The sequence below is a fragment of the Massilia suwonensis genome (assembly GCF_042655665.1).
Lineage (GTDB): Bacteria > Pseudomonadota > Gammaproteobacteria > Burkholderiales > Burkholderiaceae_D > Telluria > Telluria suwonensis.
The window spans coordinates 1-57,671 of sequence record NZ_JBHSMR010000011.1 but is presented as its reverse complement, the minus strand read 5'-3'; the positions used below and the strand labels follow the sequence as shown (position 1 = coordinate 57,671).

Below are 57,671 nucleotides of genomic sequence, written 5' to 3'. Positions count from 1 at the left end.
TGGAGCATCGATGCGGCGCGCGAATTGGAAGTGGCCGTGCGCAAGGTCGCGGCGCTCGATATCGGCGAGGTGCCCTCGTACACCGCCCTCGATGCGCGCTTCGGCTGGCGCCTGCGGCCGAATCTCGAACTGTCGGTGGCGGGGATGAATCTGAATGGCAGCCATGCCGAATACGGCGGCATCGCGACGCGTTCGGAAGTGCCGCGCACGGTGGCGGTCAAGCTGGTCTGGCAGAATTGACCGGCGGCGGGAATGCATCGTAGGGTGGGCTCCCGAGTCCACGCGTACGCACGGTTCCGGTTCGAAATACCGTACGTAGTCCGCCTGCTTTGCACCGCGTGGACTCAGGAGTCCACCCTACGTTACACATCAGCCGCATGAATAAAAAAGCCTGCATCGTTTCGGATGCAGGCTTTTTATGTGAACCTGAAGAGTTAAATCGCCTTGGCCAGCTGCGCCGCCAGGCCGACGTAATTCGCCGGCGTCATCTGCAGCATCAGGTCCTTGGCTTCCTGCGGCACCGCCAGCGTGTTGATGAACTCGCGCAGCGCCTCCTTGGTGATGCCCTTGCCGCGGGTCAGTTCCTTCAGCTGCTCATACGGGTTCTCGATGCCGTAGCGGCGCATCACGGTCTGCACCGGCTCGGCCAGCACTTCCCAGCTCGCCTCCAGGTCGGCTTCGAGGCGGGCGGCGTTCACTTCCAGCTTGTTCAGGCCACGCAGGCAGCTGTCGTAGGCGAGCAGGGCGTAACCGAAGCCGACGCCGATGTTGCGCAGCACGGTCGAGTCGGTCAGGTCGCGCTGCATGCGCGAGACCGGCAGCTTTTCCGCCATGTGGCGCAGCACGGCGTTCGCCAGGCCCAGGTTGCCTTCCGAATTTTCGAAGTCGATCGGGTTGACTTTATGGGGCATGGTCGACGAACCGATCTCGCCCGCCTTCAGCTTTTGCTTGAAGTAGCCCAGCGACACATAAGTCCAGATGTCGCGGTTCAGGTCGAGCAGGATCGTGTTGGCGCGCGCGATGGCGTCGAACATTTCCGCCATGTAGTCGTGCGGCTCGATCTGGATCGTGTACGGATTGAAGGTCAGGCCCAGGCGCGACTCGATCACATCCTTCGAGAAGGCCGGCCAGTCGAAGCCCGGATAGGCCGACAGGTGGGCGTTGTAGTTGCCGACGGCGCCGTTCATCTTGCCGAGGATCTCGACGTCGGCGATGCGCTTCACCGCACGCTGCAGGCGCGCGACGACGTTGGCGAATTCTTTACCAAGCGTCGTCGGGCTGGCCGTCTGGCCGTGGGTACGCGAGAGCATCGGCAGCGCCGCGTTGGTGTGGGCGATGTCCGTCAGCTTGGCGATGATGCCTTGCAGGGCCGGCAGCATGACGGTGTCGCGCGCGGCTTTCAGCATCATGCCGTGCGAGGTGTTGTTGATGTCTTCCGAGGTGCAGCCGAAGTGGATGAACTCGCTGGCCGCGACCAGTTCCGGCACGTCCTTGACTTGCTCCTTGAGCCAGTATTCGACCGCCTTGACGTCGTGGTTGGTGACCGCTTCGATTTCCTTGATGCGGGCGGCATCGCGCTCGCTGAAATTCGCCGCCATCACGTCGAGGTGAGCGCTTGCTTCCTTCGAGAAGGGCTTGATCTCGTCGAAGCCCGCTTGCGCCAGCGCCTGCAGCCAGGCGATCTCGACCTTCACGCGGTGGTGCATGAAGCCGGCTTCGGACAGGATCGGACGCAGCTTGTCGGTCTTCGCTGCGTAGCGGCCGTCGAGCGGCGACAGGGCCGACAGGGAGGAAAGTGGGGCGGTAGCGGTCATGGCGGGCGGTCCGTGCAAAAACGCGGATTTTACCACCGGAGCGCCCATGGCAGCTTGTTGCGGGCACAGCGAAACGGGCCTGCGCGGCGGTTTTTGGCAAGCAGCCCGATGTTATACTTAGGGCACCTATCTCAGTAGGAGAGCGTCGCTGCTGGCGCGCCTGACAAGCGGGGGCGGCGTTGCGCGTCGTTGCATGGCGCCGCCATGCGGCCTCCTTGCGCCTTGCCCGCGCTTGTCAGGCATCGCCATCCGCTTCCGCTCTCCTACTGAGATAGGTACCTTAATTCCTCTTTCCGAGCATCTATGAAACTCATCGGTTCGAACACCAGTCCCTATGTGCGCAAGGTCCGTGTGGTAATGGCGGAAAAGAAGCTCGACTATTCTTTCGAGCTCGATAACGTGTGGGCCGCCGAGACCCAGGTGCACCTGTCCAACCCGCTGGGCAAGGTGCCCTGCCTGGTCATGGAAGACGGCAACGCCCTGTACGACTCGCGCGTGATCGCCGAGTACCTCGACACCCTCACGCCCGTCTGCAAGCTGCTGCCGGCCAACGGCAACGGACGCGACCGTGCGGACGTCAAAGTCTGGGAAGCGCTGGCCGACGGCGTGCTCGATGCCGCCGTGCTGGTGCGCCTGGAAAAGACGCTGCGCCCGCAGGAGCAGCAGAGCCCGCAGTGGATCGCACGCCAGCTGGGCAAGGTGCGTGCGGGCCTGGCCGTGATGTCGGAAAAACTCGGCGAGCAGCCTTTCTGCATGGGCAAGTCGTACACGCTGGCCGACGTCGCCGTCGGCTGCGCGCTCGGCTGGCTGACGTTCCGCTTCCCGGACATCAGCTGGCGCGAGGACCACCCGAACCTGGCGAAGCTGCACGACAAACTGGCAGAACGTCCGTCGTTCCGCGACACGGTGCCTTTCGAAGGATGAACGCACCCGCCAACACCGCCGCCACGGTCGTATTCGGCGAAGCGCTGGTCGACGACTTCGCCACCGAGCAGATCGTCGGCGGCGCGCCCTTCAACGTCGCGCGCCACCTGGCCGCCTTCATGGCGCCGCAACTGATGATCACCCGCGTCGGCGCCGACCACAACGGCGACATCATCCGCGCCGAATTCGAGCGCTTCGCCATGTCGCAGGCCGGCCTGCAGCGCGACGCCATCGAGGAAACCGGCCGCGTCATCGTCGAACGCAATCCGAAAGGGCACCGCTTCGTCATCGTCCCGAACCAGGCCTACGACTACATCGCGCGCGAGGAAGCGCTGGAGGCGTTGAAGTCGATCGAAGCCGGCACCATTTATTTCGGCACCCTGGCCCAGCGCAGCGAACGCTCGCGCGGCACCTTGAAGGCGGTACTCTCGGCGACCAATGCCACGCGCTTCCTGGACCTGAACCTGCGCGACGGCCAGGTCGACGAGCGCATCATCGCCGACGCCCTGCACGCGGCCGACATCGTCAAGCTGAACGAAGACGAGCTGCAAGCCCTGTTCGTCCGCTACTTCCAGCTTGGCCCGAACGACCCGCCGATGGCGGCCGACGAAACGCGCTCGGCGTGCGCCGCGCTGCTGCAGATGTTCGGCCTGCAGGCGCTGGTCGTCACGCTGGGCCACCGCGGTTCGGTCTACTTCGGCGCCGGCGGCGTCACCATCGACACCCGCGACACGCCGTCGCCGCCCTTCGTCATCGACACGGTCGGGGCAGGGGATGCTTTCTCGTCCATCTTCCTGCTCGGCCGCGCACGCGGCTGGCCGCTGGAGACGACGCTGGCGCGCGCCAACGAATTCGCCGGCGCAATCTGCGCGATCCCCGGAGCGGTCCCGCGCGACCTCGGCTTCTACGACCAGTGGATGACGCGCTGGCGATAAATCGTAGGGTGGGCATGCCCACGCGGTACGTGTGTATCGTTATCCGGCGACCGTGACATATCGCCGCAACCGTAATGCATACGTTGGAAACGCGTGGGCATGCCCACCCTACAGATTAAAACCCGTAGTTCGCTCCGGCACCCATCAAGGTCGCCATGCCGAGTCCCATAAAGATCACCGCCGCGATCCCGTGCACCAGCGCTACCGGAATCTTGTTGGCGATCCGCTCCCCGAACAGCACGGCCGGCACGTTCGCGATCATCATGCCCAGCGTCGTCCCCGCCACCACCGCCGCGATCTCGGTATAGCGCGCGGCCAGCGCCACGGTCGCGACCTGCGTCTTGTCGCCCATCTCGGCCAGGAAAAAGGCGAGCAGGGTCGTCAGGAATACGCCGAACTTGGGCAGCGAGGCCTCGGTCTCGTCGATATGGTCCGGAATCAGCGCCCAGATCGCCATCGCCAAAAAGGAGAGGCCGAGCACCCAACGCATCACGGTCGGTCCCAGCAGTTCGCTCACCAGCGCGCCCACCGCGGCGGCAAAGGCGTGATTCAACAGGGTGGCGATGAAGATGCCGAGGACGATCGGCAGCGGCCGGCGAAAGCGGGCGGCCAGCAGGAAGGCGAGGAGCTGCGTCTTGTCGCCGATTTCAGCGAGGGCGACGATGCCGGTTGCGACTAGAAAGGCATCCATGGGGCGGAAAAGGCGGCGTGCAAAAGCGCGGATCATAGCAGAGTCGGCAATCCGAGAGCGCGTCAATACGCAGCGGCGGCGCGGCAAGCCGGCGCTTTCCCCCTCATCGCCAGCGTGCTATTCTGCTCGCGCTTCCCCGCTCAGCCATTCAATGTCACCATGAACCATTCCCTCCTGCGCGCCACCGCCTGCGCCATCCTCGGCCTGCACGGCGCCGCCGCCTATGCCCTCGACCCGCTGAGCTACGCCAATTACGAGCAAGTCAAGACGCGCGCCCTGCACCTCGATCTGAAAGCGGACTTCGCGAAGAAGACCCTGACCGGCCACGCCGAACTGACGCTCGACTGGCTCGACAAGAACGCGCGCCGCCTCGACCTCGACACGCGCGAACTCAGTATCTCGAAGATCGAAGCGCTCGACGCGCGCGGCCGCTGGACGCCCGTGAAGTACAGCCTCGACAAGTTCGACGACGAGAAGGGCCAGGCCCTGCACATCGAATTGCCGACGCAGGCGCCGAAGGTGCGCATCCACTACCGTACTGCGCCCACCGCCAGCGCCCTGCAGTGGCTCACCCCGGCGCAGACCCTGTCCGGCAAGCGTCCCTTCATGTTCAGCCAGTCGCAGTCGATCAACGCGCGCTCCTGGGCGCCGGTGCAGGACACGCCCTCGGTGCGCTTCACCTACACCGCGCGCATCCAGGCCCCGGAAGGCCTGCGCGTCGTCATGAGCGCCGATAACGACCCGAAGGCGACCGGCAAGGGCGGCTGGACCTTCACCATGCCGCAGCCGATTCCGTCCTACCTGCTGGCGATCGGCATCGGCGAACTCGAAGCGCGCACGCTGGGCGGACGCACCGGCGTCTACGCCGAGCCGAAGCGCATCGAGGCCGCCGCCTACGAGCTGGCCGACACCGAGAAGATGGTCGCCGCCGCCGAATCGCTGTACGGCCCGTATCGCTGGGGGCGCTACGACATGCTGGTGCTGCCGCCTTCGTTCCCGATCGGCGGCATGGAAAACCCGCGCCTGACCTTCCTGACGCCGACCATGATCGCGGGCGACCGCAGCCTGGTCGACCTGATCGCGCACGAACTGGCGCACAGCTGGTCGGGCAACCTGGTCACCAACGCCTCGTGGAAGCACTGGTGGCTGAACGAGGGTTTTACGACCTACGTGACGACCCGCATCCTCGAAGTGCTGTACGGTGAAGAAGTCGCGACCATGAACCTGCAGCTCGAGCAGGAAGAGGCGATCGAGTCGCTGAAGGACATCGCGCCTGAAAAACAGGCGCTGCTCACGCGCGACCCTGATACCGGTTCGAGCACCTATACCGACGAAGGCCTGGCCTACCCGAAGGGCGCCTGGCTGCTGCGCACGCTGGAACAGCGCGCCGGCCGCGCCGTGTTCGATCCCTTCCTGCGCGGCTGGTTCGATGGCCACGCCTTCCAGAGCGTGACGACCGAACAGTTCGTGGCCTACCTGCGCAGCGAGCTGCTGGCGAAACACCCGCAGGTGATGAGCGACGCGGAACTCGATGAATGGCTGCATGGCCCGGGCATCCCGGCCAGCGCCCGGCACGCGAAGTCGCAGCGCCTGGTGGCGCTCGACACCACGACCGCCGCCTGGCTGAAGGGCGAGCTGCCGACCGCGCAGCTGGACACCAAGAACTGGACCGCGCTCGAGTGGATGAAGTTCTTGAACGACATCGACAACAAGGCCGATGCCGCGCGTTTGAAAGAGCTCGACGCCGCCTTCGGTCTGGCCAAGACCGGCAACGACGAAGTCGCCTTCCGCTTCTACCGCGCGGCGGTGCACGCCGGCTATCGGGAGGCGCGCCCGCAGATGCAGGTCTTCCTGATGCGCGTCGGCCGCCAGAAGTTCGTGGTGCCGCTGTACGCGGCGCTGCGCGCGAACGCCGAGGACCGTGCGTTTGCCGAGAACGTGTACAAGTCGGCGCGCGAGCGCTACCACCCCGAGACGCAGTCCAGCGTCGACAAGGCGATGGCGAAATAAGATTCAACCAGGGGCCGGGAGACGGCTCGATAACCGAGGAACCGAAGAGTGCAACACATGAAACGCATTGCAGCCGCGATCCTGATCGCGTTTTCCGCCACCGGCGCCTACGCCGAGATCCCGGCAGCGGCAGTCACCGCACCGGCCGCCACCCAGGCCTTCGACCTCGAACAGGACGTCACGCGTGTGATGAAAGCCTTCGACGTGCCGGGCATCGCCATCGCCGTCGTCAAGGACGGCAAGGTCGTTGCCGCGCGCGGCTTTGGCGTCCGTAAGCTGGGCGAGCCGGCCAAGGTCGACGGCCAGACCCTGTTCGAGATCGCCTCGAACTCGAAAGCCTTCACCGCCGCCGCGCTGGCGATGCTGGTCGACGAAGGCAAGCTGAAATGGGACGACCCGGTCGTGAAGCACCTGCCGGACTTCCAGATGTACGACGCGTATGTGACGCGGGAGATGACCGTGCGCGACCTGCTGACCCACCGCAGCGGCCTGGGGCTCGGTGCCGGCGACCTGCTGTGGTGGCCGACGACGAATTTCAGTACCGACGAGATCATCGAGCGCCTGCGCTACGTGAAACCGGCGACCAGCTTCCGTGCCGCCTACGCCTACGACAACCTGCTGTACATCGTGGCCGGCAAGATCATTGCCCAGAAGTCCGGCAAATCCTGGGGCGACACGGTGCGCGAGCGCATCCTGAAACCGGTCGGCATGAACACGACGACCACCAGCCTGGCCGAGAACGAGAACAACCCGAACGCCTCGAACGCGCACAGCAAGATCAACGACAAGATCGCCGCCGTGAAGTCCATGCCGGTGAATAACGCGGTCGGCGCGGTCGGCATCAACACCAATGCCGAGGACATCGCCAAGTGGATGAAGGTGCTGCTCGACGGCGGCCGCGTCGAAGGCGCCAAGGGCGCGGACGGCAAGGAGCTGCGTCTGTGGAGCGAAGCGCAGTCGCGCGAAATGTGGACCGCGCAGACGCCGATGAAAGTCAGCATTCCGAAGCCGCCGCTGGCCGCTACCAAGGCCAACTTCGCCGCCTACGGCCTGGGCTTCCAGCTGCGCGACTACAAGGGTCAACTGGTCGCCATGCACGGCGGCGCGCTGCAGGGCTTTTATTCGCGCGTGCTGCTGGTGCCGGAATCGAAGCTGGGCATCGCGATCCTGACGAACGCCGAAAGCGGCGGCGCGCTGAGCGCCCTGCAATACCGCCTGCTCGACCAGTACATGACGGGCAGCGCGCCGACCGACTGGATCAAGGCCATCGCCGACATCGAAGAAGAGGCCCACGCCAAGGAACTGGCGCGCCTGAAGGGTGCATCGGCCACGCGCGTCGCGGCCTCGAAGCCCTCGCTCGACCTGGCCGCCTACGAAGGTCAGTACACCGATCCGTGGTACGGCGCCATGAACATCAAGCGCAACGGCAAGAAGCTGGTGCTGTCCTTCGCGCGCACGCCGGACCTCACCGGCGAAATGGAGCACTTCCAGCACGACACCTTCATCGTGCGCTGGAAGGAGCGTAATTTCAACGCCGACTCCTACGTCACCTTCGCGCTGGACCACGACGGCAGCATCGAGCACGTCAAGATGAAGGCGGTGTCCACCGAGACCGACTTCAGCTACGACTTCCACGATTTGCTGTTCACGCCGGTGAAGCCGGCGAAAGCGAAGCTGTAAAGAGAACGGGCCGCTTCGAGCGGCCCGTTTTCATGTCGATGCGGATGCGCGACGATTGGTGGGCACGGGGCGCCCACCCTACGAATTTCACGTAACGGTTGACCGGAGGGCCGTAGGGTGGGCGCTCTGTGCCCACCATGCTTCATACGTGCCGGCTCACTGCTTCACGAACTTGAGCGTCATCCGATCGCTCTCACCGATCGCCATGTACTTCTCGCGATCCTTGTCCTTGTTCGCCAACACCGGTGGCAGCGTCCACACACCCTTCTCGTGATCCGCCTTGTCCTTCGGATTGGCATTCACCTCCGACTTGCCGGCCAGTTTGAAACCGGCGCTCTCCACCATCTTGATGACCCAGGCCTCGTGCACGTAGCCGCTCGAGGCCTCCTTGTCCTGCGTCATCGAGGCCGGCAGCCGGTGATCGACGATACCCAGCACGCCGCCCGGTTTCAGCACCTTGTGGATCTCTTTAAAAGTCGTCTTCAGCGAGTCCTCGCCGTTGCCGACCCAGTTGTGCAGGTTGCGGAAGGTGAGCACCATGTCGACGCTGCCGGCCGGGGCGATCTCGTAACGGCTGGGCGGCTCGAACACGGCGGTGACGGCCTTGCCGTACAGGCCCGGATTGGCATCGAACTTGGCGCGCAAGGCCATGCCGCTCTTCTTGTCGGGCGCGGCGGCGGCGCCGATGTACTTGCCCTTGTCGCGCAGGTAGGGCGCGAGGATCTCGGTGTACCAGCCGCCGCCCGGCACCAGTTCCACCACCGTCATGGTCGGCTTGATGCTGAAGAAGCTCAATGTCTCGTAGGGATGGCGGTAGACGTCGCGCTTGGCGTTGTCGGCGCGGTGTTCGGAGGCGATGGCGGCCTTCAGGGCGTCGTCGGCCTGGACGGCGCCGGTAAAACCTGCGGCCAGGACTGCGGCCAGGATCAGTCGTTTCATGGAGTCTCCCTTGTGGTGGTGGTCGCGCCGATGATCGAACAAGCCATCCGGCGCGTCAAGCGAATCGCGCGGCCGTATGCACGCATATGCACTGTCCGCAGCGGACACGCGCGGACACATGCGGACACTGTCCGGACAGCGCGAACGGCACGCGCAGCGCATGGATGGCCGGCTTCCGGACCCTGTGCAACTGGTATGAAGATTGCCTATCCAAACGCCTGAGTTACTGATAATGTTGAACGGTTTGCCAGGTTTTTCATCGCCGGGCAGGTCGGGAAATACATATACATACGCGGCAGTGCCGGTGTGCGCGCCGCCCCAAGACGCAGGTTGAATTCAGGAGACACAATGGAACGTCGTACCTTTCTCAACATGAGCACCCTGGCTTTCGGCTCGATGCTTATTCCCGTCGCCGGACGCGCGATCGCAGCCGAGGAGCTGCTCAGCCCCATGGCCGTCGCCGCGAAGAAGGCGCTGGCCGACACCGCGCTGAACGCCGCCACCAAGGCCGGCGCGTCCTACTGCGACGTGCGCATCGGCCGCTACCTGAACCAGTTCGTGACCACGCGCGACCTGAACGTCGAGAACGTCGTGAATACCGAATCGGCCGGCGTCGGCGTGCGCGTGATCTGCAACGGCGCCTACGGCTTTGCCGCCACCTCCGACATGACCCCGGACGGCATCGCCAACGCGGCGCGCCAAGCCGTCGCCATAGCGAAGGCGAATGCGAAACTTCAGTCCGAACCGGTGCAGCTTGCACCAGTCAAGGGCGTGGGCGAGGTGAGCTGGGCGACGCCTTATAAAAAGGACTGGCGCGCGGTGCCGATCAAGGACAAGGCCGAGCTGCTGATCGCGGCCAACAAGGCCGGCATGGACAGCGGCGCCAACTTCATGCAGTCGATGCTGTTCCAGGTGAACCAGCAGAAGTATTTCGCATCGACCGACGGCTCCTACATCGACCAGGACCTGCACCGCCTGTGGGCGCCGTTCAGCGCCACCGCGGTCGACAAGGCGAGCGGTAAATTCCGTTCGAGGCAAGGCTTGGGAGCTCCAGTCGGCATGGGCTACGAATACCTGGATGCGCGTCCCGAGCACAAGATCAAGGCCGCCGGCGGCGTGGCGACGCTCTATACCGACTCCTACGACATGATCGAGGACGCGCGTGCCGCCGGCCGCGACGCCAAGCGCAAACTCACCGCGAAGTCGGTCACCCCGGGCAAGTACGACCTGATGCTCTCGCCGGAACACCTGTTCCTGACCATCCACGAATCGGTCGGCCACCCGACGGAACTGGACCGCGTGCTCGGCTACGAAGCCAACTACGCCGGCACCAGCTTCGCCACGCTGGATAAATGGCAGTCGAAGAAATTCAAGTACGGCTCGCCGCTGGTGAACATCGTCGCCGACAAGACGACGCCCGGTTCGCTCGGCGCCGTCGCCTACGACGACGAAGGCGTCAAGTGCAAGCAGTGGGACATCATCAAGGACGGCGTGCTGGTCAACTACCAGGCCACGCGCGACCAGGCCCACATCATCGGCGAAAAGGAATCGCACGGCTGCTCGTATGCGGACTCGTGGAGCAATGTGCAGTTCCAGCGCATGCCGAACGTCTCGCTCAAGGCCGGCACCAGGAAGATGAGCCCGGACGACATGGTCAAGGGCATCAAGAAGGGGATTTATATCGTCGGCGACGGTTCGTTCTCGATCGACCAGCAGCGCTACAACTTCCAGTTCGGCGGCCAGCTGTTCTACGAGATCAAGGACGGCAAGATCGGCCAGATGCTGGAAGACGTCGCCTACCAGGCCAACACCCAGGAATTCTGGAGCGCCTGCGCCGGCATCTGCGACGAGAAGGACTGGCGCATGGGCGGGTCCTTCTTCGACGGCAAAGGCCAGCCGCCGCAGATCAGCATCGTCTCGCACGGCTCCTCGACCGCGCGCTTCAACGGCATCAACGTGATCAACACCGCCCGCAAGATCGGCTAAGGACGACCATGACCCTCCTGACCCAGGATCAAACCAAACGCATCTGCGAGCGCGTGCTGTCGCTGTCGAAGGCCGACGAATGCATCGTCAGCATCAACGGCAAACGCAACGGCAACATCCGCTTCGCCCGCAATGCCGTCTCCACCGCCGGCCTGATCGACGACACCAGCATTACCGTGCGCGTCGCCTACGGCAAGCGCCAGGGCACGGCCACCATTAACGAGTTCGACGACAAGTCGCTGGAAAAGGTCGTGCGCCGCGCCGAAGACCTGGCGCGCCTGGCGCCGGAAAATCCGGAGTTCATGCCGGCCGTGGCCAAGGCCCCGTTCAAGGCATCGAACACCTTCGTCCAGAAGACCGCCGACATCGATCCCGAGATCCGCGCCCAGGCCGCCGCCTACAGCATCGAGGCCTGCCGCAAGAAGGGCCTGGTTGCCGCCGGCTTCCTGACCGACTCGACCTCTTTCGAGACGATCGCCAATTCGAACGGCGTGTTCGGCCACCAGGCCTCCACCTCGCTCGATTTTACGTGCACCATCCGCACCGAAGACGGCCGCGGCTCGGGCTGGGTCAAGCGCTCGGCGCGCGACCTGGCGCGCTTCGATCCGCGCGAAGCGGCCGACGTCGCCATCGAAAAGGCGCTGCGCTCGGTCGATGCGAAAGCGCTGGAGCCGGGCCGCTACACCGTCATCCTGGAACCGGCCGCCACCAGCGACCTGCTCAACTACATGATGAACGGCTTCGATGCGCGCCGCGCCGATGAGGGGCGCAGCTTCCTGTCGAAGGCCGGCGGCAAGAACCGCCTGGGCGATAAACTGTTCGACAGCCAAGTGAACATCTGGGCCGACCCCTGGGACCCGAACGTGCCGGTGCTGCCATGGGACGACAACATGCTGCCGCGCGAACGCCAGGAGCTGATCAAGGACGGCCGCATCAACGCGCTCGACTATTCGCTGTTCTGGGCCAAGCAGAAGGGCCAGCGCGCCGTCGGCAGCCCGGGCAACGTGATCATGGGCGGCACCAATAAATCGACGGCCGAGCTGATCGCCAACACCAAGAAGGGCGTGCTGGTCACGCGCACCTGGTACATCCGCATGGTCGACCCGCAATCGGTCCTGCTGACCGGGCTGACGCGCGACGGCACCTTCTACATCGAGAACGGCAAGATCAAGCATCCCATTAAAAACTTCCGTTTCAACGAGAGCCCGGTCACGATGCTCAACAATATCGAGGAGATCGGCATGCCGGTCGTGCTCGGCGGCGACGAAGGGCCGAACCCGATGGTGATTCCGTCGATGAAGGTACGTGATTTCAATTTCACGTCCCTGTCGGACGCAGTTTGATGATCGTAGGGTGGACGGCTCCGCCGTCCACGCGTTCAACGCACGCGTGCTTGTCGAAATGTGTTCGCCGACATTCACATATGGGGTGAGCGCGTGGACGGGAAACCCGTCCACCCTACGTGGACACGCCGCGTGATCATTAAAAACGCGGCAACGGAGACACAATGGAACGACGTACCTTTTTAAAAATCGGCGCCGGCACGGCAGGCGCGATGGTCGTGCCGGTCTTCGGCAACGCCATCGCCGCCGAAGACCTGCTCAACCCGATGGCAGTCAGCTTCAAGAAAACCCTGGCCGACGCCGCCCTGAACGCAGCCACGAAAGCCGGCGCGTCCTACTGCGACGTGCGCATCGGCCGCTACCTGAACCAGTTCATCACGACGCGCGACCTGAACGTCGAGAACATCACGAACACGGAATCGACCGGCGTCGGCGTGCGCGTGATCGCCGGCGGCGCCTACGGCTTTGCCGCCACCAACAGCATGAACCCGGACGCCGTGGCCGCCGCCGCGCGCCAGGCAGTCGCCATCGCCAAGGCCAACGCCAAACTGCAGACCGAGCCGGTCCAGCTGGCGCCGGTGAAAGGCGTGGGCGAAGTCGCCTGGGCCACGCCGATCAAGAAGGACTGGCGCGCAGTGCCGGTGAAGGACAAGGCCGAGATGCTGATCGCCGCCAACAAAGCGGGCCTGGAAGCGGGCGCCAGCTTCATGACGGCGAACCTCTTCCAGATCAACCAGCAGAAGTATTTCGCCTCGACCGACGGCTCCTACATCGACCAGGACATCCACCGCCTGTGGGCGCCGATCAGTGCGACCGCCGTCGACAAGGCGACCGGCAAGTTCCGCTCGCGCGCGGGCCTGGGCGCCCCGGTCAGCATGGGCTACGAATACTTCGACGTGAGCCCGGCGCACAAGGTCAAGGCCGCCGGCGGCGTGACCACGCTGTACACGAAGTCCTATGACGTGGTCGAAGACGCGCGCCTCGCCGGCAAGCAGGCGCGCGAGAAGCTGTCGGCGAAATCGGTCGAGCCGGGCAAGTACGACCTGGTGCTGGCGCCGGAACACCTGTTCCTCACTATCCACGAAGCCGTCGGCCACCCGACGGAGCTGGACCGCGTCCTCGGCTACGAGGCCAACTACGCCGGTACCAGCTTCGCCACCCTCGACAAATGGCAGTCGAAGAACTTCAAGTTCGGCTCCGAGCGCGTCAACTTCATCGCCGACCGCACCAACCCTGGTTCGCTCGGCCTGATCGGCTACGACGACGAAGGCGTGCGCGCGAAGGAGTGGAACATCATCAAGGACGGCGTACTGGTCAACTACCAGGCGACGCGCGACCAGGCCCACATCATCGGCGAGAAGGAATCGCACGGCTGCTCGTATGCGGACTCGTGGAGCAACGTGCAGTTCCAGCGCATGCCGAACGTGTCGCTGGCGGCGGGCAAGGCACGCCTGACTCCCGACGAGATGGTCAAGGATGTCAAGAAGGGCATCTACATCATCGGCCGCGGCTCTTACTCGATCGACCAGCAGCGCTACAACTTCCAGTTCGGCGGCACGCTGTTCTATGAAATCAAGAACGGCAAGATCACCAATCCACTGGAGGATGTGGCCTACCAGTCGAACACCCAGGAATTCTGGAACGCCTGCAGCGCCATCTGCGACGAACGCGACTGGCGCATGGGCGGCTCCTTCTTCGACGGCAAAGGGCAGCCGAGCCAGGTCAGTGCGGTTTCGCATGGCTCGAGCACCACGCGCTTCAACGGCATCAACGTGATCAACACCGCACGCAAGATTGGTTAAGGAAAAGACGATGAAACAGCTGAACAAAGAAGAAGCACAACGTATTTGCGAACGCGTCATCAAGTTCTCGAAGGCCGACGAGTGCAGCGTCGACATCACCGGCAGGCGCGAGGGCAATGTGCGCTTTGCGCGCAACAGCATCTCGACCGCGGGCCTGAACGAGAACATGGAGCTGACCGTGCAGGTCGCCTTCGGCAAGAAGTCGGGCATCGCGCAGCTCAACGAGTTCGACGACAAGTCGCTGGAGAAGGCGGTGCGCCGTGCCGAGGAGCTGGCGCGCCTGGCGCCGGAAAATCCGGAATTCATGCCGGCCGTCGGCAAGCAGGACTACAAGGCCACGCCGACCTTCGCGCGCGCCACCGCCGAGATCGACCCCGAATACCGTGCCCAGGTCGCCGCCTACAGCATCGAAGCGGCGAAGAAGGCGGGCTTGGTCTGCGCCGGCTTCTTCAACGACGGCAAGCGCTTCAATGCGACCGCCAACTCGAACGGCGTGTTCGGCTTCCAGGAAATGACGGATCTCGCCTATACCTGCACCGTGCGTACCGAAGACGGACGCGGCTCGGGCTGGGTCACGCGCTCGGCCACCGATGCGAACCGCTTCGACGCGCGCGAGGCGGCCGGCGTGGCCATCGAAAAGGCACTGCGTTCGGTCGACGCGAAAGCGCTGGAGCCGGGCCGCTACACGGTGATCCTGGAGCCGGCCGCGACCTCCGAAGTGCTGGGCAATATGTTCAGCGCCTTCAGCGCGCGTGACGCCGACGAGGGCCGCAGCTTCCTGACCAAGGCCGGCGGCAAGAACCGCCTGGGCGACAAACTGTTCGACGAGCAGATCAACGTCTGGGCCGATCCGTGGAATACGGACGTGCCGGTGCTGCCCTGGGACGGCCAGTCCGGCCTGGCGCGCCAGCGCACCGACATCATCAAGAACGGCCGCATCGCCTCGCTCGACTATTCGCGCTACTGGGCGCAGAAACAGGGCAAGGTCGCCACGGCCGGCCACGGCAACATGATCATGGCCGGCGGGACGAAATCGCTGGAAGAGCTGATCGCGTCGACCAAGAAGGGCGTGGTCGTGACCCGCACCTGGTACATCCGCATGGTCGATCCGCAGTCGCTGCTGCTGACCGGCCTGACGCGCGACGGTACTTTCTATGTCGAGAACGGCAAGATCAAGTACCCGATCAAGAATTTCCGCTTCAACGAAAGCCCGGTCACGATCCTGAACAACGTCGAGGAGCTGGGCAAGCCGGTGGTGATCGGCGGCGACGAAGTGCCGTACCAGATGGTGCTGCCGCCGATGAAGGTCCGCGACTTCAACTTCACCTCGCTGTCCGACGCGGTGTAAAGCTTTTGTAAGATGGCCCGTTTCGATTTTTACTTCACACGCCTGCTGTACGAGTCGGGCGACTGGGATGTGGACGTGCGCATGCCCAGCAACGTTCTCAATTCGCTGGTCGAGTACACCACCCTGAAGGTGGACCCGGCCGAGCGGATGATCGCGCTGTCCGACCCGAAGGTGCTGGAGGCCCCGTTCTGCTACCTGGCGGGGCACAAGCTGGTGCAGTTCACGCCCCTCGAGCGCAAGAATTTCGAGCGCTACGTGCGCGGCGGCGGCTTCGTTTTTGTCGACGACTGCAACCACGACATCGACGGCCTGTTCGCGAAATCCTTCGAGGCCGAGATGGCGAAGATCTTCGGCGCCTCGGCCTTGCGCAAGATTCCGAACAACCATCCCGTGTATTCGAGCTTCTTCAAGTTCGACGGCCCGCCGAACACCTCGGTGGAGCTGAACGGCTGGGGCGACGACCTGGTGCACGAATATCTGAAAGCGATCGAGATCGGCGGGCGCGTGCGGGTGCTGTACTCGAACAAGGACTATGGCTGCGAGTGGGATTACGACTTCCGCAATAAGCGTTTTCTCGCGGTCGACAATACCCGCTTTGCGGTGAACATCATTCAATATGCGTTGGGAGCCTGAAGTGGCGGAGCACGGAACAAGTTGGAGCGAGTCGGAAGTCAGCGAGCTGGTGGCGAAAGTGGCTGCGCTCAAGCAGAGCATGGCGCGCGTGATCATCGGCCAGGAGCAGGTGGTCGATCTGCTGGTCACCTGTCTGCTGGCCGGCGGCCACGCGCTGGTCGAAGGCGTGCCGGGTCTCGGCAAGACCCTGCTGGTGAAATCGCTGGCCCAGGCCACCGACATGCAGTTCCGCCGCGTGCAGTTCACGCCCGACCTGATGCCCTCCGATATCGTCGGCACCGAGATCCTGGAAGAAGACCAGGCCACGCGCCAGCGCGCCTTCCGTTTCCAGCCCGGGCCCGTGTTCACGCAGGTGCTGCTGGCCGACGAGATCAACCGCGCGCCGCCGAAGACCCAGTCGGCCCTGCTGGAAGCGATGCAGGAACGCTGCGTCACCTTCGCCGGCCAGACGCATGCGCTGCCAAAACCCTTCTTCGTGCTGGCGACGCAAAATCCGATCGAGCAGGCCGGCACCTATCCGCTGCCCGAGGCCCAGCTCGACCGCTTCCTGCTGCGCATCGACGTCGTCTATCCGAGCGAGGACGAGGAAGTCATGATGGTGGCGATGACGACGCAAGCCGGCCTGCAGGACGCCGCGCCGGCCATGGACCTGCAGACCCTGCTGCGCCTGCAGCAGCTGGTGCGCGACATCGCCATCGGCGAGCATCTTGTCCGCTACGCGACGCGCCTGGTGCGGGCGACGCGGCCGCAGGAGACGACCGTCGCTGCCGTGAAAAAGCACGTCGGCTGGGGCGCCGGCCCGCGTGCCGGCCAGGCGCTGGTGCTGGCGGCCAAGGCGCGCGCGCTGATGGCGGGACGCCTGGCGGTCACGCGCGAGGACATTGGCGCGATGCTGCTGCCGGTGCTCGCGCACCGGGTATTACGAAATTTCGAAGCCGAAGCGGACGGCGTGGCAATGGCGGACATCCTGCAGGCAATCCGCGCCGAGATCCGGGTCGACTGATTTGGCACTGGCAAGCTCGGCGCTGATCGCGCACACGACCGACCTCGAACTCGTCATCCGGCACGTGCTGGCGGGCCTGGGGCAGGGCGTGCACGCCGGCCGCGAACGCGGCGCCGGCGTCGAGTTCTCCGAATACCGGGCGTATGCGCCCGGCGACGAGTGGCGCCGCGTCGACTGGAAGCTGCTTGCGCGCGCCGACCGATACTATGTGCGCGAGGCCGAGCGCGACAGCCATGTCGCCGTGTGGTTGCTGCTCGATGCGAGCGCTTCGATGGCGGAACCGAGCCGCAGCATAAAAGGGCTCGACAAGCTGGGCTATGCGCGCACGCTGCTGGCCTGTATCGCCGCGATCGCACAACGCCAGGGCGATGCCTTCGGGCTGGCGCTGCTTTCGAACGGCCGCGTCCAGTTCGTGCCGGCCGCGCGTGGACCGCGCCAGCTGCAGCGCGTACTGGCAAGGCTGCAAAGCGTGCAGGCCGAGGGCGCGCTGCCCGATGCGGAGGCCTTGAAGAGCGGCCTGCGTTTCGCCGGCTCGCCCTCCCTCATCTTCGCCGCCACCGATTTCCTCGACTGGCCCTCATCCTTGTCGGAAGCCCTGGTGCGCCTGCGCCACATGCGCCACGACGTGCGCGCCGCCTGCCTGCAGACCGAGGCCGAGTGCACGGGCGGCTTCGACAGCGGCCCGGCCTACCGCGACCCGGAGCAGGAGAGCGCGGTCTTCCGCTTCGGCGCCGACCTGCGCGAGGGCTATCTGCGCAATCGCGAACAGCATTTCGCTGAAGTGAAGGCCAGCTTGCGCACACACGACGTGCTGCACGTCGACGCGCGCATCGAGCAAGCGCCGGGCGAGATATTGCGCGCCTGGCTGCGCCAGGGAGGCCGCCGGTGAACAGCTTGTGGTGGTTTGCGTTGCCCGTTCTGCTGCTGCCGATCTGGTGGCATCGCAAGAAGCGCGTGCAAGTGAAAGCCGAGCCGCTCGCCAGCGCGCGCTTCCTGCCGCGCACGGAGCCGCGCCAGATGCGGGTCTGGCGCTGGTCGGACGTGCTGCTCCTGATCGTGCGCTGCCTGCTGCTGGCCTGCGCGATCGCCTGGCTGGCCGATCCGGTGTTCCCGTGGCGCGGCGATACGGTGGTCGTCGCCGAAGGCAGCGATGCGCGCTGGGTCGAGCGCGAAGTGCAGGCCGCCGGCTATGGCGCCGCCGCGCGCCTGCCGCTGCCGGCGCACGAGGCGCTGGCCTGGATCCGCCTGCATGAGCGCGAGTTCCGGCCGGAGGCGCGCCTGCTGGTGCTGGGAGATATCCCGATGCCGGCCACGCTGCCGCAGTTCCGCCGTCCCGTCCTGCTGCGCACCGACACCAGGCCGGCGCCGCCTGCCGAGGCCCATGTCGCGATCTTCAGCACCCGCCCCCCCGAATGGCGGCGCCTGTTCGCCGCGCTCGACGGGCCGTTGCGCGTCGTCATCGACGCCAAGCCGGGACCCAACACCGAATTGATCGTCTGGGACCTGCCTGACGCGCCGCCGGCCACGCTGCGCGCACCGCTGTGGTGGACCACCGACACGGCGGCGTTCACCGAGCTGGCCCGATCGAAAGCCGTCGCCGGCATCCGGTACGCAGACGGCCCGCGCGGCCGCGTCTGGGCCTCGACCGCTTGGCCGCCGGGCGATCCCGCCGCCGCCAGAACGCTGCTCGACACCTGGCGCGAGCTGCATGCCGGTCCCGCGCCGTATACTGCCCCGCCGCTGGATTTTGCTGCCACCAAGGCGCCCGCACGCGCCTATGCGAACGGCGCGCTGCGCGAATTTTTATTGTGGGGACTGCTGGCCCTGTTTGCGTTAGAGAGGATTCTGGCCCATGCACGGCGCCGCTGATATCGCGGGCCGCCTGTGGCGCGCGGCCTCGTTGCGGCGCCTGCCGCTGTGGGTGCTGGGCACGCTGCCCTGGCTCAGCCTGCGCCTGTTGCCCGGCCTGCTGGCCTGGGTCGCCTGGTGCATGTGGGATGGCGCGCGCCTGCGCCAGAAAGTGGTCAATGGCTGGACCGGCTGGCTGGATGCGGGCGTGCCGAGCCTGGAAGACAGCAGTGCCTTGCTGCTCGATGCCGACACGCCGCTGGCCCGGTTGCAGCGCCAGCGCCTGCTGGCCCGCCTCGGCGCACTCGATGCTCCAACGGTCCGCCGCGTGGTGCGCCCCCACATCGGAACCGGTTTGAGCTGGCTGCTGCCCTGGCTGGCGCTGGCCGCCTTCGCCTGGTTCCTCGGCCAGAAGCCGCCGGCAAGCGCGCAAGCCGCCGTGCCGGCGAGAGCAGCGGCAGCGCTGCCGATCGTGCCGCAACTGACCGTGACTGCGACCCCGCCAGCCTATACCGGCGCGGCTGCCGGCAGTGGCGCGCCGCGCGACCTGAGCCTGCCCGAAGGCGGCGTCGTCTCCTGGTGCCTGAAGAATCCGGAAGCCGGCGCCACGACACTCGAGCTGAGCGACGGCCGCAAGCTCGAGGTGGGAAAGCAGTGCGCGACGCTCACTGCCACCGAATCCCTGTTCTGGCGCTGGCGCGGCGCGCGCTACACGATCAAGGTCACGCCGGACGCGCCGCCGACGGTCACGATCACCCAGCCATCGCAGATGGTGCAGGAACTCAAAACCGGCGCCACGACGGCCGCGATGGCTCTGTCGGTGCAGGACGACTACCGCGTGCAGCGCGCCACCCTGCACCTGACGCTGGCGCGCGGCAGCGGAGAGAACATCAAGTTCACCGACCGCGAAATGCCGCTGCCGGCCTCCAGCAATCCGCGCCTGCGCAACTGGTCCAAGACCTGGACCTTGACGGAGCTGGGCATGGAGCCGGGCGACGAGCTGTATTTCTTCGTGCGCGCGGCCGACAATGCGGCGCGGCCGCACACGGTGCAGTCGCCGACCTACACGCTGCGCCTGCCGGCCCCCGAGGTCGAAGACGAAGAGGAAACCTCGGCCATGCCGGTACTGGTCAAACCGCAAAGCCTGCGCAGCCAGCGCCAGATCATCATCGACACCGAGCAGCTGATCGCCGACATGAAATCGACCCGCATGAGCGCGGAGACGGTACGCGAACGCAGCGAATCGATCGCCGCCGACCAGGGCCAGCTGCGCCGCCGCTACGGCCAGTTCCTGGGGGAGGAGTCGAGCCTGTTCGGCGGCGAGGAAGAGCACGACGAGCACGCCGATAAAGGCGGCCAGATGGACGTGCTGCACCAGTTCGGCCACGCCCACGACGAGGCGGAAAACGCGACCCTGTACGACGAGGGTACGAAAAAAATCCTGCGCCGCGCGCTGGTGGCGATGTGGGACGCCGAAAAGGCCCTGCGTGCGATCACCCCGAAGGCGGCGCTCGCGCCCGAATATAAAGCGCTGGCCGCGATCAAGGAGCTGCAGCAGGCCGACCGCATCTACCTGCACAAGACCGCCTTCGTGCCGCCGCCGATCAAGGAAGCGATCCGCATGACGGGCGACGTGGTCGGCGCGGCCAGCTATGCGCGCGAGCAGGGCGCATCGAACGAGGCGGTCCCCATCGAGCTGCGTGAGCTGACCACGGCCCTGTCTGGCGACGGGGCGCTACCGGCCCTGTGGACGCGCACCGCCCATGATTGGGTGCGCGAACGCCTGAAGGACGACGAGCAGCGCCTGGCCGCCCAGCGCGCGATCCAGGACGTGCAGGGCGGCTGCCTGCGCTGCCGTCCCGCGCTGCGCGCCTGGCTGCGCGCCGGGATCGTCGAGGCGCCGGTGCTGCTGCAGGCGCAGCCGGTCACCGGCACGCCGTTTACACGCGCCTATATGGACGGAGGCGCCAGGTGATTCTTGCGATTGGATTGATCGGCGCGGCCAGCGTGCTGCTGTACCTGTGGCGGCGCCGCTTGCTTGACGCGCTGCTGGCGCTGGTCGCCACGGCGGCGCTGGCTTTGCTCGCCGTCGAACTGAGGCTGCCGGGAGAGGCAGGCGGTACGCTGGCGATCGACCCGCGCACGCCTCCCGTCTCGCTTGAAGGCGTGCGCAGCCTGAGCCTGAAGGGGGACGGCTTGCGCGCCGCGCAGTGGGCCGACCTGCCGGCGCGGCCGCTGGCCTGGACCGCGCCCGCCACGCCGGCGCTGCGCCTGGATTTCCCGCGCCGGCTGGCGCTCGGCCGCCTGTTCACGCTGACGCTGGCGCCCGGCAGCGAGGCGCAGCGGCGCCTGCAGCTGCTCGACGAGAATGGCCAGCTGCTGGCCGAAACGCGCGGCAGCGGCGAGCTGACGCTGTCCTGGCTGCCGCCGCTGGCCGAAAGCCTGGTCCTGAAGGCGCGCCTGCTCGACGACAAGAACGGCGTGCTCGCCGAGGGACCAGTGCCGGTGGTGGTCAGCGAAACGCGTCCGCTCGCGGTGCGCGGACGCTTCAGCGCGCCTTCGTTCGATCTGCGCGTGCTGAACGAGCTGCTGGTGCAGAGCCGCGCGCTGGTCGACTGGCAGGTCGCACTCGGTAAAACCGTCACCCGCAGCGAGCGCGCGCGCGAACAGATCGGCAAGCCCGATTTGCTGCTGGTCGATGCCGCCTGGTTCGAGCGCGCCGCGCCGCCTGCGCGTGCGGCCTTGCTGGAAGAAGTAAAAAGCGGCGCCGCGCTGCTGGTACTGGGCGGGAATGCGAACGACGCCGCGGTCTGGTCGCGCAGCATGCAACTGCCGCTGCAGGCGCAGCCGGCCGACAAGGTGATTGGCGGTCTACTGGCGCTGCCGGTGGCGCCGCTGGCCCCACACACGCGTGCCGCCGGTGCCTGGCTTGGCCAGGACAATGCCGTCTGGTCGCGCCAGTGGGGCAAGGGCCGCATCGGCTGGCTCGGCGCGGCCGACTGGCACCGCCTGGCGATCGCGGAGCCGCGCGCGCTGGCCCTGTGGTGGCAGGGCGTGCTGGACGCCGTACGGGTCGAGCGCGCCGAAGAAATCCAGTGGCTGGCGCCGCGCGAAATGCCGCTGCCCGGCCAGCGCCTGGAAGTGTGCGCCCTCGGCGTGCGCGGCAAAGTGCGCTTCCCGGACCTGAACCTGGCGCTGGACTGGCAGCGCCGCCCGGATCGCGCCGACGCCTCCTGCGTCGCCGTCTATCCACGCGCACCGGGCTGGCTGCGGATGGAGACGCAGGGACGGGAGCCGGCGCGTGGCGAGGTGTACGTGTACGCGCCCCAGGATTGGCCGCAATGGCAGGCCGCCGAGCGCCGCGACGCCACCGCCCGCTACGCGGCGCGCACCCCGGCGCCGGCGGCGGCGACGCGGCGGGTGCTGCCGCAATGGCCGTTCGCCGTGCTGTTCGGGCTGGCGATGCTGGGGCTGTGGTGGCGCGAGCGGCGCTGAAAAGGCGGCGCGCCCCATCGGGAGGGCTTGTCGTTGTCGCATGGCAACAGTGACAAGCCCCGCATTTCTTACCATAAGTAAATATCTCGACTTTCCTATACGTGTTCGGTAAAGTCTGAACGCGTGCGCTCATCCAGCGCGCATCACCGCCACCCCATTCGGGCAGGCCGGCCGCAATCCAACGACCTACCAGACTTTTGAAGATCGGCTGCATGCATTACCGGTACTCCACCGCATCGACCACCTGCAGGAAGCTGCCGTGAACGCGCTACGCCGTCTCGCCACGCTGCTGTACGGGGCCGATCCCGGCTTGCGCCGCATGCTCCATTATTGGGCGGCCACCTGCATCCTCTACGTCATTTGCATTGGCTTGCTGATGCTGCAGGTCGAGCAGGGCCTGAGCGATCCCGATGCGGCGCACGGCCTGGTCGCCTTCGGCGCCTGCGGTGCCTTCGCCTTTTATGTGCTGATCCGCGCAAACGCCGTGTTCAAGCTTGCGTCCGACCAGTTGGCCGTCTCGCAGGCTGCCTTCTCGCTCATTTGCGCGGTCTGGGCCTACACCATTTCCGGGCCGCTGCGCGCGGCGATGCTGACTATGGCAGTCGTGGTCATCGTGTTCTGCATGTTCGCGCTGCGACCGCGCCAGACGCTAATGCTGTCGGCTGCGGCGATTGTCGGCATGGGCGTGACGATGTGGTGGCTGCAGGCGCACGATCCGGTGCGCTTCCCGCCGGCGACCGAGTTCCTGACCTTCGGCTATCTCGCCGGCGCGCTGGTGTCGACCGCGCTGCTGAGCGGCGAGATGAGCAAGCTGCGTGCGCGCACCAAGCGCCAGAAGGCCGAGCTGTCCGATGCGCTGGAGACCATCAAGGTGCTGGCCACCGTCGACGAACTGACCTCGCTGATCAACCGGCGCCACATGAACCAGGTGCTCGAGACCGAAGAGCGCCGCCATGCGCCCGGCGCCGAGGCCTGCATCGCCCTGATCGACATCGACTTCTTCAAGCAGGTCAACGATCGCTACGGCCATGCAACGGGCGACGCCGTGCTGCGCTGTTTTTCGGCGGCCGCGCGCGCCTCGCTGCGCGCCAACGACGTGCTGGCGCGCTGGGGCGGCGAGGAATTCCTGCTGATGCTGCCGGATGCGCCGGTCGAGGATGCGCGCGCCGTGCTCGAGCGAATGGCCGAACGCGTGGCCGCGATGGTGGTGCCGGGATTGGACGATGGCCAGCGCATCAGCTTTTCCGCCGGCCTGGCGCGGCGCCGCAGCGGCGAATCCTTCGCGGACGCCATCAACCGCGCCGACAAGGCCCTGTACCAGGCCAAGGAGGCCGGCCGCGACCGCATCGTGCTGGCCGAGGCCGAAGTCCCGTGATTCCGGGGCAGCTGTCTTAACGTTGGCGCAGGGGCAGGCCGTCGCTGCCGGCCTGCTTCAGTGCGAAGGCATCCGATGTCCTGCGCCGGTTGGGGTGCGCCAGGACGCGCAGCATGACCGATTCGCTGACGCCGCGCTCTTTCATGAAAATCCAGGCATTGACTGCGCCGCGTTCGACGTCGAGCACGATCCCCCGTTGCACGACGTGTTGCAGAGTGTGATTGCGCCTTTCTAAATGCGACATGGGATCTCCCTGTGCTTAGAACTGCAAAAATGGATTCACGTGCGGCAGGCACCCGCTCGAATCCAGGATGCCGGCTTGAATCATCATAGCAGTCAATATGCGGCAGGCATACTCCTACGGTCGCGTTTTTAAAAATTTTGCGGCGCCCCCATTGCAGCAGGGCGCCGCCGGCGCGCAGCAGCGTTTGCGCTAGAACGCATACTCCGCGCGCGCATACATCGTGCGCCCGTTCACCCCGAACGGGCAGGTCTCCCAGCAGTGCGTAAAGCCCATCTGCGGGAAGGGCGCGGCACCTAGCGTGTCCCAGCGCGTCGGGTAGCGGTCAAAGACGTTGTCCGCGCCTACCGTCAGGCTCAGGCTGCGCGTGAAGGCGTAGCGCAGCGCCAGGTCGACCAGCCACTTCGCTTCCCAGGTCTGGACGAAAGGCGCCGTGAAACCCTGGCCCTGCACCTTTCCGTAGTAGTTGGCGCGCAGGTTGGCGCCCCAGGCGCCGCGCTCGTAGTCGGCCGCCGCCACGTGGTGCTGGCGCGGCTGCCCGCGTTCGATCAGGGTCACCTGGGCGTCGTCGAACAACTGGGCGCCGGTGAGCACCGGAGAAGAAGACCGACGCGCGGTGACGTGGGTGCGGTTGATGCCCAGCTGGCCGGACAGGACCAGCTTGCCCCCCGCCAGGTTGCGCGTGGTGTGCTCGGCGACGACGTCGAGGCCGACGGTTTCGGTGTCGATCGCATTCGTGAAGAACTGGGCCTGGCCCACGCGCAGCGGGTCGAGAATGGCGCGGATCGGGCAGGCCGCAGCGCTCAGGCAGGCGCCGCTCTCCGGCGACACCGTGCTGGAGAAGACGATGCGGTCGTCGATGTCGGTACGGTAGACGTCGGCCGTCACCGAAAAACTCGAGACCGGACGCAGCACCATGCCTATGCTGGCGCTGCGCGAAGTCTCATCCTTGAGCGGGGCGATGCCGAAGGCCCGGGTGACGGCGCTGCCTTCGCGCGCGGTCAGGGTCTCGGTCAGCACACCCGCATTGTTCAGATTCGTCGATACCGAGCTGTAGAACTTCTGCTGCACCGACGGTGCGCGAAAGCCCGTCGACGCGCTGGCGCGGATGCCGAAGGTGCGGCTCGGATCGAAGCGTGCGATCAGCTTGCCCGTGGTCGTATTCCCGAAATCGGAATAGCGCTCGCGGCGCAGGGCCGAGCCGAGGGTCAGCTGTTCGCTCCACTTGTGTTCGAGGTCGATATAGAAGGCCGTGTTGTGGCGGCCCGCATAGACCTGCGTGGCAGGCGTGTAGCCGGGGAAGCCCTGGATGCCGGCCTGCGCGATGCCGCCGTGCTGGTCGCGGATGACGATCGCCGGATTGTTGGTGCGGCCGTACTGGTAGGAGACCGGTTCGCCCGCTTCGATGCGGTAGCTGTCGCGCCGGTACTCGAAGCCGGTGGCGGCCAGGATCGGCTGGCCGAGGAAGGAGACCTGGCCCTTGAGGTCGAGGTTGAAGGTCGACTGCTGGAAGCCGAGCGTGCCGGTATAGGCTTCCCGCGGCGATTCGCCCTTGATGTCGCAGGAGCAGTTCGGCTCGTACCAGTAGCTGACGTTGATCGAATTGCGTTCGTTGAACACGAGCTCCGAGCGGCCATGATTGAAGCTGGTGTCGAACTTCCAACCGCCGCCCAGGTCGGCGCGGTAGCCGACCGCGAGGGAGGCGTCGCGCACTTCGGTGCGGATGTTCGGCAGGAAGCCGTCCGGATACACGGCCGGCACGTTGCGCGCATCCTCGCGCGGGCGGAAGAAGCCGGCCGCGTCGCCGGTGCGGCGCGAGGCGCCGCCGAACCAGTACAGTTCGCCGCCATGCCCGACCGGCAGCATCGCATTCGTCCACAGGTAAGTATCGCGCGCCAGGCTGTCGCCGATGCGCTGGGTGACGCGCGCCGGCGTCACGCGCAGGGAGTCGAGGCCGGCGCGGTTGGTTTCGCCGCGGCGGCGTCCCTCGACGGCCAGGTTCAGGTAACCGCCCGCGTCGCCCAGCGCGAAGCCGCGCCAGGCGCTGGCGCCGTAGGTGTCGCCGTCGCCTTCGGCCGTGGTGCCGCCGCTGATGCTGGCGCCGCCTTTTCCCGCGCCTTCTTTCAAGACGATGTTGATGACGCCGGCGATCGCGTCCGACCCGTACTGGGCGGCGGCGCCGTCGCGCAGCACTTCGATGCGGGCGATGGCCGACATCGGAATCGCATTGATGTCGGTGCCGGCCGAACCGCGGCCGACCGTCTGCTGGACGTTGACCAGGGCTTGCTGGTGGCGGCGCTTGCCATTCACCAGCACGAGTACCTGGTCGGGGCCGAGGCCGCGCAGGGTGGCGGGGCGGATGATGTCGGTGCCGTCGCTAATAAAAGTCGTGCTGAAATTGAACGAGGGGTCGAGCTCCTGCAGGGCCTTGCCCAGTTCCAGCGAGCCGGTCGAAGCCAGGTCCTTGGCGCTCACCAGGCCGACCGGGACTGCCGTGTCGAGGGAAGAGCGGGCAGCGCCGCGCGATCCGACCACCACGACTTTCTGTGCCGCGTCTTCATCTCCCTGCGTTTGCGCCTGCGCTTGCGCCTGCGCTTGCGCCTGCGGAAAGGCCGCCAGCAGCGCAGCGCTCAGCAAGCTCGGTCGCAATGTCTTGTGCATCATCGTTATTCCCCGTTGAAGAGTGTCAGTGACTGGGGAATCTTGCCCGGGCTTACTTATGAGAACTTGTGTTACGTCAAGGCTCACCGGATGACAAGAGCACATGTGTCTAGTCGGCAACACCGCCTTCATCGAACAGGCGCGCGAAACGGAGGGCTTCTGGATGTCCTTCACGAGCTGGTCGGCGACTACCCGTGGCTGGTGAAACGCATGGCGGCGGTGCGAGCGCTGGCGGCGGGGCGCGAAGCCGAGCAGCCGCGGCGTCACCTGCTGGCGACCCTGCTGGCGCTGTTCGTGCCGAGACTCGGCGTGGCCGGCGGCGCCGGCGGCGTGGTGGTCACGCTCGCGATCGTCGGAATCCTGGCGGCGATGGCGGTGCCCGCCTACCAGGGCTACACGCAGAAGGCCGCGGTGGCCGGCGCTTATTCTGCCGGCGTCGACGCCAGCGCCAAGGTGGAACGCTACCTGAACGAGCAGGGCAAGATCCCGACACCGCCGTGCTGCGCGTGGTCACCAGCGTGCAAGGCCAGCAGGGACCGGCCGTGCTGGTGTTCGAGCCGTCGATGGACGACAACAAGCGGATCGCCTGGGCGTGCACGGGGGAGGGGATCCTGCCGCAGGCCATGCCGCAGGGGGGCCATTGAGGGATGAAGTGTTGCGTACACCCCGACGGTGACAATGTGCGCATTTATACGGCAAAACGCGCGCTAGACTAGCGGCCATGAATCCGCAAAACAAACTCCGCATCGCCAGCAGCCTCATGTTCCTGGGGCTGCTTCCGCTCGCCCTCGGCTGCTATGCCATGGTCGCGACGCTCGCCAGTACCGACTACCAGCAGCAAAGCCAGATCGGCCTTGCCTTCATCGCGATCGGCAAAGCCGTCATGGCCTGGGTCTTCGCACTCGTCGTCAGCGGCACGGGCGCCCTGTGGTCGGCGCAGGTCGAGAAGCGCCATGGCGGCTCCCACGCGCAGCCCGCGCGTACGCTGCGCACGCTGGTTCTCGTCATGCTGCTGGTTCCGCTGGCGCTGCTCATCGTGGCGCGGCTCTGACGCGTCTTGCGCACTAGCGCCTGAGCCGCGCCTTCTGCGAGCGCAGCACGCGCTGGGCGACGCCGCCCTTCACCTTCACGAGGTGCATGAAGAAGAGCGCGACACCCTTTCCGAAGACGGCGCGCACGAGTTGCGCCCGGTAGACACGCTTGGACATCTCCTGGTCGCGGCGAACGTAATGTCGATCGTCGAGGTCTTCCGGCATGATCCCCATCCTCAGCGGCACCGCGGCAGCGAGACACGGCGTACAGAAGACGAAGTAGTGGGCCAGGATGAGCCGGCGGGAACGAAGCCGTGATGTTTCATGATCGAAGTCCTGCGTGAATGGGCAAGCCCCTCATTACAAGGTAAATACCCGCTTGCCACCAGTGCCGCTCGTGTAATAAACGTTACAAGATGTCTCAGCCGGCATGTCCTTCAGGAAGCATGAGGAAGATTGCCGCTAAGGAAAGTCTTCGTCGCTGCGGTCCGAATCCCTATATACTTTCCGGGGTTTAACCGATCCAACGGGCGCCTGTGCCTGTTGGCCCGAACAAAGGATCGCAATGCACGATAGTGGGCCACCAGCTGCGGGGCCGGGTCTGTATGAGGACCTGTCGCAACTCGAGCGCATACATGCTGGCCCGAGACATGTGCTGTACCGCGACGCCAGGTCCGATCAGGTCACGGTGATCAAGGTGAATACGGTGCCGGGCGATTCGGCAGCCGCTGCCCTGAAACACGAATACGAGATGCTGCACGGCCTGGCGTTGCCCGGCATCGTCAGTGCACGCGGGCTGGTCGATACGGGATCCGGCATCGGCATCGCCATGCACGACCTGGGCGGCACGAACCTCGCACAGGCGTTTCCAGCCGCTCCGCTGCCGCTTGCGCTATTTTTCGAGATCGCCGTCCAGCTCGCGCAAGCGGTCGCCCGGCTGCATGACGCGCGCATCGTTCACCGCGATATCCACCCCGGGAACATCGTCTGGAACCCGGAAACCGGCGCCGCCACGCTGTGCGATTTCGCCCTTGCGCGCACCTTGCCGACCCTGGCCGTGGAGAGCCCGCATTCGAACGTGCTCGAAGGGACGCTCGCCTACATGTCGCCCGAGCAGACCGGCCGCACCGGCCGCTCGGTCGATGGGCGGGCGGACCTGTATTCGCTGGGCGCCACCTTCTACAAGATGTTGACGGGCTCGCCGCCGTTTGCGGAACGCGACGCGGTGGCCTTGACCCATTCGCAGATCGCGCGCCTGGCGCGGCCGCCCGGCGAACTCAATGCGCAGGTGCCGCCCGTGCTGTCGCAGCTCGTCCTCAGGCTGCTCGAAAAGGAACCGACCGACCGTTACCAGAGCGCGCAGGCCCTGGCGGCGGACCTGCGCGAAGCAGCGCGGCAATGGCTGCAGGGCGGGACGATCCAATCCTTTCCGCTCGCCGTGCACGAGGTCCCGCGCGGGCTGGCCATTCCGGACCGGCTGTATGGCCGCGACACCGAGCTGCGGGCGCTGAATGCCGCGCTCGCGCGCACGGCAGCCGGAAGCCGCGAACTGGTGCTGGTCACCGGCGGCCCCGGGATCGGGAAGTCGGCCCTGGTCGATCGCCTTGTCCCCGCTGTCGGCGACATCCATGGCTACTACGCCGCGGGCAAGTTCGACCAGCTGCAGCGCAGCGTGCCTTTCTCGGCCCTGGCGGAAGCGCTGCGTAGTCTGGTGCGCCAGCTGCTGACGGAGTCCGAAGCCGCCCTCGAAGGATGGCGCGAGCGCATCGAGGAGGCGGTGGCGCCCAATGGGCAGCTGCTGGTCGCCATCGTGCCCGAGCTCGAGCGCATCCTGGGGCCACAACCGGAGGTGCCGGAAGTCGGTCCCGTCGAAGCGAGAAATCGCTTCCAGCTGCTCATCGCGCGCTTCCTGCGCGTCTTCGCGCAGCCCGGCCATCCGTTCGTCCTGTTCCTCGACGACCTGCAATGGGTGGATGCGGCATCGCTGCAGCTCATCGTGCAGTGCGCAAGCGACGCCGCCAGCCACCACCTCCTGATCGTCGGCGCCTACCGCGACGGCGAGGTCGGCCCGTCCCACGCCTTGACGCTTGCCCTCGGCACGCTGCGCGACGCCGGATGCGACCTCCACACGATTCACCTGGAACCGCTGCGCGCGAACGCCATCGCGCAGCTCGCCGCCGACACCTTCGGCGAAGACGCCGCCCGCCTGAACCCCCTCGCCGAACTGCTCGTGCGTAAATCGGCAGGCAATCCCTTCTTCGTCCGGCGCCTGCTGCACCAGATGCATGCCCAGGACCTGGTGCGCTATGACGCGCAGGCCCAGCGCTGGGTGTGGAACGAAGCCGACATCGAGCATGCCCCGATATCGGACAATGTGCTCGAGGTGATGGTGCTGGCAATCGACCGGCTGCCGCCGCCGGCCAGGCGCCTGCTCGAAACGAGCGCCTGCATCGGCCACCGCTTCGATCTCGGGACGCTCTCGGAATTGACGGACCTGTCGCCATCGGCCCTGGCCGACCAGCTGTGGCCGGCGATCGCGGATGGATTACTGGTGCGGGTGCAGGATGAACTCTCCGACGGCGCGGGTGTCCCGGCGCCGTTGATCCTGCAGTTCGCGCACGACCGCGTGCAACAGGCGGCCTACGGGCGGCTGAGCAGCGACGAGAAGCAGGCCCTGCACCATTCCATAGGCCGCCGGCTGCTGGACCGGGCCGGACCGCAGGTCGACGAAAAACTGTTCGAGATCGTCGACCAGTTCAAGCTCGGGGAACAGTGCGTCGACGCCGCCGAGCGCGCGGCCCTGGTCGAGCTCAACCTGGCGGCCGGACGCAAGGCCAAGGAGTCGGCAGCCTATCGGGCCGCGTTCGAATATCTGTCGGTGTCCAGGCGGCTCCTCGGGGCGCAGGGCTGGAGCGAGCGCCCCGCGATTGCCTTCGCGGTCCATCGCGAGCTGGCCGAAAGCGCCTATCTGGCAGGCGAACACGTCACGGCCGAGGAAGCCGTCGAGACCTCCCTGGAACACGCCCCGTCCAAAGCGGCCAGGGCCGAGCTGTACGGCCTGCGCGTCCTGGCTGCGACCGTGGTCGGCGACTGGGAGCGTGCCCTGCATTGGGGACGGGAAGGCCTGTCCGTCTTCGGCCAGGAATGGCCGCTGGAGGACCTGGCGCAAGCGATCCAGGACGAAGTCGGCGCAGTCATGGCGAACCTCGGAGGCCGCGACATCGAAGGCCTGATCGACGAACCCGACGTGCAGGATGCGGATATCCTGGCGAGCATGCGCCTGCTGTCGTTGCTGGGCGCGCCCGCCTATTTCAGCGGCGCGCCGGTCATGACCTTCATCCTCAGCCGGGCCGTGAACCTCTCGCTCATGCACGGCCAGTCGCCATACTCCGCCTTCGCCTACGTGCTGTACAGCGGCACGCACAATGCGCTGACCGGCCAGTACGACGTCGGCTATGCCTTCGGCAAGCTGGCGCTGGCGCTGGCGCAACGCTTCGGCAACCGCGCCGAAGAGTGCCGGACGGTCGAGGTCTACGGCGTGCTGGTCCACCACTGGAAAGCCCCGCTGCGCGACGGGCTGCCGCTGCTGAAGGAAGGCTTCCGGGCCGGTATCGAATCGGGCGAGCTTGCCTTTGCCGCATTCAACCTGAACTCCGTCCTGATCAACGCCTTGCCCGCAGGGCTGCCCTTGGGCGCACTGCTCGACGAGGCCGAGGTCGCACTGGATTTCGCGACCACCCAGAAAAACCGGACCAGCGTCGAGATTGCCCTGCCGTTCAGGCAGATCGCGCGTGCGCTGACGGGGGCGACCTCCGGGCCGGACAGCTTCGAGGATGCCGAATTCGACGAGGCGCGCTTCCTGGCGGACGCGGGAAGCAACGCGACCGCGCTCGGCCATTACTGGGTCACCCGGCTCCAGCTGGCCTACCTGGTGGGCGACTACGCGCAAGCCCTCCAGTGCTCGAGGGAGGCCGAAGAGCGGATCGCGGCCGGCATCGTCGGCATGATCATGTCGGCAGAGCACGTTTTCTACACGGCGCTCGCCCTGGCGGCGACCGCAGCCTCGCCTGCGACGGAACGCGCAGCCATTCTCCGCCAGTTGCACGAACTGCAGGGCAAGCTCGTCAACTGGGCCCGGCACTGTCCGGAGAACTTCTCGCACAAGGTCTCGCTGCTCGGGGCGGAGATTGCCAGGCTCGAGGGCAGGGCCGCCGATGCATCCGCGCTGTATCGCGCCGCGATCGCCGAAGCCGAGGGCCAGCGCTTCGTCCAGGACGAGGCGCTGGCCCATGAACTGCGGGCCCGCTGCCTGTTCGGCGAGCAGGAAGCCGCGTTCGCGGCCGTGCATGTCCAGCTGGCGCTGGATCGCTATCACCGCTGGGGCGCAACGGAAAAGGTGCGCTTGCTGGAAGCCGAATTTCCGCAAGCGGTCCGCCCTGAAGCGCCGGCGCCGCGCCTGGCGACGTCGATCGATCACATGGCGTTGATCAAGGCGTCGCAGGCCATCTCGAGCGAGACCACGCCCGAGCGTCTGTTCGAGCAGATCCTGCGCGTCGTGATCGAGGTCGCCGGCGCCCAGCGCGGCGTGCTGGCGCTTGCCGCGCATGGCACGCTCGCCATCCATGCGCAGATCGAAGCCGATGGCGAGGTGGCGATGTCGCTCGCCGAAGTGGCGCTGGAAGACTGCGCCGAGGTGCCGTCGGCCATCCTGCGCTACGTGCAGCGCACCAAGGAGTTCCTGCTGCTTCCCGATGCCGGCGCCGCCGGCCTGTTTACGCGCGATCCGGTGGTGCGGCAGCGCCAGGTGCGCTCGGTCCTTTGTGTTCCCCTGTTGAAGCAGTCGTCGCTGATGGGGCTGATCTACCTCGAGAATAACGCCATGGCGGGCGCCTTCGCGGCGGACCTGGTCGAGGTCGGCAAGGTACTGGCAGCGCAGGCGGTCATCTCGCTCGAGAACAGCAGCCTGTTGAAACGGATGCAGCAGCTGACCGGGGAGCTGGAAGAGCGCGTCGTCGATCGAACGCGCCAGTTGACCGACCAGATCGCGGCGCGCGACAAGGCGGAAATGGGGCTGAAGGTCGCCGAAGCGCGCCAGGCCCTCTTGCTCAGGCTGAGCGACGCATTACGTTCGCTCACCGATCCGGATGCGATACGCCAGACCGCGATGCGGCTACTGGGCGAACATGCCGGATGGACGCGCACCTACTACTTCACCGTGGAGCGCGATGCCGACGGCCGTTACGTCCAGGCGATCGACAGCATGGTGTCGACCGGCCCGGCCATGCCGGCATTCGGCGGGACGTATGCGCTGGCCGATTTCGGAGACGCCTTCGCCGGGGGAATCGCGCGTGGCGAGACGGTCGTGCTGGCGGACGTCGAGGCGGCCCCCGATTTGACGCCGGAGCAGCGCGCAGCCTACCGGTCGATCGGCGTTGCGGCCGTCGTCAACGTGCCGGCAACGAGCGACGGCGATACCGTGGCGGGCATCGGCGCCCATCATACGCAGCCGCATGCCTGGACGATCGACGAGATCGACCTGATCCGCGACGTCGCGGCGCGCACCCTGATCGCGTCCGAACGGGCGCGGGCCGAAGCCGCACTGCGCGAGGCCGATCGCCAGAAAGACGACTTCCTGGCGATGCTGGCGCACGAACTGCGCAACCCGCTCGCATCGATCAGCAACGCAAGCGAACTCATGGCGCGAAGCGGCGCCGGCGGCGCACGCGCGGAAGCGCTGTCCGCACTGCTCAAGCGGCAGACCCGCCAACTGACCCGGCTGGTCGACGACCTCCTCGATCTCTCGCGCATTTCGCGCGGGCGCATCACGCTCGAGAAGGCCCCGGTCGACATCAGCGAACTGGTGCAGCAGGCCGTGGAAACCGTACATGGCCTGGTCCAGGAGAAAGGGCATCGCCTGATGGTGACGACGCCTGCTCACGCACTGTATGTGGACGGCGACAGGACGCGTCTGGTACAGGCCATCTCGAACGTGATCCACAACGCCGCCAAATACACGGACCGGGGCGGAGAGATCCACGTCGAGGTCTTCGATTCGGAAGAGGAAGCCGGCATCAGGGTGCGCGACAACGGAACCGGCATTCCCGCCGACATCCTGCCCTCGCTGTTCGGCCTGTTCGTGCAGAGCGAACGTACGCTTGATCGCTCGCAGGGCGGCCTCGGGATCGGGCTCTCCGTCGTCAAGCGCCTGATCGAGATGCACCATGGATCGGTGCAGGCGGCCAGCAAGGGTGTCGGGCAGGGGGCGACCTTCACGATCCGCCTGCCGCGGGTGGCGGCGCCTGCCGCGCAGTCCGGTGCAGCTTCTTTGGAAGCCGGCCTGGCGCCGCGACGGATTCTCATCGTCGACGACAACGTCGATGCCGCCGATTCCCTGGCGATGCTGCTGGAGCTCGATGGCCACAGCGTCACTACCGTCTACAGTGCCGTCGAGGCGATCGACGCTGCGGCGCGCCTGCAGCCGGACATCGTGTTCCTCGACATCGGGCTTCCCGTCATGGACGGCTACGAAGTCACGCGGCGCCTGCGCTCACAGCCCGAGACCGCCGCCTTGCGCCTGGTTGCGATTACCGGCTACGGACAAAAGGAGGACCGCGAGCGGGCCCTGGCATCGGGTTTCGACGACCACCTGGCCAAGCCAGTCACGCTCGACCTGCTCAAGGCGCTGCTGAGCGCGCAGTAATGGCCGCATGCGCTCAGCCCTGCTGGTCGCGCATCCACTCCTTCAGCCCCTCGACCCATTTCTTCGCCGGCAGGTTCAGGCGCCGCTTGATTTCGCCCGCGCGCTCGAACAGCAGCGAGAAGTCGATCTGCGGCGCATTTTTGAAGGCGATGACGACGATGTTCGCGTCGTGCACCTCGGGCAGCCAGACGACGGCGTCGAAGACCTCGGTCATCGCTTCCAGGTTCTTGTCGTAGTTGCCGAATTCCCCGAACACGTTGGCGGTCATGATGCCGTTCGGGCGCAGGCAGTCGAAACAGCCTTGATAGAACTCGGGCGTGTCGAGCACCGGGCCGCGCGCTTCCTCGTCGTATAAATCGACCTGCAGCGCGTCGACCGTGCCGTGGTTGTTCCGGTCCAGCACGAAGTCGAGCGCGTTCATTTCGCGCACCTGCAGGCGCTCGTCGTTCGGCGGCAGCTCGAACAGGGCGCGGCAGATGGCGATCACGTTCGGATTGAGTTCGACCGCCGTCACCCGCGCCTCGGGAAAGCGCCGGTAGCAGAATTTAGTGAGCGCCGCGCTGCCCAGGCCCAGCTGCACGATGTGCTTCGGCGCCGACTGGAACAGCAGCCAGGCCATCATCATCTGCACGTATTCGAGTTCGATCGCGTCGGGACGCGCCAGGCGCATCGCCCCTTGCTCCCACGAGGTGCCCAGGTGCAGCGAGCGCACGCCTTCGAATTCGGTGATCGTGGCCGGCGGATGGCCGGGTTGACTGAAGCGGGGATCGTATTCGGACATGGCTGCGTGCGGAAGTGAAGGGCGATCTTACCAGAGCGCCCGCCACGTCACGGCACGCCGTCGTCAATGCGGGGTAAGGGCGGGCAGGATCATCGTCACCGCCAGGCCGCCGTCCTCGCGGTTCGACAGCAGGATGCGTCCGCCGTGCGCTTCGGCGATCTCGCGCGCCAGCGCCAGGCCCAGGCCCGTGCCGCTGCGCTTGGTCGAGTAGAAGGGAACCAGGGCATTGGTCAGCACGGCCTCGTTCATGCCGCTGCCGCGGTCGAGCACGTCGATGCGCAGCACGTCCTGCGCGCGCCGCACCTGCAGTTCGACGTCCCCGGGCGCGGAGCCCGATTCGTGCGCGTTCTTCAGGAGGTTGAGCAGGGCCTGCTCCAGCTGCGCCTGGTCGAGCAGCGCCGGTTCCTGCGGCAGCTCGCCCTCCACGCGGAACACGACCTGCGAGGACAGGCGCGCGATGAAGCCGGGCCAGTCGCAGCGCTCCAGGCGTGGCGTCGGCAGCTTGGCGAAGCGGGCATAGCCGAGGATGAAACTCTCGAGGTGGCGCGTGCGTTCGCCGATGGTTTCCAGGATTTGCGGCAGGCGTTCGGTCTGGCCGCGCCGCACCAGTTCCGCGCCCGAATGGGCCAGCGAGGCCAGTGGCGCCAGCGAATTGTTCAACTCGTGGCTGATCACGCGGATCACCTTCTTCCAGGTCTGCACTTCCTGGCGCCGCAATTCCGCCGTCAGGTGGCGCAGCAGCAGCAGTTCGTGCTTGCGGCCGTTCAGGCTGAAACTGCTGCGCGCCAGGTGGTAGACCTGTTCCTCTTCTCCCTCTCCGGCCGTGAACAGGCCGTCGCCGCCGCGCGCCAGCGCTTCGGCGAGCGCCGGGGAGGCGTGTGCAAGCAGCTCGGGAAGCGCGTGCCCTTCGAGTTTTCTGCCCTCGGCCAGCAGCTGGCGCGCGGCCAGGTTGGCGTAGACGACGGTATTGGCACGCTGCGGCGCGTCGGCCACCAGCAGCATCGCCACCGGGGTGTTCTGCACCATGGTGTCGAGCAGCAGTTCGCGCTGCACCAGGTCGCGCCGCTGCTCGCGCAGCACGTTGCCGAGCGCATTGTGGGCGTGGATCAGGTCGGCCAGCTCGTCGTTCTGCGGCCAGTGCAGGCTGAAGGAAAAGTCGCCGTCGCGGTAGCTCGTCACCGTGCCCTCCAGCGCCCGGAACAGCGACAGGATCGGCTGCACCTGCGAGCGCACCGTGATGATCGCGACCGGGACCACGCAGGCCAGGCACAGGGCGGCGGTGAGCAGGGGCCGGCCCGGCAGCAGGTGGTCGAGCGCGAGGGCGATGAAGATGCCGACCGTGAGCAGGGTCCCGACCAGGGCCGAGAAGCGGGTGACGAGAGACAGGCGCATCGCGGTTTATGTGCGACCGATGCCGAGCCGCTCCATGCGCCGGTACAAGGCCTGGCGCGACAAGCCGAGTTCCGCCGCCGCCTGCGAGACGACGCCGCCGGCACGCGCCAGGGCGGCGGCGATGGCTTCGCGGTCCGGCTCGGCCTCGAGGACTGCCGGTGCAGCCGTCACCGCGGCCGGCAGGCCGAGATCCGGCGTGCGGATGAGCTCTCCCTGCGCCAGCAGGTTGGCGCGCGCCATCACGTTTTTCAGTTCGCGCACGTTGCCCGGCCAGGCGTGCCCCAGCAGGGCGCTTTCCGCGCCGGGATCGAGGCGCTTGCCCGGCGCCAGAAAACTGGTTGCCAGCGGCAGGATGTCGCCCGGACGGCCGGCCAGCGGCGGCAGGCGCAGCTCGATCACGTTGAGGCGATAGAACAGGTCTTCGCGGAAGCTGCCGGCGCGGATCATGGCCGGCAGGTCGGCGTTGGTCGCGCTGATCACCCGCACCTTGACCTGCCGCTCGCGGTTCGAGCCGAGACGCTCGAAGCGGCCCGTTTCCAGCACGCGTAACAGCTTCATCTGGCCGGCCGGCGGCAGGTTGCCGATCTCGTCGAGGAACAGGGTGCCGCCGTCGGCCGCCTCGAACTTGCCCTCTCTTGCCCGCGAGGCGCCCGTGTAGGCGCCGGCTTCGGCGCCGAACAGCTCGGCCTCGATCAGTTCCGACGGCAGGGCGCCGCAGTTCAGCACCACGAAGGGGCCATTTTTCACTTGCGAATTCGCCTGGATGATCTCGGCGATGCGTTCTTTACCAGTGCCGTTGGGGCCCGTGATCAAGACCGGCACGTCGGCGCGCGCGACCTGGCAGGCCAGCTGCAGCACGCGCTCGGTGGCCGGGTCGGCCCAGACCAGGCCGCGCAGGTCGTACTGCTGTTCCAGCTCGCGCCTTTCTCTACGCTCGCGGCCGACGCGTTGCGCCAGCGCGCGGTTGGCTTGTCCCAGTTCGATCAGGTTCGTCACCGTCGCCAGCAGACGCTCGTCGTTCCAGGGTTTCGGCAGGTAGTCGGCGGCGCCCGCCTTGATCAGGTCGACGGCCGCATCCAGGTGGGTCCAGGCCGTCAGCAGGATCACGGGCAGGTCCGGATACAGCGAACGGATCTGCCGGAACAGGGCCACGCCCTCCTCGCCGGAGGTGGTGTCGGCGGTGAAGTTCATGTCCTGGATGACCAGGTCGACGGACTCGCGCTGCAGGACGGCCAGCCCCTCCTCGGGCGAAGCCGCGTGCAAGGCCGCGATGTCGTGCAGGGAAAACAGCACATCGAGGGCGATCCCGACGGCGGCATTGTCGTCAATGATGAGAACAGTAGGCATAGCCGTCAGGATAACATTGCTGTATTGCAAATCAAGCGCTGCGGGTGGCCAGCGCCGGCGAAATGCTCGCCGCGCGCCAGGCCGGCCCGTACACCGCGATCACGCCCAGCAGCCAGAAGATCACCCCTCCCGACACCAGGTACTCCAGCGGCAGGCGCGCCATCTCGAGCTTGGTCACCAGCAGCTGGTTCAGGGCGACCCCGAGCAGCACACCACCCGCCACGCCGGCGCTGGTGATCATGAAGTTCTCGGTGATGAAGTAGCGCAGGATATCCATCTTGCGCGCACCGAGGGCGCGGCGCACGCCGATCTGTTTCCTGCGCTGGGTGACCCACAGGCTGGCCATGCCGACGATGCCGCTGGCGGTAATCAGGAGCAGCAGCACGCTGACGGTCACCAGCATCCACGACAGCGCCATGTCGGCGCGGTAGCGCTCCTTGCGGTGCTGGTCGAGCGTGGTCGATTCCAGGATGATCGGCGTCGGTGAGGCCTTGCGCAGTGCGGCCTCGACTTCGCGGATCACGCGCTCGCGCTGGCCCGGCTCGGCGCGTACGGTGTACTTCGCGCCCGCAAAATCACCATACCTGCGCATCGGCGCGATGCTGGCATACTCGCCGCGCGGCGTGACCTCGGCGTTCTGGGTCTGCAGGCGTTCGACCACGCCTACCACGCGCACTTCGATCGCGTCTTCGCCGGTACCGAAGTACATGTTCTTGCCGGTCGCCGGCACGCCCGGCCACATCTTCTCGGCCAGCGCCTTGGTGACGATCACGTGGTGCGGAAGGTCGTTGGTGTTGGTGTTGACGTCCACGTACTCGCCGGGCAGGAAGTCGCGCCCTTCGACCAGCTTCAGGCCCCAGGTCTTGACCAGCGAGTCCGGAGAAAAGTAGAACGAGGAGGGCGCCGTTTCGTCGACCTGCTTGCGGTCGACGGCCACGCTGTTGTTCCAGCCCGATTGCGACAGCGGGATCTGGTTGACGTTGGCGACCGCCACCACGCCGGGCACGGCGCGGATGACTTCCGCTTCGCGCTTTTGCGTGGCCAGCATTTGTTCGGGGCCGCCCGACATCAGGTTGCGGACATCGATCGAGAAGACGGCGTGTTCGTCGGCCACGCCGGTCGGGCGGCTCGAGACGTGGCGCCGTTCGCTGACGATGTGCAGCGCGTTGGCGAGGATGGCGAGGCTGAGCGCCACCTGCAGCGCGACCAGGATCGCACCGGTCTTGTTGCGCAGGAGCGCGGACAGGATAGGACGGATTTCCATGATGGGTCTCTCTTATTGGGCTTATTGTGACTTGAGCTGGATGGCCGGCGTCACCTGGCAGGCGCGCCAGGTCGGCAGCAGCCCGGCCAGCACGGCGGCCAGCACCGACAGCGCAAAGGTAAAGGCGAGCATCGTCAGGTCCATGTGGGCGAGCGATGCCACTTCGCTGCTCTGCATGCCGATCAGGGCCAGGGCGCCGAAGGCGAGCACGAGACCAAGCACGCCGCCGGCCAGGCCGACCACCGCGCTCTCGATCAGGAACTGGCGGAAGATCTCGCGGCGCGAGGCGCCCAGCGCGCGGCGGATGCCGACTTCGGCGGCGCGCACCGAAAATTTCGCCAGCAGCAGGCCGATCGTGTTCACGAGGCACAGCAGCAGGAAGCCGAAAGCCAGCCAGGCCGACAGCCTGGTGTCCTTGTCCACCACTTCGCGCTCCTGCATCCATTCGGTCACGTTGAACAGGCGGTTCGGCGCGGCGCGCTTCATGCGGCCGAGTTTGCGCTGCTCGGCGGCGTAACTGTCGATGTAGCTCTGCAGCTGGGCGCGGTCGCCGGCGGACTCGGTCTCGAACCAGAATTGCAGCCAGGTGCAGTTCGAACGCAGCTTGCCCTCGAATCCAGGATCGGAGCGCTCGGAGCAGTTCATGCCGCCGTTGTGGGTGGTCTCGTGGCGGATGGCGCTGCCGAGCGGGATGAAGAATTCCTCGCCGTCGCCGAACTGCTCGCCGCCGACCAGCTTGTAGTAGCGCGGTTTCGGCTCCCACTTGTCGGTGACGCCGACGATCGTGAACGGGAAGCCCATCACGTTGATGCGCTGGCCGACCGGGTTGGCTTCGCCGAACAGTTTTTCGGCGATCGCGCGGCTCAGCACGATGACGTCGGCGCCGCGTTCGTCGTCCTGGGCGCTCCAGGCCTGGCCGCGGACGAAGGGCACCTCGAACATGGCGAAGAAGTCGCGCGTCGGCGCCACGCCCTGTGCCGAGAAGGCCGGCAGGTCCTTGCGCGGCGGTTCGATCGGCGCCGAAATGCCGTACAGGCCGGTGCGCCGTACGCCCTGGCCGCTTTTCAGCAGGTTCATCACGTCCGGGTAGGTGACCTGGTTCTCGCGCAGTTTTTCGGCCGGGTTGTAGTTGTCGACCGGCGCCACGTCGAAGATCGGCACGAACAGGCGCTCGCTCTTTTGCGGGATCGGGTCGCCCGACATCATGTGCAAAATCGTCAGCGTCGAGACGCTGGCGGCCACGCCGATGGCCAATGTGAGCACCATCAGCGCCGTCAGCGCGGGATTGCGGCGCAGGCTGCGCACGCCGAGCTTGAAGTAGTAGCTGAACATGGATGCTCCTCAGGCGACGGTGGCGCCGGCGTTGGCGGCCAGCGTCGGGCCCTTGCGCACCAGGTCCGAGACCTGGCCGTCGATGATGTGCACGTTGCGGTGGGTGCGCACGGCCAGTTCCGGATCGTGGGTGACCATCAGGATCGTGGTGCCGGCCGCGTTGATCTCTTCCAGCAGCTCCATCACGCCGCGCGCCATCTGCGTATCGAGGTTACCGGTCGGTTCGTCCGCCAGCAGCAGTTTCGGCGAGCCGGCCAGTGCGCGCGCGATTGCCACGCGCTGCTGCTGGCCGCCCGAGAGTTCGGCCGGGTAGTGCTTCATGCGCGAAGCCAGGCCGACTTTCGCCAGCGCGTCCTCGATGCGCTCCTTGCGCTCGGCCGCGTTGTAGCCGCGGTAGCGCAGCGGGACGTCGACGTTGTCGTACAGGCTCAGGTCCGGGATCAAATTAAAACCCTGGAAGATGAAGCCGATCTTCTCGTTGCGCAGGCGCGAGCGGGCGTCGTCGTTCATGCCCTTCACGTTGACGCCGTCGAGCACGTACTCTCCGCTGGTGAATTCTTCCAGCAGGCCGGCGATGTTCAGGAAGCTGGTTTTACCGGAGCCGGAGGGGCCGGTGACGGTCACGAATTCGCCCTGGTTCACCTGGATCTCGAAGCCGCGCAGCGCGTGGGTTTCGATCATGTGGGTGCGGTACACCTTGGAGAGGTTGGTCATGCGCAGCATGGGATGTCCTTTCAGGAGGGGTTTTTATTCAGTTCAGTTGATGGAGACGCGGCTGGCGTTCTCGAAGGTATCGGTGCCGGCGACAACGACCTTGTCGCCCGGTTTCAGGCCCTTGACGATTTCGACGGCGGAGATGCTGGTGGCGCCCAGCTGGATCGGCGTGCGCACGGCGATGCCGTCCTGGACCACGTAGGCGAAGCGTCCGCCTTCGCTTTCCACGAAGGGACCGCGCGGCAGCATGAGGACGTTCGGCTTTTCCTCGATCAGCAGGCGCGCCGTGACGCGCTGGCTCTGGCGCAGGCCCTTCGGCTGTTCGCCATCGAAGCGCACGCGCGCCAGCACCTGGTTCTTGACCACTTCCGGCGACAGGGCGACCAGCTTGCCGGTGGCGGTGCCGGACGGCAGGGTGATTTCGGCCGACATGCCGAGGCCCATGTCGGACACGTAGGTTTCGGGCACTTCGAGTTCGACTTCCAGGCGCGACAGGTCCACCAGCGTCATCAGCGGCGCGTTCGCCGCCACCACCATCCGGTTCTGCACGTTCAGGGTGCCGATGAAACCATCGACGGGCGCGCGCACGGTCAGCTCGTCGACGCGGCGCTGGGCGTTCGCCATCGACAGGCGGGCGCGTTCCATTTCGTTGGTCTTGGTGCGGATGGCGAGGGCCACGTCGTCGCCTTCCAGGTTGGCCGCCTGCGCCGCGTGCTTGGCGCGGATGCCGGCCGAGTTCAGCGCATCCTTCGCCTTTTGGTAGTCGATCTTGGCGATGACGCCGACCTGGGCCACGGATTCGTAGCGTTCCAGGGTGCGCTGGGCGGACAGGCGGTCGATCTCGGCCACGTCCGCTTCGCGCTGGGCCAGCAGTTTTTGTTTGCGCGACAGGATCTGCTGGCGCGCGACTTCCGCTTTCAGCTGCTCGTAGGTCGACTGTTCGCGTTTCAGGGCGTCGGTCAGGTCGGGCGACTCGAGCACGGCGAGGACGTCGCCCTTCTTGACGGTGTCGCCGGCGGCGACCTTCAGATTGACGGTGGCAGGCGCCGTGGAGAACAGGGTCGGGCTGACGGCGGCGACGACGCGGCCGTTGACGGAGGCGTCGCGCACCAGGGTGCCGCGGCCGACTTCGGCGATGCGCAGGCGGCTGGCGCTGACGGCGTGTTCGCTGTCGCGCCAGCCCTGCAGCAGGAAGAAGGCGGCGGCGACCAGGGCGATCGCGCCGCCGGCCAGCAGGGCGCGGCGCTTGTTCTTCTGGCCCGGCAGCGGAGCGACGACGGTGTCTTGATGGGATGTATCGCGGATCATGGTGGTTTCGATAACGACGTGAATGCTGGTCGTTATTGCACGATCCGTGCCAACAGCTAAGTGTTTGATTCGATTGGGTGGACACGCGGACGGACGGGTGTCCGGCGTGTCCGAACGGATGCGTCCGTACGTACGCGGACACGGGCGTGTCCGCCCGGTGGGCACTGGTTATACGGATCCGGAGGCGTAGGGTGGGCGCCCCGTGCCCACCGAATTCAACACACCACGAACCTCACTTCTGCGGCTTCTGCTTCTGCCCATACTTCCCGACGATCTCCCCCTTGCCGATCACATGCCCCTGCATCGCCTTGAGCAGGGTATCGCGATCCGACCCGAAGGGCACATCGAGCATCGTATCGAGCGCATACACCTGGAAGTGGTAATGATGCGCCGGCTCCCCCACCGGCGGTTTCGGCCCGTAATACCCCATCGAACCGTGCGTATTCCGACCTTGCAGCACGCCGTCCGGATCGGACAGGCGCGGCTGCTCCTGCACGCCTTCCGGCACGCTGGTAATGCTGCCCGGGATATTCCAGGCCAGCCAGTGCACGGTCGGCGTGAACGGTTTCGAGTCCGGGTCTTCCATGACGATGGCCCAGGACTTCGCATTCGGCACCGCCTTCCACGACAGCGCCGGCGAGACGCCGTCCGCGTACTCGCTGTACTTCTGGTCCAGCATGCCGTCGTGCTTGAAGCTGGACGAGCTCACCGACACCGAGCCGGAAGTCTGCGTCTCCGGCCGTTTATTTGCCAGCGGTACGCCGTTGCCCTTGTTCGCCTGCTCCTTCATCGGACCGGCCGGCGGCGTCGCGGCGGCGCCCGCGGGTGCGCTGCCGCTACCGGTATAGGCGATGCGGTAGATGACGCCATTACCGTCGTCCGCCATCAGCATGGCGCCGTCCTTGGTAAAAGCGAGACCGACAGGGCGGGCGATATGCGTCTTGCCGCCATCGGTCAGGAAGCCCATCACAAAAGGCTCGATGCCCTTCGGCTGGCCATTCTCGAAGCGCACGCGCACGATCTCGTAGCCGGAAGCCGGGTTGCGGTTCCAGGAACCGCGCATGGTGGCGAACGCATCGCCGCGGTACTCGGCCGGGAAGGCGCTCTGGTTCGCGAACACGAGCTGCATCGGCGCCGCGTGCGCCGTGTAGCCCAGCACCATCGGCGTGGAGCGCTCGCGCCACTGCTGCTTGGTGAGTTCGCCCACCGGCGTGCTTTGCGGGTAGATCTCGTTGGCGCCGTACACGTGCGGCCAGCCGTACATCTTGCCGTGCTCGATCTTGTTCAGTTCTTCCTGCTGCTGGTTATCGCCCAGAAAGTCGATGCCATGGTCCAGGCCCCAAAGTTCTCCGGTCTGCGGATGCCAGGCGAAGCCGATGGTGTTGCGCAGGCCGCTGGCGAAGATGTTGCGCTTCTTGCCGTCCTTCGAGGCGCGCAGGATGGTCGCGTTTTCCGGATTGCTTTCGTTACAGGTGTTGCAGGTGCTGCCGACGCTGATGTACAGCATGTCGTCGGGGCCGAAGGCGATCGTGCGGTTCGGGTGCTGGCCCGAGTCGGGCAGGTCGCCGATCAGCATTTTGAGTTCTCCCAGGCGGCCGTCCGGCTTGATGTCGGCGGCGAAGACTTCCTTCACCGTGATCAGGTACAGCTTGTTGTCGCGGATCGCCAGGCCGTGGGCGCCGGCGCGGTTCGCCACCGTGACGGCGGGACCGTCGGCGCGGCCGTCGCCGTTGGCGTCGCGTAGCAGCAGCACGTCGCCCTGGTCGCGCCGCGACACGTAGACGTCGCCGTTCGGCGCCACCGCGATGATGCGCGCGTTTTTGAGGCCGGTGGCGAAGGGCGTGACCGTGAAGCCGCCAGGGGCCTTGATGCCGCGCATGCGCTCCGGCGTCGCATCGAGCTTGTTCGGCTTGAAGATGTTGTTGTCGAGGGAGACCTGGGTACCATCGCCCTGCTGGGCATAGGCACCGCTTACCGCCATGGCCAGCAGGGAGGCTGCGAACGCGCGTTTCATTGGGTATCCTTTCCAGTCGATTCGGTCCTGTGAGTGTCGGTCGATCGTGCCAGAGCGGCGCCCGGCAGTATGTTGGAGAACGTACATTGAACAAGGGATAACGGTTCAAATCTGTGACAGGCGCCAGCACGCCAAACCGAAGCGCCCTCTGCAGAAATAAGCGAAACGCGAGACAATGCGGGATTCCATTTTCGACTGTTATTTCTCGACAATGTCTACCTCCACTACGCTTTCCGTTCCGCCGCGCGCGGACATCAACCTGAAGCCGCTCGGCGTCGCCCTGCTGCTGATCCTGCTCGGCACCTGGTACCTCGGGCAGAACGTCAGCGCCAAGCTGGCTTCCCTGTTCGTGGTCGGCTCGCTGCTCGGCATGGCCCTGTATCACGCCGCCTTCGGTTTTACCTCGGCCTGGCGCGTCTTCATCGCCGACGGCCGCGGCGCCGGCCTGCGCGCGCAGATGCTGATGCTGGCCGTCGGCGTGGCGCTGTTCTTCCCGGCGCTCGCCAGCGGCACCCTGTTCGGCAATCCGGTCACGGGCCTGGTCTCTCCGGCCGGCACCTCGGTGATCGTCGGCGCCTTCATCTTCGGCATCGGCATGCAGCTGGGCGGCGGCTGCGCTTCCGGCACGCTGTACACGGTGGGCGGCGGCAGCACGCGCATGCTGGTCACGCTGTTCTTCTTCATCGTCGGTTCCCTGATCGGCACCGCCTACATGCCGTTCTGGACCTCGCTGCCGCAGCTGGCGCCGATCTCGCTGGTGAAAACCCTGGGGACCGGGCCGGCGCTGCTGCTCAACTGGGCCGTGTTCGCGCTGATCGCCTTTATCACTGTCGTGGTCGAGAAGCGCCGTCACGGCCGCATTGTCGTCTCGCCGGTGAAATCGACCGGCCGCGCGACCTGGCTGCATGGTCCCTGGCCGCTGGTGGCGGGCGCGCTGGCGCTGGTGCTGCTGAATTTCGCGACGCTGGCGCTGTCGGGCCGGCCCTGGGGCGTGACCTCGGCCTTTGCCCTGTGGGGCGCCAAGGGCGCGGCGCTGATCGGCATCGATACCCCGAGCTGGGCCTACTGGTCGACCAAGGCGAACGCCGCCGCGCTGGCCGCGCCGGTAACGCAGGACGTGACCTCGATGATGGACATCGGCATCGTGCTCGGCGCGATGGCCGCCGCTGCCCTGGCCGGCCGCTACGCACCGGTGTGGAAGCTGCCGCTGCGTTCCCTGGTCGCGGCCATGGTCGGCGGCCTGATGCTGGGCTTCGGCGCACGCCTGGCCTATGGCTGCAACATCGGCGCCTACTTCAGCGGCATCGTCTCGGGCAGCCTGCACGGCTGGCTGTGGTTGATTGCCGCGTTTGCCGGCAACGTCTTCGGTACGCGCCTGCGTCCGCTGTTCGGACTCGAAGTCGAGCGTGTGAAGCTTGCCGCCTGCTGAATGCGTGCTTTCAGGCCGGAGAGAACCTCCGGCCTGCCAATTGTTTCTCCGATTTTACATTCAAGATCAAATTCGCAACAAAAATTAGTGTCGAGAAACTTTACATCTGGATTTTGTATTTACAATCGGAAAATTTATTTCTTTTAGGATCAGATGCTTATGAATTTGGCATAATTTTTGCTAACTCAGCATGGGTAACAGAAAAGTCCGAAACGCATACGGACACGTCCAAACCTACTGAAAGCAAACTATGTCAAACAATGTTCTGCGTCCCGCCCTGATCGCGGCTTTTGGCGTCATGTTGTCGCTGCCGATGTTTGCATCGGCAGCCGTCGTTAATTCGACGACCACCGCTACAGCCGATTTCACCGTTCCTCAAGCCTTTGCGTCAAACACCACTACCGGGACAAGCTCAGCCACTGCTAATACGACATCGAAATCCACATCGACGAATATTGCCAAATTCGACGCCAGTACCGGCGTTCTGACTGGCGTGAAGGTGAATGTAGCGTCTCAGTACAAACAGTCGACCACCTTAGCGGCGCCGGGCGTTGCTGGAAACAGCGGCAAGAAGGATGCGGCGGGCACGGGTACCGGTTCACTCCAGATAAGCTTGCCTGGCGCCTCGGCGCCGGCGACATGGACCACCACCGCCCAGCCCCTTACCTGCGACGGGAAGCGCGACGTGGGTTGCTCTGCCAGCACGGCGCCTGGAAAGACGACCGTCGACGGTACGCTGACGGCTGGCGCGCTGGACCAATATGTCGGCGCGGGCACCAGTTTCGCCGTGAACACCCAGGCAACCGTAGCGGCCCGGACGACCAATAACACCTTTGCCAGCGCTACCACCACCTCGACGCTCGACTGGACCGGCACGCTGAGCGCAACCTACGAGTACCTGCTGCACGCGGCGCAGTCCTTCGAAGACGGCAGCTCGGCACTGACCCTGAACCTGGACTTCGGCTCGGTCTACCTGGGCGATAGCGCGGCCGACCAGCTCTTCTCGATCTTTAACGGTAAAGGCGCGCGTGTCGGCCTGCAGCTGACCAATGTCAGCGAAACGGGCAGCGGCAACGGCATGTTCTCGACCAACCTGGACACCTACAACAACATCGCCGCCGGCGGCAGCCAGGGCTTCAAGGCTTCCTTCCTGGCCAGCCAGCTGGGCAGCTTCAGCACCACCTACCAGCTGACGCTGGCAGACCTGGCGCCGTCGACCTACGCGGCGAACACGCTGTATTCGGGCTATGGCCTGACGCTGAACCTGGCCGGTAATGTCATCGCACGCCCGGTCCAGAACGACGTTCCGGAACCGGCAACCCTAATGCTGCTGGGCCTGGGCGCCGCAGCCTTCGGCGTCAGCCGCAAGCGCAAGGCCTGAGAAACGGTGGCTCAGCCTGGCCGGGCCTTCGTAGCGCGGCCCGGCCGGTCTGGTGGCGCCTGGAAGTGCTCGACCAGGAAGTCGATGAAGGCGCGCGCGCGCAGCGTCTGGTTGCGCTGGCTCGGATAGTAGACGAACAGGTCGGCGTCGGGCAGGGAGAATTCGGGCAGCACGATCTTCAGCCGGCCGCTGTCGAGGTAGCGGGCCAGGTCCCATTCCGAGCGGATCAAAATGCCATGGCCGTCCAGGGCCCAGCCGAGCACGATGTCGCCGTCGTTACTGGACACCATGCCGTGCACCTTGACGACCTCGCTGGCGTCGCCCTGCGTGAAGCGCCAGATGCCGTAGGCCTCGTCGTTCTGGCGGTGGATGATGCAGCGGTGGCTGGCGAGATCCGCGAGCGTCTGCGGCGTGCCGTGGCGCGCCAGGTAGGCCGGCGAGGCACAGAGGAAGCGCCGGTTCGACATGATGCGCCGCGCATTCAATCTCTTGTCGGGCAAGGCGCCGAAGCGGATGGCGAGATCGAAGCCGCTTTCGACCAGGTCGACCGGACGGTCGGTCACCTCTACCTGCACCTCGATCTCCGGGTAGCGCTGGGCGAAGCTTGAGACCAGCGGCGCGATCGTGGTGCGTCCGAAGCCGAGCGTCGCGTTCACGCGCAGCAGCCCGCGCGGGGTGCCGCGTCCCTGCGCCACCTCGTCTTCCATTTCCGTGATCTCGGCCAGGATGCGCGTCGCGTGACGCAGATAGGTCTCGCCCTCGCTGGTGAGGCTGACGCTGCGCGTGGTGCGGTTCAGCAGGCGCACTCCCAGGCGGCTTTCCAGCGCCGCCAGCCGCTTGGTCGCAGCCGGCGGCGTCAGGTCCAGTGCGCGCGCCGCGGCGGCCAGGCTGCCGTGGCGGGCAACCAGTACGAAGAAGCGCATGTCCGAGGTCGGCTCAGTATTCACTTGGGCTCAATTCATAATTAAATTGAGGGAAATTATAGGCCTGTCGCCAGCGCTTAAGCTACGGTTTTCGCACAAGGGAGTCCGCCATGAGAATCGTAGAAATCCGGGAACAGACGCTGCCCATCAGCTCGCCGATCCGCAACGCCTACATCGACTTCAGCAAGATGACGCTGAGCCTGGTCGCCGTGATCACCGACGTGATCCGCGATGGCAAGCAGGTGGTCGGCTACGGCTTCAATTCCAACGGCCGCTACGGCCAGGGCAAGCTGATGCGCGAACGTTTCATCCCGCGCATCCTGGAGGCGGACCCAGGCTCGCTGGTGGACGATACCGGCACCAACCTCGACCCGCATAAAATCTGGAACTGCATGTTCACTAACGAGAAGCCGGGCGGCCACGGCGAGCGCTCGGTGGCGATCGGCACCATCGACATGGCGGTCTGGGATGCGGTGGCCAAGATCGAAGGCAAACCCCTGTTCCAGCTGCTGGCCGACCGCTACGGCAACGGTACGCCGGAGCGCAAGGTGTTCGTATATGCCGCCGGCGGTTACTACTATCCGGGCCAGGACCACGGCAAGCTGAAGGACGAGATGCGCAGCTACATCGACCGCGGCTACACGGTGGTCAAGAAGAAGATCGGCGGCGCCTCGCTCGACGAAGACCTGCGCCGCATCGACAGCATCCTGTCGGTGCTGCAGGACGGCCAGAAGCTGGCGGTGGACGCCAACGGCCGCTTCGATCTCGATACCGCGATTGCCTATGCCAAGGCGCTGTCGCAGTACGACCTGTTCTGGTACGAGGAAGCCGGCGACCCGCTCGACTACGAGCTGCAGGCCACGCTGCGCAACTACTATAAAAATCCGATGGCGACCGGCGAGAACCTGTTCTCGATGCAGGACGCGCGCAACCTGATCCGCTACGGCGGCATGCGCGCCGACCGCGACTGGCTCCAGTTCGACTGCGCGCTCTCGTACGGCCTGGTCGAATACCTGCGCACCCTCGACATGCTGCGCGAACATGGCTGGTCCCCGAGCCGCTGCATCCCGCACGGCGGCCACCAGATGTCGCTGAACATCGCGGCCGGCCTGGGCCTGGGCGGCAACGAGTCCTACCCCGACCTGTTCCAGCCTTTCGGCGGCTTCCCGGACGGCGTCAAGGTCGAGAATGGGTTCATTACCATGCCGGACCTGCCGGGCATCGGTTTCGAGGGCAAGGCCGACCTGTACGCGGAGATGCAGAAGCTGTCGGCCTAAGCAGATGAAGACAGAGAAAAAGCCCGGGACGGCGCGTGCCGCCCCGGGCTTTTTGTCAACGCCGCTGGCTACGCCGCCTGGACAGCCCGGCCGCGGCCAGTCCACCCAGCAGCAACAGCATCGACGCCGGTTCCGGCACCTCGTTCGCATCGCCGATGGTGAGCAGCACGTTGTCCACGCCGAACTGGAACAGGTTGACGTTGTCGACCTCGGCGAAGCGCAGGCGCAGGCTCTGGTTGAGGTTAGCGTTGAGCAGGGCCGTGATGTCGACCTCGATGTGGTTGTAGCCCGACACCAGCGGGTCGCCCGGCAGCGTGGCGAACAGGTTCAGCAGCACGTCCTGCGCCGCCAGGCTGAACGGATCGCTGCCGCCCAGCAGCAGGTCGACGCGCGCCTGCTGGTTCAGCGCCGGGGTCGCGAAGTCGAGCGAGAGCGGATCGGGCACCGAGAAGGCCTCGGCCCGGTTGCCGATGAACAGGTCGAAGCTCAGCCGCGCCGACCCGACCGCCGTGGTCTGCATGAAGTCCTGGTAGAGCAGGTGGCTGCCCGGTCCCTCGGCGTCGGTCATCGCGGCATTGCTGCCCGTCGGAGAAGGAACAGCCGTGCCGGTCACCGGACTGCTGCTGCCCGACTGCAGCATGAAGCCGCCGTCGCTGCCGACCTGGTTGACGACGGTCCAGTTGCTCATGCCGCCCTCGAAGTCGCCATTCAGGATCGGTTCGGCGTGCAGCGGCAGGGCGATCAGCGCAAACACGGCGGCCGCGCCCGCGGTCAGTTTCTTGAACGATGTGCTCATCATTTCCTCCTGAGGGTGGCCGTTGCGCGGCTGATGCGGTAGACGACGCCGTCGGTGATCGAGACGACGTACAGGTTGCCATCCGGTCCCTGCTCGATGGATGGGGTGACGCCGAAGCCGCGCCCGATCAAGAGCGACTCGCTTTCGGTCGGATCGAACTTGGTCAGGTTGTCGGCCACCTTGTCGGCCAGGCGCGCATCGGCGCTGGTGTCCACCGACAGCCGGTCGGACGTCAGGCGCAGCCGGTACAGGCTGCCGCCGGTGGGGCCGGTCGGGGCGAAGGGACGCGAGGAACCGATCCACAAGGTGCCGGCGTATTCGGCGCCCAGCGAATTGTCGCGGATGAAGGCGGTGCCCGAAGGCCCGACCTCGTAGCGCCAGCTGAACTGCGGGTCGACATAGGTCGCGCCGGGCAGCATGTACATGCGCGAGCGCGCGAGGCTGGCCGTGTAGGCGAGACGAGTGGGTGGGAAGCGCCTCTGCTGCAGCGCGCTGCCGAATTCCGTCGTCTCGATCTGCTTGAACTGGGCCATGCGGCTTTGCGGTCCCATCATCTGGATCCAGCCGCCGTTCATGCCGGGAATCACCCGGTTCAGTTCACTGAAGGCGTCGTCGGCGTTTTCGGTCAGCCACAGGAAGCCGCCGCGCGGGTCGAAGGCCATGCCGAAGCCGTTGCGGTGGCCGTAGCTGAACACCTTCTGGATGCCCGTGCCGACCTCGCCGCCGATGGCCGCGCCGGCGCCGAAGAAGGGATTGCTGGCCGGCGTTGTGCCGTCGTCGTTCAGGCGCATGACGACGCCGGACAGGTGGGCGCTGTCGGGCGCCGGCCCGCCGAAGGTGTCGTCGACCAGGGGCGCGGTGAGGAAGGGGCCGTTCGGCAGGTTCTGCATGCGGCTGCGGCGGCCCAGGTCGCCCGTGAAGACGTACAGCTTGCCGTCGGGGCCGAAGCGCATCGGACCGCCGTTATGGTTGCCGTTCTCGCCCGGGTTGGCGGTGCCCGGGTGGTTAGGGACCGGAACGTTGTCGGTCTGGCGGGCGCGCAATCGCAAAGTTGTGAAATTCGGATCCATGGTCAGCGTGCTGCCGTTCCAGATGAAGCGGTCGACCCGGTTGCCCAGCAGCGGCACTTCGCTGATAACGGCCGTATCGGCCCCGGTCGAACTCTCGGTCCAGCGCACGTAGACCAAGGGCGTCGCCGGGAAGTTCGGATGCAGCGCAACGCTCAGCAGGCCGCGCTCGGATGCGGAATTGACCGCGAGGTCGAGCACGGGCGTGGGCTGGATCACGCCGTCGATCGCCCGCTTGATCTGGCCGCTCGCTTTCTCCAGGATGAAGGCGTCGTTCTGCCCGATGAAGGCGATCCCGATCGGCTGCACCAGGCCCGCCCCCACACCGATGAAGGTCGTCACCTGCAGGTTCGGATCGAGCATCTGGACCGGAATCGAATCGGCCGCCGCAAAGGGCGCGGCCATCGTAAGCAGTGCCGATGTGGCCAGTGTCAGCACCCTTCGTCCTGCCATTCTTTCAGCGCATGTCGTTGACATCATGTTCCCCCAATCTGCCGGTCCCGTCCTGGGCCAGGCAGTACTGTTTTGAAGAGGTAGCCGCAACTAATGCGCTGAGTCCGCATCGATGGCGGCCGCTTTGTGTAGCGGGAAAACGCGACGCATAAAATATGCCAATTGCATGAGCCTGCTATGAGGCGTCAATACAGCGGCGCGCCAATGCTGGCGCAGGATAGGCGGTATGTAAAAAAGATCGACAAACGGTATTGATGAGGTCACACCTGAGCCGGCAAACCTGCCGGAAACAGCTTTATTTGCGCGGCAAGGGCGTGCCCTTGTCGATCACCTCGCGGCAGTCGCCGCGCATGCGGGCGTTGTCGTAATCGGTCCAGCCGTAGCTGTCGACATAGCGCTTGTGGGGCTTCAACAGGCTGCTGACGATGCTGCGATCGAGGCTTTCTCCGGGATAGCGGATATCTCCCAGGTCGACCAGGGTGTGGAACACGTTTTCGGTCGAGAGGCGCGCCGCCCGGTGCTTGCGCAACTGGACGACCTTGTCCGGAAAGCGGCTCTCGTACGCATCCGAATACCAGGCGAAGGCGGGTACGTGGAATTCGTACTGATTGTTATGGCCGTGGAAGACCTGGCGGCAGGCGCCGTCGTACAGGGTTTGGCCGTGGTCGGCCACGTACATCAGCGCCGCGGCCTTGTCGGACGTCTTGAGCGTACCGATCAGCCGGGACAGGAACCAGTCCGTGTACAGGATCGAATTGTCGTAGCTGTTGTTGAGCCGCGGCGCGATGGCGCGGTCGGTGACGACGGGCTTGTTCACGCCGCGCAGCGAGGGCTGCCACTGGTCGAAGCGGGCTGGATAGCGCTGCGCGTAGTTCCAGTGGCTGCCCAGCGTGTGCAACACGATCAGCTTTTTCGGCGCCGGGTCGAGCAGCGCGCGCCCGACGGGACCGAGCAGCACCTCGTCGTAGTTCGAATTGTCCCGGAAACCGCCCAGGTTCAGGAATTCGACTTCGTCCGCCTCCTTGGCGAACACGGAGACCGGGGTGTCGAACTTGCCGAACGAGATCTGGTTCGACAGCCACCAGGTTTTATAGCCCGCTTCCTTGAAGGCGGTAACGAAGGATTTTTCGGTGAACCCGTCTTTTAAACTCTGCATCGCGGGCTTGCGCGAAATGATGACGGGAACCGAGAGGCGCGTGGCCGACACCGACGTAATCAAATCCTGCAGCGGCACCAGGTTCGCTTCCTGCGCCAACAAGGGATTGGTCGGGCGTTCGTAGCCGTTCAGGCTCCAGCGGTCGTAGCGCGCCGATTCGCCCAGCACCATCACGACCACGTCCGGTGCGTGCGCCGGGTCGGCCTGGCGCGCGTGGAAGCGGAAGGCGGCGCTGCGCCGGTGCAGGTCGGCCAGATACACGCGCTCCTTGTAGAAATCGAGCCCGCGCGCCACCACGCCGAAGGGCCAGGACTGGGCGAAGGCTTTGATTTCGAACGGCGGCGCCGCCCAGGACGGCAGGCGCGGCAGGGCAGAGGCGCTGGCGCTGGCCGGACCCGTCTTTTGATCGTAGGCGAACAGCGCGACGGCCACCGCCAGCACGCCCAGCACCAGCGGGCGCGAGCGGTCGTTCCAGTCGAGGTCGCGCGTGGCGAGCGCGGCGCGGTAGGTGGCGGCCCACCAGACGATGACGCCTGCGACCACTCCGAGCAGCAGCCAGACGCGCGCGCCCAGGTATTCCTGCGCCTCGACCGGGCTGGTTTCGGCCATGATGCCCAGGTGGTGCGTCGAGATGCCCTGGCCATAGTAGAGATACAGGTACAGCTCGGCCGGCAGCGCGACGAAGGCCGGCAGCAGCAGCCAGTGAAAGTATGCCGGGCGTTTGAACAGGGCCCAGGCGCCGATCCAGGCAATGACGGCCATGCCGGCCAGCTGGGCGGGACGCGCCACCGGCAGGCCCAGCGTCAGCGGGAAGAAGGGCACCAGCGACAACACCAGGTAAGTGAGCACGAGGACCAGGTTGGCGGGGCGCAGCAGGATTCGCATCGGACGCAAGAGGAGGGCAGGGACCGGTATTATCCGGCCTTTATTGGCGGAAATGCTATCGGGCGCGTGTGCTGGGGTCTTGCTAATTGTGTCAGGACTACCACAGCCATCTGCGGCTTCGGCCCCGGTCCTGCCCGTTAAATCAGCAAATCGGTTGACCGCGGTTTGCGAGAAGTCTATACTCGCGAGTTCTCGATTTATTCTGCACATCGTATACGCATTCGCAGCCGCTCCTTCGGTGAGTGGCTTTCGGCGCCTGCGGTGTGGGACTCTCGAGACTAGGTTTCAGTCCCCGGGCCGTGATGTCCGGGTCATCAACTGTAGTACTTTGTTGGATTAGGAACGATGCCAACCATCAATCAACTGATTCGCAAGCCGCGCGTTGCCGCGGTTGTGAAGAGCAAGTCGCCGGCACTTGAAAACTGCCCGCAAAAGCGCGGCGTGTGCACCCGTGTGTACACCACCACGCCTAAGAAGCCTAACTCGGCACTGCGTAAAGTCGCCAAAGTGCGTCTGACCAACGGTTTCGAAGTCATTTCGTACATCGGCGGTGAAGGCCACAACCTGCAGGAACACTCGGTCGTGCTGCTGCGCGGCGGTCGTGTGAAAGACTTGCCAGGTGTGCGTTACCACATGGTCCGCGGCGCACTGGATACCCAGGGCGTGAAAGACCGTAAGCAAGCTCGCTCGAAGTACGGTGCGAAGCGTGCCAAGGCCGGCGCCAAGAAGTAATCCTGCGGTCTCGTCATATCGAGGTCACATTTAAAAGTTAAGTTGAGCCGGCCGGAAGGCCGAGTAAGTGAAAGACCATGAGGGTCTTTCGCGAGTGCTGAATCAGCACTCAACTGAAGATAGGAAGGAATTGAAATGCCACGTCGTCGTGAAGTACCCAAGCGCGAGATCCTGCCGGATCCAAAATTCGGCAACACCGATGTCGCCAAGTTCGTCAACGTTCTGATGCTGTCCGGCAAGAAGTCGGTCGCTGAAAACATCATCTACGGTGCGTTTGAACATATCCAGTCGAAATCGGGCAAGGACCCGCTGGAAGTGTTCGCGGCCGCGATCAACAACTGCAAGCCACTGGTCGAGGTGAAATCCCGCCGTGTCGGCGGCGCCAACTACCAGGTGCCAGTGGAAGTTCGTCCGGTCCGTCGTATGGCGCTGTCCATGCGTTGGTTGCGCGAAGCCGCAAACAAGCGCAGCGAAAAATCCATGCCACAACGCCTCGGCGGTGAACTGATGGAAGCGGCTGAAATGCGCGGTGGCGCAATGAAGCGTCGTGACGAAGTGCACCGTATGGCTGAAGCGAACAAGGCGTTCTCGCACTTCCGCTTCTAAGCACTTAGCAGTATCTGTTGTTCAGGCCGGGCGCGTTTTGTTTCTCAAAATGTTGCCCGGTTTTGTCCATTCAAAGATTTAGGAAAAATTATGGCACGCACTACCCCCATTGAGCGCTACCGCAACATCGGTATCTCCGCTCACATCGACGCCGGTAAGACGACGACGACCGAGCGCATCCTGTTCTACACGGGTGTGAACCACAAGATCGGTGAAGTGCACGACGGCGCCGCCACCATGGACTGGATGGAGCAGGAGCAGGAACGCGGCATTACCATTACCTCGGCAGCGACGACCTGCTTCTGGAAGGGTATGGCCAACAACTTCGAGCCGCACCGCTTCAACATCATCGATACCCCGGGCCACGTCGACTTCACCATCGAGGTGGAACGTTCGATGCGCGTCCTGGACGGCGCCTGCATGGTTTACTGCGCAGTCGGCGGCGTGCAGCCACAGTCGGAAACCGTGTGGCGTCAGGCTAACAAGTACAAAGTCCCGCGTCTGGCATTCGTCAACAAGATGGACCGTACCGGTGCGAACTTCTTCAAGGTGTACGAGCAGATGCGCGCCCGCCTGAAGGCCAACCCGATTCCTCTGCAGATCCCGATCGGCGCCGAAGACAACTTCAAGGGCGTGGTCGACCTCGTCAAGATGAAGGCCATCCTGTGGGATGACGCGTCGCAGGGCATGAAGTTCGACTACGTCGACGTGCCGGCCGAGCTGGTCGATCAAGCCAACGAATGGCGCGAGAAGCTGGTCGAAACCGCCGCGGAAGCGTCGGAAGACCTGATGAACAAGTACCTGGAAGAGGGCGAGCTGTCGGAAGCCGACATCAAGAAGGCCCTGCGCGACCGTACCATCGCCGGCGAAATCGTCCCGATGATGTGCGGCACCGCCTTCAAGAACAAGGGCGTTCAGGCAATGCTGGATGCGGTCATCGAATACCTGCCATCGCCAGTGGACATCCCACCGGTCGGCGGTACCGACGAAGACGACCAGCCGGTCACCCGTAAGGCCGACGACAGCGAGAAGTTCGCTGCGCTGGCATTCAAGATCATGACCGACCCGTTCGTCGGCCAGCTGATCTTCTTCCGCGTGTACTCGGGCGTCATCAATTCGGGCGACACCGTCTACAACCCGATCAAGGGCAAGAAGGAACGCGTCGGCCGTATTCTGCAGATGCACGCGAACCAGCGCGAAGAAATCAAGGAAGTCCGTGCAGGCGACATCGCCGCTGCGGTCGGCCTGAAAGAAGCGACCACGGGCGAAACCCTGTGCGATCCTTCGGCACCGATCATCCTGGAAAAGATGGTCTTCCCTGAGCCGGTCATTCAGCAGGCTGTCGAGCCGAAGACCAAGGCCGACCAGGAAAAGATGGGCCTGGCCCTGAACCGCCTGGCACAGGAAGATCCTTCGTTCCGCGTGCGTACCGACGAAGAATCGGGCCAGACCATCATCGGTGGTATGGGCGAGCTGCACCTGGAAATTATCGTTGACCGCATGAAGCGCGAATTCAACGTGGAAGCAACCGTCGGCAAGCCACAGGTTGCATACCGCGAAACGATCCGCAAGGCAGTCACCGACGTCGAAGGTAAGTTCGTCAAGCAGTCGGGTGGTCGTGGTCAGTACGGTCACGCAGTCCTGTCGATCGAGCCGCAAGAACCAGGCAAGGGCTTCGAGTTCGTCGACGCCATCAAGGGCGGTGTCATTCCTCGCGAATACATCCCTGCGGTCGAAAAAGGTGTGCGCGAGACCCTGACCTCGGGCGTGCTGGCTGGCTACCCGGTCGTTGACGTGAAAGTCACCGTGACCTTCGGTTCGTACCACGACGTCGACTCGAACGAGAACGCGTTCCGTATGGCCGGTTCGATGGCATTCAAGGACGGCTGCCGTAAAGCATCGCCGGTCATCCTCGAGCCGATGATGGCCGTGGAAGTGGAAACGCCGGAAGACTACGCCGGTTCCGTGATGGGCGACCTGTCGTCCCGCCGCGGCATGGTGCAGGGCATGGACGAAATCCCGGGCGGCGGCGGCAAGATCATCAAGGCCGAAGTTCCGCTGTCGGAAATGTTTGGTTACTCGACCTCGCTGCGTTCGGCGACCCAGGGCCGTGCAACCTACACGATGGAATTCAAGCACTACTCCGAAGCGCCTAAGCACGTGATCGACGCAATCGTCACCGCTAAGTCGAAGTAATAAAAATTAGCAGTACGTCCTGCCGGCGGCCTCCAGGCTGTCGGCAGGATAAAAACAAAACTAAATAAATCGTTCTTTTAAAGGAAGATCAAAATGGCAAAAGGTAAATTCGAACGGACCAAGCCGCACGTCAACGTCGGCACCATCGGTCACGTTGAC

Annotated in this window: 43 protein-coding genes and 1 pseudogene (1 of these 44 running past the window's edge); 26 read left to right on the top strand and 18 right to left on the bottom strand. The window is 65.6% G+C overall.

Translation table 11 applies throughout. The annotated features are described in order from the left end of the window. Window positions 1-240, top strand: the 3' portion of a protein-coding gene (locus tag ACFPQ5_RS06850) for a TOL_0244 family TonB-dependent receptor (protein WP_379752654.1). Its footprint begins 1,710 nt before the window's first position; the window shows 240 of its 1,950 coding nt (coding positions 1,711-1,950); its start codon lies beyond the left edge, outside the window; its stop codon occupies window positions 238-240. A gap of 194 nt (window positions 241-434) precedes the next feature. On the opposite strand, the gene purB is transcribed toward ACFPQ5_RS06850, so the two are convergent. After that, window positions 435-1,814, bottom strand: a complete 1,380-nt coding sequence (gene purB, locus ACFPQ5_RS06845; RefSeq protein WP_379752652.1) for an adenylosuccinate lyase — start codon at window positions 1,812-1,814, stop codon at window positions 435-437. A 303-nt stretch (window positions 1,815-2,117) separates the two neighbouring features. Between purB and ACFPQ5_RS06840 the strand changes: the two genes are divergently transcribed. After that, window positions 2,118-2,738, top strand: coding sequence for a glutathione S-transferase C-terminal domain-containing protein (locus tag ACFPQ5_RS06840; RefSeq protein ID WP_379752650.1), 621 nt, complete (start codon window positions 2,118-2,120; stop codon window positions 2,736-2,738). Then, window positions 2,735-3,673 carry a PfkB family carbohydrate kinase gene (locus ACFPQ5_RS06835; RefSeq protein ID WP_379752648.1) on the top strand — a complete coding sequence of 313 codons (939 nt, stop codon included), beginning with the start codon at window positions 2,735-2,737 and terminating at the stop codon, window positions 3,671-3,673. Before ACFPQ5_RS06840 ends, ACFPQ5_RS06835 begins: the two co-directional genes overlap by 4 nt. 115 nt (window positions 3,674-3,788) lie before the next feature. On the opposite strand, the gene ACFPQ5_RS06830 is transcribed toward ACFPQ5_RS06835, so the two are convergent. Then, window positions 3,789-4,364: a TMEM165/GDT1 family protein gene (locus ACFPQ5_RS06830; protein WP_379752646.1), complete on the bottom strand. Its 576-nt coding sequence runs from the start codon at window positions 4,362-4,364 to the stop codon at window positions 3,789-3,791. A gap of 159 nt (window positions 4,365-4,523) precedes the next feature. On the opposite strand from ACFPQ5_RS06830, the gene ACFPQ5_RS06825 reads away from it, so the two are divergent. Both ACFPQ5_RS06825 and ACFPQ5_RS06820 read left to right on the top strand, forming a co-directional pair. Continuing rightward, window positions 4,524-6,374, top strand: coding sequence for a M1 family metallopeptidase (locus tag ACFPQ5_RS06825; RefSeq protein ID WP_379752644.1), 1,851 nt, complete (start codon window positions 4,524-4,526; stop codon window positions 6,372-6,374). A 57-nt stretch (window positions 6,375-6,431) separates the two neighbouring features. Further along, window positions 6,432-8,054, top strand: coding sequence for a serine hydrolase (locus tag ACFPQ5_RS06820; RefSeq protein ID WP_379752642.1), 1,623 nt, complete (start codon window positions 6,432-6,434; stop codon window positions 8,052-8,054). A gap of 156 nt (window positions 8,055-8,210) precedes the next feature. On the opposite strand, the gene ACFPQ5_RS06815 is transcribed toward ACFPQ5_RS06820, so the two are convergent. Beyond that, window positions 8,211-8,993, bottom strand: a complete 783-nt coding sequence (locus tag ACFPQ5_RS06815; RefSeq protein ID WP_379752640.1) for a class I SAM-dependent methyltransferase — start codon at window positions 8,991-8,993, stop codon at window positions 8,211-8,213. A gap of 348 nt (window positions 8,994-9,341) precedes the next feature. On the opposite strand from ACFPQ5_RS06815, the gene ACFPQ5_RS06810 reads away from it, so the two are divergent. From ACFPQ5_RS06810 to ACFPQ5_RS06760, 11 genes are all read left to right on the top strand, one after another. Further along, window positions 9,342-10,979: a TldD/PmbA family protein gene (locus tag ACFPQ5_RS06810; RefSeq protein ID WP_379752638.1), complete on the top strand. Its 1,638-nt coding sequence runs from the start codon at window positions 9,342-9,344 to the stop codon at window positions 10,977-10,979. An 8-nt stretch (window positions 10,980-10,987) separates the two neighbouring features. After that, entirely contained in the window at window positions 10,988-12,322 is a 1,335-nt protein-coding gene (locus ACFPQ5_RS06805; protein ID WP_379752636.1) for a TldD/PmbA family protein, read from the top strand. 164 nt (window positions 12,323-12,486) lie between these two features. Continuing rightward, window positions 12,487-14,124 carry a TldD/PmbA family protein gene (locus ACFPQ5_RS06800; protein WP_379752634.1) on the top strand — a complete coding sequence of 546 codons (1,638 nt, stop codon included), beginning with the start codon at window positions 12,487-12,489 and terminating at the stop codon, window positions 14,122-14,124. A 10-nt stretch (window positions 14,125-14,134) separates the two neighbouring features. Beyond that, window positions 14,135-15,472, top strand: coding sequence for a TldD/PmbA family protein (locus ACFPQ5_RS06795; RefSeq protein ID WP_379752632.1), 1,338 nt, complete (start codon window positions 14,135-14,137; stop codon window positions 15,470-15,472). 12 nt (window positions 15,473-15,484) lie between these two features. Beyond that, the gene (locus ACFPQ5_RS06790; RefSeq protein WP_379752630.1) at window positions 15,485-16,105 is read left to right on the top strand and encodes a DUF4159 domain-containing protein; all 621 of its coding nucleotides are present in this window, start codon (window positions 15,485-15,487) and stop codon (window positions 16,103-16,105) included. After that, on the top strand, window positions 16,089-17,108 hold the full coding sequence (locus ACFPQ5_RS06785; protein ID WP_379752628.1) for an AAA family ATPase: 1,020 nt from the start codon (window positions 16,089-16,091) through the stop codon (window positions 17,106-17,108). Before ACFPQ5_RS06790 ends, ACFPQ5_RS06785 begins: the two co-directional genes overlap by 17 nt. A gap of 1 nt (window position 17,109) precedes the next feature. Beyond that, window positions 17,110-17,997, top strand: coding sequence for a DUF58 domain-containing protein (locus ACFPQ5_RS06780; protein WP_379752626.1), 888 nt, complete (start codon window positions 17,110-17,112; stop codon window positions 17,995-17,997). 65 nt (window positions 17,998-18,062) lie between these two features. Continuing rightward, on the top strand, window positions 18,063-18,977 hold the full coding sequence (locus ACFPQ5_RS06775; protein WP_465263125.1) for a BatA domain-containing protein: 915 nt from the start codon (window positions 18,063-18,065) through the stop codon (window positions 18,975-18,977). Next, entirely contained in the window at window positions 18,961-20,931 is a 1,971-nt protein-coding gene (locus tag ACFPQ5_RS06770) for a DUF4175 family protein (RefSeq protein WP_379752624.1), read from the top strand. Before ACFPQ5_RS06775 ends, ACFPQ5_RS06770 begins: the two co-directional genes overlap by 17 nt. Beyond that, complete coding sequence (locus ACFPQ5_RS06765) at window positions 20,928-22,451, top strand: hypothetical protein (RefSeq protein WP_379752622.1); 1,524 nt, start codon at window positions 20,928-20,930, stop codon at window positions 22,449-22,451. Before ACFPQ5_RS06770 ends, ACFPQ5_RS06765 begins: the two co-directional genes overlap by 4 nt. Window positions 22,452-22,710: 259 nt before the next feature. After that, window positions 22,711-23,826 carry a diguanylate cyclase gene (locus ACFPQ5_RS06760; RefSeq protein ID WP_379752620.1) on the top strand — a complete coding sequence of 372 codons (1,116 nt, stop codon included), beginning with the start codon at window positions 22,711-22,713 and terminating at the stop codon, window positions 23,824-23,826. A gap of 16 nt (window positions 23,827-23,842) precedes the next feature. Here ACFPQ5_RS06760 and ACFPQ5_RS06755 read toward each other — a convergent pair whose 3' ends face one another. Next, on the bottom strand, window positions 23,843-24,028 hold the full coding sequence (locus ACFPQ5_RS06755; RefSeq protein WP_379752618.1) for a hypothetical protein: 186 nt from the start codon (window positions 24,026-24,028) through the stop codon (window positions 23,843-23,845). Window positions 24,029-24,259: 231 nt separating this feature from the next. Beyond that, window positions 24,260-26,731 carry a TonB-dependent receptor plug domain-containing protein gene (locus ACFPQ5_RS06750; protein ID WP_379752616.1) on the bottom strand — a complete coding sequence of 824 codons (2,472 nt, stop codon included), beginning with the start codon at window positions 26,729-26,731 and terminating at the stop codon, window positions 24,260-24,262. 102 nt (window positions 26,732-26,833) lie between these two features. Between ACFPQ5_RS06750 and ACFPQ5_RS06745 the strand changes: the two genes are divergently transcribed. Continuing rightward, window positions 26,834-27,379 carry a pilin gene (locus tag ACFPQ5_RS06745; RefSeq protein WP_379752614.1) on the top strand — a complete coding sequence of 182 codons (546 nt, stop codon included), beginning with the start codon at window positions 26,834-26,836 and terminating at the stop codon, window positions 27,377-27,379. 70 nt (window positions 27,380-27,449) lie between these two features. Further along, window positions 27,450-27,779, top strand: coding sequence for a hypothetical protein (locus tag ACFPQ5_RS06740; RefSeq protein ID WP_379752612.1), 330 nt, complete (start codon window positions 27,450-27,452; stop codon window positions 27,777-27,779). Window positions 27,780-27,792: 13 nt separating this feature from the next. Here the strand turns inward: ACFPQ5_RS06740 and ACFPQ5_RS06735 are convergent, their stop codons facing one another. Then, on the bottom strand, window positions 27,793-27,984 hold the full coding sequence (locus tag ACFPQ5_RS06735; RefSeq protein WP_379752610.1) for a hypothetical protein: 192 nt from the start codon (window positions 27,982-27,984) through the stop codon (window positions 27,793-27,795). Window positions 27,985-28,411: 427 nt separating this feature from the next. On the opposite strand from ACFPQ5_RS06735, the gene ACFPQ5_RS06730 reads away from it, so the two are divergent. Continuing rightward, the gene (locus tag ACFPQ5_RS06730) at window positions 28,412-34,459 is read left to right on the top strand and encodes an AAA family ATPase (protein ID WP_379752608.1); all 6,048 of its coding nucleotides are present in this window, start codon (window positions 28,412-28,414) and stop codon (window positions 34,457-34,459) included. Between the two features lie 13 nt (window positions 34,460-34,472). Here the strand turns inward: ACFPQ5_RS06730 and ACFPQ5_RS06725 are convergent, their stop codons facing one another. The 8 genes from ACFPQ5_RS06725 to ACFPQ5_RS06690 form a co-directional block, all read right to left on the bottom strand. After that, entirely contained in the window at window positions 34,473-35,240 is a 768-nt protein-coding gene (locus ACFPQ5_RS06725) for a spermine/spermidine synthase domain-containing protein (protein ID WP_379752606.1), read from the bottom strand. Window positions 35,241-35,303: 63 nt separating this feature from the next. Then, window positions 35,304-36,632: a sensor histidine kinase gene (locus tag ACFPQ5_RS06720; RefSeq protein WP_379752604.1), complete on the bottom strand. Its 1,329-nt coding sequence runs from the start codon at window positions 36,630-36,632 to the stop codon at window positions 35,304-35,306. Between the two features lie 6 nt (window positions 36,633-36,638). Further along, on the bottom strand, window positions 36,639-37,979 hold the full coding sequence (locus ACFPQ5_RS06715; RefSeq protein ID WP_379752602.1) for a sigma-54-dependent transcriptional regulator: 1,341 nt from the start codon (window positions 37,977-37,979) through the stop codon (window positions 36,639-36,641). Between the two features lie 31 nt (window positions 37,980-38,010). Next, on the bottom strand, window positions 38,011-39,243 hold the full coding sequence (locus tag ACFPQ5_RS06710) for an ABC transporter permease (RefSeq protein ID WP_379752600.1): 1,233 nt from the start codon (window positions 39,241-39,243) through the stop codon (window positions 38,011-38,013). Window positions 39,244-39,264: 21 nt separating this feature from the next. Then, window positions 39,265-40,575 (bottom strand): ABC transporter permease, encoded by a 1,311-nt coding sequence (locus ACFPQ5_RS06705; protein ID WP_379752598.1) that lies wholly within the window; start codon window positions 40,573-40,575, stop codon window positions 39,265-39,267. A gap of 9 nt (window positions 40,576-40,584) precedes the next feature. After that, window positions 40,585-41,298: an ABC transporter ATP-binding protein gene (locus ACFPQ5_RS06700; RefSeq protein WP_379752596.1), complete on the bottom strand. Its 714-nt coding sequence runs from the start codon at window positions 41,296-41,298 to the stop codon at window positions 40,585-40,587. Window positions 41,299-41,331: 33 nt separating this feature from the next. After that, window positions 41,332-42,597 (bottom strand): efflux RND transporter periplasmic adaptor subunit, encoded by a 1,266-nt coding sequence (locus ACFPQ5_RS06695; protein ID WP_379752595.1) that lies wholly within the window; start codon window positions 42,595-42,597, stop codon window positions 41,332-41,334. Between the two features lie 232 nt (window positions 42,598-42,829). Continuing rightward, window positions 42,830-44,611 carry a YbhB/YbcL family Raf kinase inhibitor-like protein gene (locus ACFPQ5_RS06690; RefSeq protein WP_379752593.1) on the bottom strand — a complete coding sequence of 594 codons (1,782 nt, stop codon included), beginning with the start codon at window positions 44,609-44,611 and terminating at the stop codon, window positions 42,830-42,832. Window positions 44,612-44,822: 211 nt separating this feature from the next. On the opposite strand from ACFPQ5_RS06690, the gene ACFPQ5_RS06685 reads away from it, so the two are divergent. Together ACFPQ5_RS06685 and ACFPQ5_RS06680 are read left to right on the top strand one after the other, a co-directional pair. Beyond that, window positions 44,823-46,040 carry a YeeE/YedE family protein gene (locus ACFPQ5_RS06685; protein ID WP_379752591.1) on the top strand — a complete coding sequence of 406 codons (1,218 nt, stop codon included), beginning with the start codon at window positions 44,823-44,825 and terminating at the stop codon, window positions 46,038-46,040. A 250-nt stretch (window positions 46,041-46,290) separates the two neighbouring features. Beyond that, complete coding sequence (locus ACFPQ5_RS06680; protein ID WP_379752589.1) at window positions 46,291-47,421, top strand: PEP-CTERM sorting domain-containing protein; 1,131 nt, start codon at window positions 46,291-46,293, stop codon at window positions 47,419-47,421. Window positions 47,422-47,432: 11 nt separating this feature from the next. On the opposite strand, the gene ACFPQ5_RS06675 is transcribed toward ACFPQ5_RS06680, so the two are convergent. Then, complete coding sequence (locus tag ACFPQ5_RS06675; protein ID WP_379752587.1) at window positions 47,433-48,368, bottom strand: LysR substrate-binding domain-containing protein; 936 nt, start codon at window positions 48,366-48,368, stop codon at window positions 47,433-47,435. Window positions 48,369-48,454: 86 nt separating this feature from the next. Here ACFPQ5_RS06675 and ACFPQ5_RS06670 point away from each other — a divergent pair, with 86 nt between their 5' ends. Next, window positions 48,455-49,621, top strand: coding sequence for a mandelate racemase/muconate lactonizing enzyme family protein (locus ACFPQ5_RS06670; protein WP_379752585.1), 1,167 nt, complete (start codon window positions 48,455-48,457; stop codon window positions 49,619-49,621). A gap of 55 nt (window positions 49,622-49,676) precedes the next feature. Here the strand turns inward: ACFPQ5_RS06670 and ACFPQ5_RS06665 are convergent, their stop codons facing one another. The 3 genes from ACFPQ5_RS06665 to ACFPQ5_RS06655 form a co-directional block, all read right to left on the bottom strand. Further along, window positions 49,677-50,417 carry a VPLPA-CTERM sorting domain-containing protein gene (locus ACFPQ5_RS06665; protein ID WP_379752583.1) on the bottom strand — a complete coding sequence of 247 codons (741 nt, stop codon included), beginning with the start codon at window positions 50,415-50,417 and terminating at the stop codon, window positions 49,677-49,679. Next, a complete protein-coding gene (locus tag ACFPQ5_RS06660) occupies window positions 50,417-51,889 on the bottom strand; it encodes a PQQ-dependent sugar dehydrogenase (RefSeq protein ID WP_379752581.1) in 1,473 nt (490 codons plus the stop codon). The genes ACFPQ5_RS06665 and ACFPQ5_RS06660 overlap by 1 nt, the downstream gene beginning before the upstream one ends. A gap of 343 nt (window positions 51,890-52,232) precedes the next feature. After that, window positions 52,233-53,978, bottom strand: a complete 1,746-nt coding sequence (locus ACFPQ5_RS06655) for a phosphoethanolamine transferase (protein WP_379752579.1) — start codon at window positions 53,976-53,978, stop codon at window positions 52,233-52,235. Window positions 53,979-54,323: 345 nt separating this feature from the next. On the opposite strand from ACFPQ5_RS06655, the gene rpsL reads away from it, so the two are divergent. The 4 genes and pseudogenes from rpsL to ACFPQ5_RS06635 form a co-directional block, all read left to right on the top strand. Beyond that, on the top strand, window positions 54,324-54,710 hold the full coding sequence (gene rpsL / locus ACFPQ5_RS06650; protein ID WP_056336781.1) for a 30S ribosomal protein S12: 387 nt from the start codon (window positions 54,324-54,326) through the stop codon (window positions 54,708-54,710). Between the two features lie 135 nt (window positions 54,711-54,845). Further along, a complete protein-coding gene (rpsG, locus tag ACFPQ5_RS06645) occupies window positions 54,846-55,316 on the top strand; it encodes a 30S ribosomal protein S7 (protein ID WP_136221865.1) in 471 nt (156 codons plus the stop codon). 90 nt (window positions 55,317-55,406) lie between these two features. Continuing rightward, window positions 55,407-57,512: an elongation factor G gene (gene fusA, locus ACFPQ5_RS06640; RefSeq protein ID WP_379752576.1), complete on the top strand. Its 2,106-nt coding sequence runs from the start codon at window positions 55,407-55,409 to the stop codon at window positions 57,510-57,512. 93 nt (window positions 57,513-57,605) lie between these two features. Then, window positions 57,606-57,671 (top strand): annotated as a pseudogene (locus ACFPQ5_RS06635) (GTP-binding protein); the annotation flags it as partial.

Bases quoted from the DNA above. Each gene is read 5' to 3' on its own strand.
- purB (WP_379752652.1), bottom strand. From the start codon at position 1,814: ATGACCGCTACCGCCCCACTTTCCTCCCTGTCGGCCCTGTCGCCGCTC.
- ACFPQ5_RS06840 (WP_379752650.1), top strand. From the start codon at position 2,118: ATGAAACTCATCGGTTCGAACACCAGTCCCTATGTGCGCAAGGTCCGT.
- ACFPQ5_RS06835 (WP_379752648.1), top strand. From the start codon at position 2,735: ATGAACGCACCCGCCAACACCGCCGCCACGGTCGTATTCGGCGAAGCG.
- ACFPQ5_RS06830 (WP_379752646.1), bottom strand. From the start codon at position 4,364: ATGGATGCCTTTCTAGTCGCAACCGGCATCGTCGCCCTCGCTGAAATC.
- ACFPQ5_RS06825 (WP_379752644.1), top strand. From the start codon at position 4,524: ATGAACCATTCCCTCCTGCGCGCCACCGCCTGCGCCATCCTCGGCCTG.
- ACFPQ5_RS06820 (WP_379752642.1), top strand. From the start codon at position 6,432: ATGAAACGCATTGCAGCCGCGATCCTGATCGCGTTTTCCGCCACCGGC.
- ACFPQ5_RS06815 (WP_379752640.1), bottom strand. From the start codon at position 8,993: ATGAAACGACTGATCCTGGCCGCAGTCCTGGCCGCAGGTTTTACCGGC.
- ACFPQ5_RS06810 (WP_379752638.1), top strand. From the start codon at position 9,342: ATGGAACGTCGTACCTTTCTCAACATGAGCACCCTGGCTTTCGGCTCG.
- ACFPQ5_RS06805 (WP_379752636.1), top strand. From the start codon at position 10,988: ATGACCCTCCTGACCCAGGATCAAACCAAACGCATCTGCGAGCGCGTG.
- ACFPQ5_RS06800 (WP_379752634.1), top strand. From the start codon at position 12,487: ATGGAACGACGTACCTTTTTAAAAATCGGCGCCGGCACGGCAGGCGCG.
- ACFPQ5_RS06795 (WP_379752632.1), top strand. From the start codon at position 14,135: ATGAAACAGCTGAACAAAGAAGAAGCACAACGTATTTGCGAACGCGTC.
- ACFPQ5_RS06790 (WP_379752630.1), top strand. From the start codon at position 15,485: ATGGCCCGTTTCGATTTTTACTTCACACGCCTGCTGTACGAGTCGGGC.
- ACFPQ5_RS06785 (WP_379752628.1), top strand. From the start codon at position 16,089: ATGCGTTGGGAGCCTGAAGTGGCGGAGCACGGAACAAGTTGGAGCGAG.
- ACFPQ5_RS06770 (WP_379752624.1), top strand. From the start codon at position 18,961: ATGCACGGCGCCGCTGATATCGCGGGCCGCCTGTGGCGCGCGGCCTCG.
- ACFPQ5_RS06750 (WP_379752616.1), bottom strand. From the start codon at position 26,731: ATGATGCACAAGACATTGCGACCGAGCTTGCTGAGCGCTGCGCTGCTG.
- ACFPQ5_RS06740 (WP_379752612.1), top strand. From the start codon at position 27,450: ATGAATCCGCAAAACAAACTCCGCATCGCCAGCAGCCTCATGTTCCTG.
- ACFPQ5_RS06735 (WP_379752610.1), bottom strand. From the start codon at position 27,984: ATGCCGGAAGACCTCGACGATCGACATTACGTTCGCCGCGACCAGGAG.
- ACFPQ5_RS06725 (WP_379752606.1), bottom strand. From the start codon at position 35,240: ATGTCCGAATACGATCCCCGCTTCAGTCAACCCGGCCATCCGCCGGCC.
- ACFPQ5_RS06720 (WP_379752604.1), bottom strand. From the start codon at position 36,632: ATGCGCCTGTCTCTCGTCACCCGCTTCTCGGCCCTGGTCGGGACCCTG.
- ACFPQ5_RS06715 (WP_379752602.1), bottom strand. From the start codon at position 37,979: ATGCCTACTGTTCTCATCATTGACGACAATGCCGCCGTCGGGATCGCC.
- ACFPQ5_RS06710 (WP_379752600.1), bottom strand. From the start codon at position 39,243: ATGGAAATCCGTCCTATCCTGTCCGCGCTCCTGCGCAACAAGACCGGT.
- ACFPQ5_RS06705 (WP_379752598.1), bottom strand. From the start codon at position 40,575: ATGTTCAGCTACTACTTCAAGCTCGGCGTGCGCAGCCTGCGCCGCAAT.
- ACFPQ5_RS06700 (WP_379752596.1), bottom strand. From the start codon at position 41,298: ATGCTGCGCATGACCAACCTCTCCAAGGTGTACCGCACCCACATGATC.
- ACFPQ5_RS06695 (WP_379752595.1), bottom strand. From the start codon at position 42,597: ATGATCCGCGATACATCCCATCAAGACACCGTCGTCGCTCCGCTGCCG.
- ACFPQ5_RS06690 (WP_379752593.1), bottom strand. From the start codon at position 44,611: ATGAAACGCGCGTTCGCAGCCTCCCTGCTGGCCATGGCGGTAAGCGGT.
- ACFPQ5_RS06685 (WP_379752591.1), top strand. From the start codon at position 44,823: ATGTCTACCTCCACTACGCTTTCCGTTCCGCCGCGCGCGGACATCAAC.
- ACFPQ5_RS06680 (WP_379752589.1), top strand. From the start codon at position 46,291: ATGTCAAACAATGTTCTGCGTCCCGCCCTGATCGCGGCTTTTGGCGTC.
- ACFPQ5_RS06670 (WP_379752585.1), top strand. From the start codon at position 48,455: ATGAGAATCGTAGAAATCCGGGAACAGACGCTGCCCATCAGCTCGCCG.
- ACFPQ5_RS06665 (WP_379752583.1), bottom strand. From the start codon at position 50,417: ATGAGCACATCGTTCAAGAAACTGACCGCGGGCGCGGCCGCCGTGTTT.
- ACFPQ5_RS06660 (WP_379752581.1), bottom strand. From the start codon at position 51,889: ATGGCCGCGCCCTTTGCGGCGGCCGATTCGATTCCGGTCCAGATGCTC.
- ACFPQ5_RS06655 (WP_379752579.1), bottom strand. From the start codon at position 53,978: ATGCGAATCCTGCTGCGCCCCGCCAACCTGGTCCTCGTGCTCACTTAC.
- rpsL (WP_056336781.1), top strand. From the start codon at position 54,324: ATGCCAACCATCAATCAACTGATTCGCAAGCCGCGCGTTGCCGCGGTT.
- rpsG (WP_136221865.1), top strand. From the start codon at position 54,846: ATGCCACGTCGTCGTGAAGTACCCAAGCGCGAGATCCTGCCGGATCCA.
- fusA (WP_379752576.1), top strand. From the start codon at position 55,407: ATGGCACGCACTACCCCCATTGAGCGCTACCGCAACATCGGTATCTCC.